General features: G+C 63.2%; 60 protein-coding genes and 1 tRNA gene (1 of these 61 only partly in view). 20 read left to right on the top strand and 41 right to left on the bottom strand.

Annotation, left to right across the window (positions count from 1 at the left end):
* On the bottom strand, positions 1-1536 hold the 5' portion of the coding sequence (ppdK, locus tag NKI88_RS24670) for a pyruvate, phosphate dikinase (RefSeq protein ID WP_352657891.1). Its footprint begins 1170 nt before the window's first position; the window shows 1536 of its 2706 coding nt (coding positions 1-1536); the start codon lies at positions 1534-1536; its stop codon lies beyond the left edge, outside the window.
* Between the two features lie 215 nt (positions 1537-1751).
* On the opposite strand from ppdK, the gene NKI88_RS24665 reads away from it, so the two are divergent.
* Both NKI88_RS24665 and NKI88_RS24660 read left to right on the top strand, forming a co-directional pair.
* On the top strand, positions 1752-2096 hold the full coding sequence (locus NKI88_RS24665; RefSeq protein ID WP_023670692.1) for a VOC family protein: 345 nt from the start codon (positions 1752-1754) through the stop codon (positions 2094-2096).
* Between the two features lie 110 nt (positions 2097-2206).
* Positions 2207-2281 (top strand) — tRNA-Gln (locus NKI88_RS24660).
* Positions 2282-2399: 118 nt separating this feature from the next.
* On the opposite strand, the gene NKI88_RS24655 is transcribed toward NKI88_RS24660, so the two are convergent.
* The 4 genes from NKI88_RS24655 to NKI88_RS24640 form a co-directional block, all read right to left on the bottom strand.
* Entirely contained in the window at positions 2400-2708 is a 309-nt protein-coding gene (locus NKI88_RS24655; protein ID WP_352522286.1) for a hypothetical protein, read from the bottom strand.
* Between the two features lie 1220 nt (positions 2709-3928).
* Positions 3929-7387, bottom strand: a complete 3459-nt coding sequence (gene smc, locus NKI88_RS24650; protein WP_352657887.1) for a chromosome segregation protein SMC — start codon at positions 7385-7387, stop codon at positions 3929-3931.
* Positions 7388-7456: 69 nt separating this feature from the next.
* Entirely contained in the window at positions 7457-8188 is a 732-nt protein-coding gene (locus NKI88_RS24645; RefSeq protein ID WP_023687169.1) for a DsbA family protein, read from the bottom strand.
* 167 nt (positions 8189-8355) lie between these two features.
* The gene (locus NKI88_RS24640) at positions 8356-8862 is read right to left on the bottom strand and encodes a DUF721 domain-containing protein (protein WP_023687168.1); all 507 of its coding nucleotides are present in this window, start codon (positions 8860-8862) and stop codon (positions 8356-8358) included.
* A gap of 50 nt (positions 8863-8912) precedes the next feature.
* On the opposite strand from NKI88_RS24640, the gene mutY reads away from it, so the two are divergent.
* Complete coding sequence (gene mutY / locus NKI88_RS24635; protein ID WP_023668390.1) at positions 8913-10034, top strand: A/G-specific adenine glycosylase; 1122 nt, start codon at positions 8913-8915, stop codon at positions 10032-10034.
* A 22-nt stretch (positions 10035-10056) separates the two neighbouring features.
* Entirely contained in the window at positions 10057-10668 is a 612-nt protein-coding gene (locus NKI88_RS24630; protein ID WP_352657884.1) for an HAD family hydrolase, read from the top strand.
* Positions 10669-10708: 40 nt separating this feature from the next.
* On the opposite strand, the gene NKI88_RS24625 is transcribed toward NKI88_RS24630, so the two are convergent.
* Positions 10709-11842, bottom strand: coding sequence for a site-specific DNA-methyltransferase (locus NKI88_RS24625; protein WP_023687165.1), 1134 nt, complete (start codon positions 11840-11842; stop codon positions 10709-10711).
* Positions 11843-12030: 188 nt separating this feature from the next.
* Here NKI88_RS24625 and NKI88_RS24620 point away from each other — a divergent pair, with 188 nt between their 5' ends.
* The gene (locus NKI88_RS24620; RefSeq protein WP_352657881.1) at positions 12031-12717 is read left to right on the top strand and encodes an HAD family hydrolase; all 687 of its coding nucleotides are present in this window, start codon (positions 12031-12033) and stop codon (positions 12715-12717) included.
* A 5-nt stretch (positions 12718-12722) separates the two neighbouring features.
* On the opposite strand, the gene NKI88_RS24615 is transcribed toward NKI88_RS24620, so the two are convergent.
* The 7 genes from NKI88_RS24615 to NKI88_RS24585 form a co-directional block, all read right to left on the bottom strand.
* A complete protein-coding gene (locus NKI88_RS24615) occupies positions 12723-13154 on the bottom strand; it encodes a DUF1801 domain-containing protein (RefSeq protein ID WP_023731299.1) in 432 nt (143 codons plus the stop codon).
* A 13-nt stretch (positions 13155-13167) separates the two neighbouring features.
* Positions 13168-13626, bottom strand: a complete 459-nt coding sequence (locus NKI88_RS24610; RefSeq protein ID WP_023735570.1) for a DUF1801 domain-containing protein — start codon at positions 13624-13626, stop codon at positions 13168-13170.
* A gap of 3 nt (positions 13627-13629) precedes the next feature.
* The gene (locus tag NKI88_RS24605; protein ID WP_352657878.1) at positions 13630-13851 is read right to left on the bottom strand and encodes a hypothetical protein; all 222 of its coding nucleotides are present in this window, start codon (positions 13849-13851) and stop codon (positions 13630-13632) included.
* Between the two features lie 26 nt (positions 13852-13877).
* Positions 13878-14270, bottom strand: a complete 393-nt coding sequence (locus NKI88_RS24600; protein WP_352657875.1) for a VOC family protein — start codon at positions 14268-14270, stop codon at positions 13878-13880.
* A gap of 56 nt (positions 14271-14326) precedes the next feature.
* Positions 14327-14752 carry an SRPBCC family protein gene (locus NKI88_RS24595; protein WP_352657872.1) on the bottom strand — a complete coding sequence of 142 codons (426 nt, stop codon included), beginning with the start codon at positions 14750-14752 and terminating at the stop codon, positions 14327-14329.
* On the bottom strand, positions 14749-15072 hold the full coding sequence (locus NKI88_RS24590; RefSeq protein ID WP_023698528.1) for an ArsR/SmtB family transcription factor: 324 nt from the start codon (positions 15070-15072) through the stop codon (positions 14749-14751). The genes NKI88_RS24595 and NKI88_RS24590 overlap by 4 nt, the downstream gene beginning before the upstream one ends.
* A gap of 199 nt (positions 15073-15271) precedes the next feature.
* The gene (locus tag NKI88_RS24585) at positions 15272-16003 is read right to left on the bottom strand and encodes a hypothetical protein (RefSeq protein WP_023692064.1); all 732 of its coding nucleotides are present in this window, start codon (positions 16001-16003) and stop codon (positions 15272-15274) included.
* A 128-nt stretch (positions 16004-16131) separates the two neighbouring features.
* Between NKI88_RS24585 and thrC the strand changes: the two genes are divergently transcribed.
* From thrC to NKI88_RS24565, 4 genes are read left to right on the top strand one after another with little or no spacing between them, the layout of a single operon-like run.
* Positions 16132-17529 carry a threonine synthase gene (gene thrC / locus NKI88_RS24580; RefSeq protein ID WP_023754850.1) on the top strand — a complete coding sequence of 466 codons (1398 nt, stop codon included), beginning with the start codon at positions 16132-16134 and terminating at the stop codon, positions 17527-17529.
* A gap of 14 nt (positions 17530-17543) precedes the next feature.
* The gene (locus NKI88_RS24575; protein WP_023668402.1) at positions 17544-18836 is read left to right on the top strand and encodes a M16 family metallopeptidase; all 1293 of its coding nucleotides are present in this window, start codon (positions 17544-17546) and stop codon (positions 18834-18836) included.
* 14 nt (positions 18837-18850) lie between these two features.
* Positions 18851-19447 (top strand): GNAT family N-acetyltransferase, encoded by a 597-nt coding sequence (locus tag NKI88_RS24570; protein WP_023668403.1) that lies wholly within the window; start codon positions 18851-18853, stop codon positions 19445-19447.
* 3 nt (positions 19448-19450) lie between these two features.
* A complete protein-coding gene (locus NKI88_RS24565; RefSeq protein ID WP_023706671.1) occupies positions 19451-22339 on the top strand; it encodes an EAL domain-containing protein in 2889 nt (962 codons plus the stop codon).
* Between the two features lie 196 nt (positions 22340-22535).
* On the opposite strand, the gene NKI88_RS24560 is transcribed toward NKI88_RS24565, so the two are convergent.
* Complete coding sequence (locus tag NKI88_RS24560; protein ID WP_023668405.1) at positions 22536-23144, bottom strand: YqgE/AlgH family protein; 609 nt, start codon at positions 23142-23144, stop codon at positions 22536-22538.
* A gap of 215 nt (positions 23145-23359) precedes the next feature.
* On the opposite strand from NKI88_RS24560, the gene NKI88_RS24555 reads away from it, so the two are divergent.
* From NKI88_RS24555 to NKI88_RS24545, 3 genes are all read left to right on the top strand, one after another.
* Positions 23360-24166 (top strand): protein-disulfide reductase DsbD domain-containing protein, encoded by an 807-nt coding sequence (locus NKI88_RS24555; RefSeq protein ID WP_352657869.1) that lies wholly within the window; start codon positions 23360-23362, stop codon positions 24164-24166.
* A gap of 111 nt (positions 24167-24277) precedes the next feature.
* Positions 24278-24760 (top strand): peroxiredoxin, encoded by a 483-nt coding sequence (locus NKI88_RS24550; protein WP_023668407.1) that lies wholly within the window; start codon positions 24278-24280, stop codon positions 24758-24760.
* 84 nt (positions 24761-24844) lie between these two features.
* Positions 24845-25324, top strand: a complete 480-nt coding sequence (locus tag NKI88_RS24545) for a DUF2938 domain-containing protein (RefSeq protein ID WP_352545015.1) — start codon at positions 24845-24847, stop codon at positions 25322-25324.
* Between the two features lie 63 nt (positions 25325-25387).
* On the opposite strand, the gene NKI88_RS24540 is transcribed toward NKI88_RS24545, so the two are convergent.
* The 13 genes from NKI88_RS24540 to coxB form a co-directional block, all read right to left on the bottom strand.
* Positions 25388-25972, bottom strand: a complete 585-nt coding sequence (locus tag NKI88_RS24540; RefSeq protein ID WP_023727480.1) for a histidine phosphatase family protein — start codon at positions 25970-25972, stop codon at positions 25388-25390.
* Positions 25973-26001: 29 nt separating this feature from the next.
* A complete protein-coding gene (gene rnhA, locus NKI88_RS24535; protein ID WP_023727481.1) occupies positions 26002-26541 on the bottom strand; it encodes a ribonuclease HI in 540 nt (179 codons plus the stop codon).
* Entirely contained in the window at positions 26538-27500 is a 963-nt protein-coding gene (locus NKI88_RS24530; protein ID WP_023727482.1) for a homoserine kinase, read from the bottom strand. The genes rnhA and NKI88_RS24530 overlap by 4 nt, the downstream gene beginning before the upstream one ends.
* A gap of 7 nt (positions 27501-27507) precedes the next feature.
* The gene (ispH, locus tag NKI88_RS24525) at positions 27508-28518 is read right to left on the bottom strand and encodes a 4-hydroxy-3-methylbut-2-enyl diphosphate reductase (protein WP_023692071.1); all 1011 of its coding nucleotides are present in this window, start codon (positions 28516-28518) and stop codon (positions 27508-27510) included.
* 163 nt (positions 28519-28681) lie between these two features.
* Positions 28682-29437 (bottom strand): SURF1 family protein, encoded by a 756-nt coding sequence (locus tag NKI88_RS24520; protein ID WP_023727483.1) that lies wholly within the window; start codon positions 29435-29437, stop codon positions 28682-28684.
* Complete coding sequence (locus NKI88_RS24515) at positions 29434-29820, bottom strand: DUF983 domain-containing protein (protein ID WP_023727484.1); 387 nt, start codon at positions 29818-29820, stop codon at positions 29434-29436. The genes NKI88_RS24520 and NKI88_RS24515 overlap by 4 nt, the downstream gene beginning before the upstream one ends.
* 13 nt (positions 29821-29833) lie before the next feature.
* Positions 29834-29974, bottom strand: coding sequence for a hypothetical protein (locus tag NKI88_RS24510; RefSeq protein WP_023727485.1), 141 nt, complete (start codon positions 29972-29974; stop codon positions 29834-29836).
* A gap of 76 nt (positions 29975-30050) precedes the next feature.
* Positions 30051-30932, bottom strand: coding sequence for a cytochrome c oxidase subunit 3 (locus tag NKI88_RS24505; RefSeq protein WP_023668416.1), 882 nt, complete (start codon positions 30930-30932; stop codon positions 30051-30053).
* Position 30933: 1 nt separating this feature from the next.
* Positions 30934-31560, bottom strand: coding sequence for a cytochrome c oxidase assembly protein (locus NKI88_RS24500; RefSeq protein ID WP_023727487.1), 627 nt, complete (start codon positions 31558-31560; stop codon positions 30934-30936).
* Between the two features lie 8 nt (positions 31561-31568).
* Positions 31569-31724 (bottom strand): cytochrome c oxidase system small membrane protein, encoded by a 156-nt coding sequence (locus tag NKI88_RS24495; RefSeq protein ID WP_023668418.1) that lies wholly within the window; start codon positions 31722-31724, stop codon positions 31569-31571.
* On the bottom strand, positions 31721-32665 hold the full coding sequence (locus NKI88_RS24490; RefSeq protein WP_023668419.1) for a heme o synthase: 945 nt from the start codon (positions 32663-32665) through the stop codon (positions 31721-31723). The genes NKI88_RS24495 and NKI88_RS24490 overlap by 4 nt, the downstream gene beginning before the upstream one ends.
* Before the next feature lie 71 nt (positions 32666-32736).
* Entirely contained in the window at positions 32737-34389 is a 1653-nt protein-coding gene (gene ctaD / locus NKI88_RS24485) for a cytochrome c oxidase subunit I (RefSeq protein ID WP_023668420.1), read from the bottom strand.
* A 38-nt stretch (positions 34390-34427) separates the two neighbouring features.
* Positions 34428-35324 carry a cytochrome c oxidase subunit II gene (gene coxB, locus NKI88_RS24480; RefSeq protein ID WP_050485823.1) on the bottom strand — a complete coding sequence of 299 codons (897 nt, stop codon included), beginning with the start codon at positions 35322-35324 and terminating at the stop codon, positions 34428-34430.
* A gap of 363 nt (positions 35325-35687) precedes the next feature.
* Between coxB and NKI88_RS24475 the strand changes: the two genes are divergently transcribed.
* The 5 genes from NKI88_RS24475 to NKI88_RS24455 all read left to right on the top strand — a co-directional run bounded on the left by NKI88_RS24475 (position 35688) and on the right by NKI88_RS24455 (position 39165).
* Positions 35688-36272: an invasion associated locus B family protein gene (locus NKI88_RS24475; RefSeq protein ID WP_023668422.1), complete on the top strand. Its 585-nt coding sequence runs from the start codon at positions 35688-35690 to the stop codon at positions 36270-36272.
* 73 nt (positions 36273-36345) lie between these two features.
* Positions 36346-36813 (top strand): YbjN domain-containing protein, encoded by a 468-nt coding sequence (locus NKI88_RS24470; RefSeq protein ID WP_352657863.1) that lies wholly within the window; start codon positions 36346-36348, stop codon positions 36811-36813.
* 210 nt (positions 36814-37023) lie between these two features.
* On the top strand, positions 37024-38436 hold the full coding sequence (tldD, locus tag NKI88_RS24465; RefSeq protein WP_352657860.1) for a metalloprotease TldD: 1413 nt from the start codon (positions 37024-37026) through the stop codon (positions 38434-38436).
* A 77-nt stretch (positions 38437-38513) separates the two neighbouring features.
* A complete protein-coding gene (locus NKI88_RS24460) occupies positions 38514-38789 on the top strand; it encodes an AbrB/MazE/SpoVT family DNA-binding domain-containing protein (RefSeq protein ID WP_081732289.1) in 276 nt (91 codons plus the stop codon).
* On the top strand, positions 38776-39165 hold the full coding sequence (locus NKI88_RS24455; RefSeq protein ID WP_023709873.1) for a type II toxin-antitoxin system VapC family toxin: 390 nt from the start codon (positions 38776-38778) through the stop codon (positions 39163-39165). Before NKI88_RS24460 ends, NKI88_RS24455 begins: the two co-directional genes overlap by 14 nt.
* 66 nt (positions 39166-39231) lie before the next feature.
* On the opposite strand, the gene NKI88_RS24450 is transcribed toward NKI88_RS24455, so the two are convergent.
* Entirely contained in the window at positions 39232-40467 is a 1236-nt protein-coding gene (locus tag NKI88_RS24450; protein WP_352657857.1) for a class I SAM-dependent RNA methyltransferase, read from the bottom strand.
* Positions 40464-41243 carry a TlyA family RNA methyltransferase gene (locus tag NKI88_RS24445; RefSeq protein ID WP_352657854.1) on the bottom strand — a complete coding sequence of 260 codons (780 nt, stop codon included), beginning with the start codon at positions 41241-41243 and terminating at the stop codon, positions 40464-40466. The genes NKI88_RS24450 and NKI88_RS24445 overlap by 4 nt, the downstream gene beginning before the upstream one ends.
* Positions 41244-41389: 146 nt before the next feature.
* Between NKI88_RS24445 and NKI88_RS24440 the strand changes: the two genes are divergently transcribed.
* Entirely contained in the window at positions 41390-41791 is a 402-nt protein-coding gene (locus tag NKI88_RS24440; protein WP_023687142.1) for a GFA family protein, read from the top strand.
* On the opposite strand, the gene NKI88_RS24435 is transcribed toward NKI88_RS24440, so the two are convergent.
* From NKI88_RS24435 to NKI88_RS24400, 8 genes are all read right to left on the bottom strand, one after another.
* Entirely contained in the window at positions 41788-42072 is a 285-nt protein-coding gene (locus NKI88_RS24435) for a hypothetical protein (RefSeq protein WP_023668429.1), read from the bottom strand. The genes NKI88_RS24440 and NKI88_RS24435 overlap by 4 nt on opposite strands.
* Before the next feature lie 145 nt (positions 42073-42217).
* Positions 42218-44131: a 1-deoxy-D-xylulose-5-phosphate synthase gene (dxs, locus tag NKI88_RS24430; protein ID WP_352657852.1), complete on the bottom strand. Its 1914-nt coding sequence runs from the start codon at positions 44129-44131 to the stop codon at positions 42218-42220.
* 100 nt (positions 44132-44231) lie between these two features.
* Positions 44232-45152, bottom strand: a complete 921-nt coding sequence (locus NKI88_RS24425; RefSeq protein WP_023685413.1) for a pirin family protein — start codon at positions 45150-45152, stop codon at positions 44232-44234.
* A gap of 10 nt (positions 45153-45162) precedes the next feature.
* Positions 45163-45429 carry a DUF2277 domain-containing protein gene (locus NKI88_RS24420; protein WP_023668432.1) on the bottom strand — a complete coding sequence of 89 codons (267 nt, stop codon included), beginning with the start codon at positions 45427-45429 and terminating at the stop codon, positions 45163-45165.
* 38 nt (positions 45430-45467) lie between these two features.
* The gene (locus NKI88_RS24415) at positions 45468-45719 is read right to left on the bottom strand and encodes an exodeoxyribonuclease VII small subunit (protein WP_023668433.1); all 252 of its coding nucleotides are present in this window, start codon (positions 45717-45719) and stop codon (positions 45468-45470) included.
* Positions 45720-45722: 3 nt separating this feature from the next.
* A complete protein-coding gene (locus NKI88_RS24410; protein WP_352657849.1) occupies positions 45723-46649 on the bottom strand; it encodes a histone deacetylase family protein in 927 nt (308 codons plus the stop codon).
* 71 nt (positions 46650-46720) lie between these two features.
* Positions 46721-47704, bottom strand: a complete 984-nt coding sequence (locus NKI88_RS24405; protein WP_352657846.1) for a hypothetical protein — start codon at positions 47702-47704, stop codon at positions 46721-46723.
* Positions 47705-47798: 94 nt separating this feature from the next.
* Positions 47799-48407, bottom strand: coding sequence for a TetR/AcrR family transcriptional regulator (locus tag NKI88_RS24400; RefSeq protein WP_023708733.1), 609 nt, complete (start codon positions 48405-48407; stop codon positions 47799-47801).
* A 118-nt stretch (positions 48408-48525) separates the two neighbouring features.
* On the opposite strand from NKI88_RS24400, the gene NKI88_RS24395 reads away from it, so the two are divergent.
* Positions 48526-49749 (top strand): MFS transporter, encoded by a 1224-nt coding sequence (locus NKI88_RS24395; protein ID WP_023709878.1) that lies wholly within the window; start codon positions 48526-48528, stop codon positions 49747-49749.
* A gap of 329 nt (positions 49750-50078) precedes the next feature.
* Here NKI88_RS24395 and ribB read toward each other — a convergent pair whose 3' ends face one another.
* A complete protein-coding gene (ribB, locus tag NKI88_RS24390; protein ID WP_023668438.1) occupies positions 50079-51179 on the bottom strand; it encodes a 3,4-dihydroxy-2-butanone-4-phosphate synthase in 1101 nt (366 codons plus the stop codon).
* Between the two features lie 74 nt (positions 51180-51253).
* Entirely contained in the window at positions 51254-52369 is a 1116-nt protein-coding gene (gene aroC, locus NKI88_RS24385; protein WP_352657843.1) for a chorismate synthase, read from the bottom strand.
* 183 nt (positions 52370-52552) lie between these two features.
* Between aroC and NKI88_RS24380 the strand changes: the two genes are divergently transcribed.
* Positions 52553-52807 (top strand): DUF1344 domain-containing protein, encoded by a 255-nt coding sequence (locus NKI88_RS24380; protein WP_023685405.1) that lies wholly within the window; start codon positions 52553-52555, stop codon positions 52805-52807.
* An 84-nt stretch (positions 52808-52891) separates the two neighbouring features.
* On the opposite strand, the gene NKI88_RS24375 is transcribed toward NKI88_RS24380, so the two are convergent.
* Both NKI88_RS24375 and fabI read right to left on the bottom strand, forming a co-directional pair.
* Positions 52892-53479 carry a histidine phosphatase family protein gene (locus tag NKI88_RS24375; RefSeq protein WP_352657841.1) on the bottom strand — a complete coding sequence of 196 codons (588 nt, stop codon included), beginning with the start codon at positions 53477-53479 and terminating at the stop codon, positions 52892-52894.
* A 46-nt stretch (positions 53480-53525) separates the two neighbouring features.
* Complete coding sequence (fabI, locus tag NKI88_RS24370) at positions 53526-54347, bottom strand: enoyl-ACP reductase FabI (RefSeq protein ID WP_023727494.1); 822 nt, start codon at positions 54345-54347, stop codon at positions 53526-53528.
* Positions 54348-54609 lie beyond the last annotated feature (262 nt).

Here is a 54609-nt window from a genome sequence, read left to right as displayed (position 1 = left end):
ATCGATGGTGATGATGTCGCCCTTGCGGAAGGTCTGGCCCATCGACATCAGCGTGCCGGCCTTGTAGTCGACACGCAGCGAGCCGGCGCCCGAAACGCAAGGCTTGCCCATACCGCGCGCGACCACGGCGGCGTGGCTGGTCATGCCGCCGCGCGTGGTCAGGATGCCTTCCGAAGCATGCATCCCATGAATGTCTTCGGGGCTGGTTTCGATGCGCACCAGGATTGCCTTGCGACCTTGCGTCTTCAGATCCTCGGCATCGCCCGAGGAGAAAACAATCTCGCCGGTCGCCGCGCCCGGAGAAGCCGGCAGGCCGACGCCGATGACATCGCGCGCGGCCTTGGGGTCGATGGTCGGATGCAACAGCTGATCGAGCGAGGCCGGATCGATGCGGGCGACCGCCTCCTCCGTCGTGATCAGCTTGTCGCGTGCCATCTCGACGGCGATCTTCAGCGCCGCTTTGGCGGTGCGTTTGCCGGAACGCGTCTGCAGCATCCACAATTTGCCGCGCTCGATGGTGAATTCGAGGTCCTGCATATCGCGGTAGTGCTGTTCCAGGCGGTCGGAGATGTCGACGAAGGAGCGAAACGCGTCCGGCATCAGTTTCTGCAGCGACGGCTTGTCCGAGCCGGCGGCAATGCGCGCCGCCTCGGTGATGTTCTGCGGCGTGCGGATGCCGGCTACGACATCCTCGCCCTGCGCGTTCACCAGGAACTCGCCATAGAGCATCTTTTCGCCGGTCGAGGGATTGCGGGTGAAGGCGACGCCAGTGGCTGACGTCTCGCCCATATTGCCGAACACCATGGCTTGGACATTGACCGCCGTGCCCCAGCTTTCCGGGATGTCGTGCAGGCGCCGGTAGGTGATGGCGCGGTTGTTCATCCAGCTGGAAAACACCGCGCCGATCGCCCCCCACAGCTGCTCGTGCGGGTCCTGCGGAAACGGCTTGTCGAGTTCCTCCTCGACCTTGGCCTTGTAGAGGGCAATGACGCTCTGCCATTCCTGCGCTGTCAGTTCGGTGTCGAGCTCGTGGCCGAGGCTCGCCTTCTCGTCCTCGAGGATTTCCTCGAACACTTCGTGGTCAAGACCCATGACGACATCGGAATACATCTGGATGAAGCGGCGGTAGCTGTCATAGGCAAAGCGGGCATCGCCGGAATCGGCTGCCAGCGCCTCGACCGTCTCGTCATTGAGGCCGAGATTGAGCACGGTGTCCATCATGCCCGGCATCGAGGCCCTGGCCCCGGAGCGGACCGAGACCAGAAGCAGCTTCGACGGATCGCCGAAACGGCGCCCCGTCAGCTGCCCGATATGGTCCAGCGCCTTGACGACATCGGCCTGCAACGCGGCCGGATAGCTGTTGCCGTTGGCGTAATAGGCGTTGCAGACTTCGGTGGTGAGGGTGAAGCCCGGCGGCACGGGCAGGCCAAGACTGCACATCTCGGCCAGATTGGCGCCTTTGCCGCCGAGAAGGTTGCGGTCGCCCGCACGTCCTTCCGCGGCGCCATCGCCGAAGGTGTAGACCCATTTGGTCATGCTCGCCCTCCAAGTCCTCGGAAGAGAGAACACCGGGGCCAAGACCCGGTTCCCCCGCGTTCCGACCCGAGCGTTATTATGCTGCAGTGCGAAAGGCAAGGTGTGGCAGCGAAGCCCGGCGACTACAATCGATTAAGCAAAAGCTGCGTCGAAAAGACTTGCCGGATCGCTGCCCAGGATATAGAACATATAGGGAACAAGTTGGGAGCAGCGTGATGAAACTCAACGGAAAACTCGACTATCTCGAACTGCCCGCGACCGGCGCAACGCTGGACAGCGTCAAGGCTTTCTACAGCGCCGCCTTCTCGTGGTCGTTCACCGATTACGGGCCGACCTATTCGGCCTTCGGCGAAGGGCTCGATGGCGGCTTCCAGGCCGATGCAGCGGAGGCGCCGGCGAAACCATTGCCGGTGCTCTATTCGCAGGATCTGGAAGCAACGCTCGACGTTGTCGAAAGCGCCGGCGGCACGATCGTCAAGCCGATATTCTCGTTCCCGGGCGGCAGGCGGTTCCATTTCACCGATCCCGCTGGCAACGAGTTGGCGGTCTGGGGCGAATAGCGCGTCCCCGCGCCAAGCGGTGGCTCAGTTTTGCACAGTGGCCAACTCGGCATTGAGCTTTCGTGCCGCTCGTCCTATAAGGCCGCGCGCAGCGGGCAAAGCTCGTTTGCTGGGGCGTCGCCAAGTGGTAAGGCATCGGTTTTTGGTACCGACATTCCCAGGTTCGAATCCTGGCGCCCCAGCCAAATTACATGGCTTTTGGAATCAATGATTTACCGACCTTATGGATGGCTGCCGTCAGGCGCTATCTGACTCCCACGCGACCCCGACTCCGTCGACAGAGCCGGGGCCGTGCGGAGAGGATCAGTAATCGTTGTCGTCCTGGATGACGACGGGATGATGGCGATGATGTCGATAATAGCGATGATGGCTACGCTCGATCGAGCCGGTCACGATGACAGTATCCCGGCGATGATGTCTGCGGCCGTGGTCGTAGAAGGCAACCGTGCCGTGTCTGCGGTGATGAAGGCGTTGACCTTGGTCATTGATGATTCTGACGTTCCTGTGATGATGACGATGGTGGGTCGTGATGACCACGTCAGCTTCAGCTGCCGGAGCTACCGTCGGCACGGCAAGGAACAGTGCCAAGGCGCTCACGATCATTGTTTTCATTGTAATATCTCCATCTGCTAATTATCCCTTCGCGGGGATAACCGCGTCCCATCCCTTTGGTTCCGAGTAGCGTCGTTGGTCCACGGGCGCGATCAGTGACGGCTGCTCCCGCGCAACACGGCGTGTGAAGGAAGGAATTGCAACAACAGCTCTTGTTGGCAAATTCTGGTGAGCACGCTCTTTCAAGCCGACCACCAAGGTTACGCAACTCGACAAAGCAGCGCTGCGCACGACCATTCTATGTCGACCCGTTCGATCTCCTGATCTGTGACGGGAAACACTTGTCTTGCGAGGAAGACCGTCGGCACAATTTGTGAGATTTACGAGACCAATCAGGCCATCTTAGATCGCCTAAGTCGGGCCGTCTCAGATCCCGTAAGAAAGTGCAAGGTAAACCACCGGCGCCAAGATCAGCAGAACCGCGATTCCGATAACCACTGCGATTGCCAGGCGCTCTGTTCGCCTGACAAGCTCAGCGACCTTGTCGTCGTCAGCCGATGGTATGAGGTCAAGAACGGAAGAAACCTCCGCAGGACTGTCGTTGTCGTTTGCGGGTCGGGTTGCGCCGTCACGCACTGATCTCTGGACAAAGGTCACTGTCAGCCTCTCTATTGAACGAACACCGCTTGGCGGTGTCACGACGATCGGGTGCCCGCTAACCTCTCAGGAATGGCGGGCACCCGATTGACCACCGATGAAGGGACTCATGCTCGGCAGCCCGGTTCCAATGTATCGGGAGGGCATAGGTTGCCCGCCTTCGGGCCTATGGCTCCGACGTCAGGACTTCAGTCATACCCTGTTCGGACCATGGTCTGGCAATCGACGAAGCGATGGCCGCCATTTTGTTTCGACGCAGAAAATGCGGGAACATTAGTAGGCTCTTACGAGTTCACTCCCAGCAACTAGTTCGGGAGAGATACGGTGAACAACATAATCTGGCTCATCGGAGCAGTCGTTATCGTGATTGCGATACTGAGCTTCCTGGGCTTCCGATAAACGTGGCAGCTGAATTGCTGTCGGAGCCTATTGCCATTTGCGCCTTGTAGGCATCGCTTTCGCGTTGCCGGCGCTTTGCATGTGGGCTTTGGCGTTCGCTCTCAGGTGGCTCCTTCTCTTCAAACCTTACAGAATGCGCGTCGCAAGCAGGTCGCAAGGGCGACGGTCCTGTTGCAACAGTCGGATCGAGGCCATCGCCGACGAAATCAACAAAGCATGCTGCGTCAGCTCGCCTCGCGCATCGCCTCAGCGGCCTGCAGATCGACCGAGACCAGTTGGCTGACGCCCTGCTCGGCCATGGTCACGCCGAACAGGCGGTTCATGCGCGCCATCGTGATCGGGTTGTGGGTGATGATGACGAAGCGCGTCTCGGTGGTCGCGGCCATTTCGTCCATAAGGTTGCAGAAGCGTTCGACATTGTGATCGTCGAGCGGCGCGTCGACTTCGTCGAGCACGCAGATCGGCGCCGGATTGGTCAGGAACACGGCAAAGATAAGCGACATCGCCGTCAGCGCCTGCTCGCCGCCGGACAGCAGCGTCATGGTCTGCGGCTTCTTGCCGGGCGGACGTGCCAGGATTTCGAGCCCGGCTTCCAGCGGGTCGTCGGATTCGATCAGCTGCAATTCGGCCGTGCCGCCACCGAACAGATGCGAGAACAGCCGCTGGAAATGGCCGTTGACCACCTCGAAAGCGGCAAGCAGCCGTTCGCGGCCTTCGCGGTTCAGGCTCTGGATCGCTTGCCTCAGTTTGCGGATCGCCTCGATGATGTCCTCGCGCTCGGAAACGATGGCCTCCAGCCGGTCCGACAGTTCCTTCTGCTCTTCCTCGGCGCGCAAATTGACGGCGCCGAGCCGCTCGCGCTCAACCTTCAGCCGGTCGAGCTGGCGCTCGATGTCGCCCATTTCGGGCATCGGGCTGTCGGCTTCCAGGCCAGTATGGCGAATGACCAGATGCGGCGGCGTGTTCAGCGTTTCCTGGATGCGCGCCTCGACCTCGAGCCGGCGCTCATCGGCGGCGGTCAATCGCTCTTCGGCGCGGACGCGGGTTTCGCGGGAATCGGCCAGCGACTGGATCGCCGCGGTGGCGGCCTTGTCCAGCTCGGCCTGCTTGGTCTCGGCCTCCTGCAAGCGGTCGGCGGCTGCCTTGCGCAAGGTCTCGGCCTCGGTGAGCTGCGACAGCAGCGCGCGGCGCCTGGCGTCGATCTCATCGGGGGCGTCGGCCAACGTCTCGCGCTCGGCCTCGGCTTCAGCCCTGCGCTCGCCGAGCGAGGCGATCTGGGTCGAGGCGTTTTCGGCCCGCTGCAGCCAGTTGCTGCGCTCGGCGCCGATGGCGTCGAGCCGGCGCGTGCGCGCTTCGGCTTCGCGGCGCAGGCCTTCATGGACGGCGCGCGCGTCGGCCAAGGTTGCGCGATCGCGGCTGACATTGGCGGCGGATTGTTCAAGCTGCAATTGCAGGTCGCCGAGATCGGGGGCGTCCTGCAGCAGCATTTCGGCCTCGGCGAAGGCGGCGGCCGTTTCTTCATGGCTGTCGACGATTCGTGCGCGCGCCTCGTCCACGGCGGCGCGGCGGCTTGCCAGCTCGCCACCGGCCTTTTCGGCCTCGGCCAGCGCGCTGCGGGCGGCGTCCAGGCCGTGCTGGGCATCGCGCCCGGCCTGGCGGGCATTGCGCTCGGCCTCGCTCGCCTCACGCAGCGCCTGTTCGGCCTGGGCAAGGGCGGCCTCTGCCTCACGCATGATCTGCGTCGCCTGCACCGCCTCGGCATCGAGTTCGGCCAGCCGGTTCTTCTGCGCCAGCCTTTGCGCGGCCGCGGTCGGTGCATCGGCGCTGGCGGTCAAGCCATCCCAACGCCACAGCGCGCCGTCACGGCTGACCAGCCGCTGGCCGGGGGCAAGCAGCGTCTGCAGGCGTTTGCCGTCCGCCGCATCGACGATGCCGATCTGCGCCAACCGGCGGCCAAGCTGCGAAGGCGCGCGCACCACGCTGGCGAGGCTCTTGAGGCCTTCCGGCAAAGCCGCATCGCCTGGTTGAACCTGGCTTTCGCCCCAATGCACCGGCGCGCTGCGGTCGAGCGGCACGTCGAGATCCTCGCCAAGCGCAGCACCGAGGGCCGTCTCATAGCCGCGTTCGACGCTGAGTTGCTCCAGTACCGACGGGAAAAGATCGCCGCTGGCGGCATTGAGGATCTTGGCCAGCGTGCGGGCTTCGGTCTCGATGCCGGCGAGTTCGGCCCTGGCATCCTGCAGCGGCGGACGGGCGGCACTCTCGGTGGCGCGCGCCTCGGCGACGGCCTGTTCGGCAGCAATGGCGCCGGCCTCGGCTTCCTCCAACCGGGCGAGCGCGTCCTCGACCAAAGCGCGCTTCTCGGCGGGATCGGGCAGGCCGGCGACTTTCGAGACGATCTCCGATAGCTCGCGGTCGACATCGGCCAGCTGGCGGGCAAAGCGATCTCGGCGTTCGGCGGTGTCGCGCAGCGTGCGCTCGATCTGGTTGCGCGAGGCGGCGGCCTCTGCTCGTTCGGCGGTCAGCGCAGCGAGCTTTGCTTCGCTTGTGACAAGCGTTGCGCCGGCCTGCTCGAAAGCGGCCCGCGTCGTGGCTTCGCGCTCGGCGGCGCCGGCATTGTCTGAGTTGAGCGTGGCTTCTTCCTCGCGCAGGCGCTCAAGAATGTCTGCATTGTCGCGGACCATGCGCTCCTCGCGGGCGATGTCGCCGTCGAGCTGCTGCAGCCGGCGCTCGAGTTCGGCCTGGCGGGCGCGGATGCGGCCTGCCTCCTCCTCGATCTGCGCCTTGGCGATCGACAGCCGCTGGAAGGCGGCGGCAGCCGCGGCCTCGGCGTCACGCAGATCGGGCAGCCGGTGGGCGCCGATGCCTTGCTCCCGGGCGGCAGCCATCTGGGCGGCGGCGCGGTCGCCGACCAGAGCTGTGGCAACCGCCAGCGCCGACCGCGCATCGCCCTCCTGGGTCTTGGCCAGCGTCCAGCGCAGATGCAAGAGCGTGGCTTCCGCCTTGCGGATATCGGCCGACAGGTTCTTGAAGCGCGATGCCTGGCGCGCCTGGCGCTTAAGGCTTTCGATCTGGCTCTCCAGTTCGCCGACGACATCGTCCAGCCGTTCCAGATTTTGTTCGGCCGCCTTCAGCCGAAGCTCGGCCTCGTGACGGCGCGTGTGCAGGCCGGAAATGCCGGCGGCCTCTTCGAGCAGCGCGCGGCGCGCCTGCGGCTTGGCCTGGATCAGTTCGCCGATGCGGCCCTGTCCGACCATGGATGGCGAGCGCGCGCCGGTCGACTGGTCGGCGAACAGAAGCTGCACGTCCTTGGCGCGGGCTTCCTTGCCGTTGATGCGGTAGAGCGAGCCGGCTTCGCGCTCGATGCGGCGCGACACCTGCAATTCATCGGCGTCGTTGAAGGCGGCGGGCGCGGTCCGGTCGCTATTGTCGAGGAACAGCGTGACTTCGGCGGTGTTGCGGGCCGGGCGCGTTCCCGAGCCGGAAAAGATCACGTCGTCCATGCCGGACGCGCGCATGTTCTTGTACGAGCTTTCGCCCATCACCCAGCGCATCGCCTCGACAAGGTTCGACTTGCCGCAGCCATTCGGCCCGACAATGCCGGTCAGGCCGCGTTCGATGACGAACTCGCCGGGTTCGACGAAGGACTTGAAGCCGAGGAGGCGAAGGCGCGAAAACTTCATTCGCGCCTGCCAGGAAGGCGCACAGGTGCGCTGACGCCGAAGCGCAGTCGCTCCGGCGCCGCCTGGACGTCAGAGCAGAGGGTCGATGATGGCCGATATTTCCTCAATCGACATCGCACCTTTGTAGGTTTTCCCGTTGATGAAGAAGGTCGGTGTCGAGTCGACCTTGAATTCATCGGCGCCGCGCTTCTGGACCGATCTCACATCGTCCAGAAGTTTCTGGTCCGTCAAGCAGGCCTCGAAGGACTCCTGTGTAAAACCGGCGAGCTTGGAGATCTGCAGCAGCGCATCCTTGGTATTGTTGACGCCGACCCAGTTGGCCTGCTGCTTGAACAGCACGTCGACCATCGGGAAATAATTGTCCTTCGAACAGCGCGCCAGCATGAAACCGGCCTCGGCGCTCGGATCGAACGGGAATTCGCGCAGGATGTAACGCGCCTTGCCGGTGTCGATGTATTTGGTCTTCAACTCAGGGAAGGTGGTCGCCGCGAAATGCGCACAATGCGGGCAGGTCATCGAAGCATATTCGACGATGGTGACCTTGGCGTCATCCTTGCCGAGCTGCTTGTCGGGCAAAGCGCCGGGCTTCAGCAGTTCGGCCATGTCGACATTGCCGGAAGACTCCGGGACCTTGACGGCGGCCGGAGTGGCAGGCGTCGAAGCAGGCACCGCGGGAGCCGCAGGCTTCACATCCGCTGCTTTGGCATCCTCGCCTGAATCGCTGCATGCGGCGAGCATAGCCACTGCCGGAATGACGGCCAGCGAAGACAGGAGGTTTCTGCGGGACAAGCTACGGTTCATGCGAATCACCTGACTGTGGTTTGATTTTGCAACGCAAAGGCTAGAAAAGGCGAGAGTTGGCGGGAATTAAGGCATCGCCGTCCCCATTCCAATCGCCAAACTCTACATGCAGGATCACGAATGCGCGAGATAGATGACGCGTTCATGACCGACTGATTACCGATTGATTACCTTGGCCGCTTCCTTTGGCCAAGAATTGTGGCGCCAAGACGCTCCAGCGAGGCGCGCAAGCCTTCATCCTCGATCTTGCCGACGGTATCGGACAATTTGGCCTTTTCGACAGAAGTCAGTGCTCTCGGCGTCGGTTTCGGCCGGGCTTTGTCCCTCAGCACCGGCTTTTGCACGATCCGGATCCTGCCGATCGCGTTGAAGCCGAGAAAGGCATTGACGCGGTTGATGATCTCGCCGGTCTCGTGCTGTAGGTGCAGCGCGGCCATGCCCTCGCAGGCGATGACCAGCACCGCCGGCTCGAACGGATCGTCCTCATGCATGCGGCGCGGCCACTGGATTTTTTCGGGGCGCGAATGGCCGGCGAGCCTGGGGCCGGCGATCTCTTCCCATGACTGCACCAGCCCGATCGAAATGCCGGCCCGCTTGCGCAGCACGGGGTCGAGGATCGCGGTCGCGAGATCGCTCACCGGAACGGGATTGCCGTAAGGCGTTCTCCCTGCCATGTACGTTCTCCAGCCACGTTCCTCACCAGCCTAGAGCCAGCCCGCGATCAATGGCACTGCACGAACAGACCCGCAAGGCCGCATCCGGACCAACTCTATCGGGAGAGATCGCCGCGCGTCTGCTTGCCTGGTACGACGCGCACCATCGCGAACTGCCGTGGCGGATCACGCCGCACGCCGCGGCCGGCGGTGCACGGCCGGACCCCTATCGCATCTGGCTTTCGGAAGTGATGCTGCAGCAGACCACGGTCGAAGCGGTAAAATCCTATTTTCGCGCCTTTGTCGAGAAATGGCCTGATGTGAAGGCGCTGGCGGCTGCGCCGGCCGAGGATGTGATGAAGGCCTGGGCCGGGCTCGGCTATTATTCACGGGCGCGCAACCTCAAGGCCTGCGCCGATCTGGTTGCGAGCCAGGGCGGCCGTTTTCCCGACAACGAAACGGGATTGAGGGAATTGCCGGGGATCGGCGCCTATACGGCGGCGGCGATCGCGGCGATCGCCTTCGACCGTCCGGCGGCGGTCGTCGACGGCAATGTCGAACGTGTCATCTCGCGGCTCTATTCGATCGCAACGCGGCTCAGCGAGGCAAAGCCTGAAATCCGCGCGCTCGTCGCAAGACTGGTTCCGCAGACAAGGCCGGGCGACTTCGCCCAGGCAATGATGGACCTTGGCGCCACGATCTGCACGCCAAGACGGCCGCGCTGCATGCTGTGCCCGGTGCGCGAGGATTGCAGCGCCATCCTGTCCGGCGACCCCGAGCGCTTTCCGGTCCGCCTGCCCAAGGTCGACAAACCACTCAGGCGGGGTGCCGCCTTCGTCGCCGAGCGCGGCGACGGCGCCATCCTGTTGCGCAAGCGGCCTGACAAGGGCCTGCTCGGCGGCATGACCGAGGTGCCGACCACAGGTTGGACAGCGCGGATCGACGGTGCAACCACTTCGGAGGCAGCGCCCTTCCCTGCCGACTGGCGGCGCGCTGGAGAGATCGCGCATGTCTTCACCCATTTCGCGCTCGAGCTCGAAGTTTTTCACGCTCAAGTGAAAAGTGATGCGCCGGAAGGGCATTTCTGGTCGCTGGCCCATGACATTTCCGGAGAAGCGCTGCCGACCGTCATGAAAAAGGTCATCGAAGCAGCGATACCGGGCGCAACCAAAAAACACCGCCCAATTGACTAGCATTCGCTTTGAAAGGCCAGAAATGACTGAAATCCGCCATATCGTGTTCGACATCGGCCGCGTCTTGCTCCACTACGATCCGAACATTCCGTTCAGCCGCCTCATTCCCGATGCCGAAGAGCGCAAGTGGTTCTTCGACAATGTCTGCACGCATGACTGGAACATCGAGCAGGATCGTGGCCGGACGTGGGAAGAGGCGGAAGCGCTGCTGATCGCGGATTACCCGGATCATGCTGAAAACATTCGCAATTTCCGGCGCTATTGGAACGACATGGTGCCGCATGCCTATGAGGACAGCGTCGCCATCATGCTCGGCCTGATCGAGAGCGGCCGCGACGTGACCATGCTGACGAACTTCGCCGCCGACACGCTTGCCGAGGCAAGACTGCGCTTCGATTTCCTTAGCCGCCCGCGCGGCGTGACCGTGTCGGCCGATATCCGTGAGATCAAGCCCGACCGCGCCATCTACGACCACCACGTGGTCTCGTTCGGCCTGGAGCCCTCCGCCACGCTGTTCATCGACGACAGCCCCAGGAATGTCGACGGAGCCAAGGCGGCTGGCTGGAATGCTGTGCTGTTCACAGATGCAAAAACGCTCAAGGCGGACCTTGAGCGGTATGGCATCGCGGTGTGAGCCGCGCAGAGGCCGGAAGGTAGCGCTCTACGACCTGAGATCAAGCCCCTGCCCGCTCCATGCCAAGCCTGGCAATCCGGCGCAGTTCGTCGATCGGGGTCAGGCCGCCCGAGCGCTCATAGTGCCAGAAGGTCCAGCCATTGCAGGCGTCCAGGCCCTGCACTTCGGCGCCGATCTTGTGGATCGAGCCGGCGCTGTCGCCGATCGCCACCGTGCCGTCGGCGCGTACCTTGGCCGACCAGCGCTTCTTGGCATCGTAAAGCGTGGCGCCGGGCTGCATAAGCCCGGTATCGATGAGGCTGACAAAGGCGACGCGCGGCTCGGCGCGCTTGCCGGTGAGCACGGCGAGATCGGCGCTTTCCAGCGGCCGCACCGCATCGATGCGCTCGTTGGCGGCGTCGATATAGGCCTGTTCGCGCTCGATGCCGACGAAGTGACGGCCAAGCCGCTTGGCCACGGCGCCGGTGGTGCCGGAGCCGAAAAACGGGTCGAGCACGATGTCGCCCGGCTTGGTCGAGGCCATCATGATGCGGGCGAGCAGCGCTTCCGGCTTCTGCGTCGGATGCAGCTTGTCGCCATTGTCGTTCTTCAGCCGCTCGCCGCCAGTGCAGATCGGGAACAGCCAGTCGGAGCGCATCTGGATGTCGTCGTTCGATGCCTTCATGGCTTCGTAATTGAAGGTATAGCCCTTGCCCTTCTGGTCGCGCGAGGCCCAGATCATGGTCTCATGCGCGTTCTGGAAGCGGCGACCGCGGAAATTCGGCATAGGGTTGGTCTTGCGCCAGACGACATCATTGAGAATCCAGAAGCCGAGATCCTGCATCTTGGCGCCGACGCGGAAGATGTTGTGGTAGGAGCCGATGACCCAGATGGTGCCATTCGGCTTCAGCACGCGGCGTGCCGCCAGGAGCCAGGCGCGGGTGAAGGCGTCATAGGCCTCGAAACTCTCGAACTGGTCCCAGTCATCGTCGACGGCGTCGACCTTGGACTGGTCGGGCCGGTGCAAATCGCCGTCGAGCTGCAGATTGTAAGGCGGATCGGCGAAGATGACGTCGATGGATTTTTCCGGCAGCCGGTCGAGCGCGGCGACACAATCGCCCTTGAGGATCGTGTCCAGCCACTCGGATTGCTGGGGGGCGTGGGAGAGGTCGGCGAGAAGACGCACGGCAGACATTTTTACACCCAAGGCACGCGTTACTGTTTACTCCCCGTTATGGTTACCGATCAGCGTAAATATTCGGTGAAGGACGCAACGGTCCAGGCAGCCCTGACGTCGTCAATTTGCGCAGCCCGGCCCGTTGGTGTATGTCGCGCCGCTTGAGCCTTGCCGGGCCTCCATCACCCTCCCTCGTTCGGATTGCCATGCCCCAGCCAGACCTTGTCATCTTCGATTGCGACGGCGTGCTCGTCGATTCCGAAATCATCGCAGCCCGCGTCGAGGCCGAATTGCTGACCTTGGCCGGATATGAAATCTCGGCCGAGGAATACGCCGAAACCTATGCCGGACTGACCTTCAAGGACATCATGATGCGGGTCGAGGCAAAGTCCGCGATCCCGTTCCAGGCCTCGATGATCGACCGGGCCGAAGAGCTGGTCGACCGCAAACTGCGCAGCGAAGTGCGCGCCGTCGACGGCGTGCGCGAGGCGGTCGCCGCGGTCACCGCGCCGCGCTGCGTCTGCTCGAACTCACGCTTGGAGCGGATCGAGTTCATGCTCGAGAAAGTGGGCCTGCTGCCGTTCTTCGCCGGCCGGATTTTTTCAGCGCTGGAAATACCAAGCAAGAAAACCAAGCCCGCGCCGGATGTGTTCCTGATCGCGGCGCAGCAACTCAACGCCAATCCGGCAAACACCTTCGTCATCGAGGATTCGGTGCACGGCGTCACCGGCGCCAGGGCCGCTGGCATGCGCGTGATCGGCTTCACCGGCGCCGCGCACAGCTATCCCGGCCATGCCGATGTGCTGACCGAAGCCGGCGCCGAAACCGTCATCCGCCGATGGGCCGAACTGAAAAGTGTGATTGCCGCTCTGTCGGAGTGGTCGGACGCCTGAACCGATCAGTCCTTAGCTTTGGCCGACTTAGCCGGTTTCTTCTTAGCCCTGTTGTAGGCAATCGCGGCGCGGACGAGCGCTTTCAGCGCATCCGCATCGATCTCGTCGCCCTCCGACACATCGATGGCGCGCCACACCTTGCCGTTGAGCCCGTTGTTGAACAGCCTGTAGGGATCCGGCAGGCTGGCACCGTGAGAAAAGGTCAGCTTCACCTTGTCCTTGTGAGCGTTGCCGACGGCGATCATGCCGTCGCGTGACCATACCGGGCTGCCCATCCACTTCCACTCCTCGATGATTTCCGGGTCGGCGTCGAGGATAGTCTTGCGCAGGCTGGCCAACGTCTTGCCCCGCCAATCGTCCAGCTCCCGGATTCGGGCATCTATCCGCTCGGAGGCAGAGGCGCCTCCCTCATCCTTGCTCGACATGCTGATCTTCATGGTCTGCCTCCGTTCACATCTTATCGCCGGGCAATCGGCTGGCCTGCTTCACCCAGGAGGCGAAGCGGGCTTCGTCGATCTCTTCGCCTTCATGGATGTCGAGATAGCGCACTTCCTTTTGCCTGGAACCGCCGGGAGGCACAGGATCGAGCGACGTGCCGCGAAAGAAGGCGACTTTGACGTATCTGGTGAAGCAATGCAGGCTGAGGAACCAACCCTCGCCCTCGATGCCATAGAACGGTGAGTTCCACTTCACCGCCTTGTAGACGCCGGGGACGGCGCTGACGATAAGTGCGTCGATCCGGCGCCCGACATCGCTTTTCCAGCCCGGCATGGCAGCAATATACGCCTGCACCGGAGCGTCCCCATAGGCCTTCGGGATCTGCGGGTTGCCGCCCGAAAGCAGGACCGGCTTTTCCGGCTTGTCTGGGGCCGGTTTTGCAACCTTCGATTTTCCCAGCGCCTTGGCCATGTCCTACCCTTGCGCGCCCTGCTCGCCACGCGATCTCGCGACGTAAGACAGCACGAACATATAGAGGCCACTGAACAGCAGCAGGAAGAGCGGCAGCAGCGGCGAATAGACCACCCAGGCCGGAGGTTGCCCGAACGCCATGGTGATGAAATTGGCTGCCACGGTCAGCGTGAAGATGATCGACAGCCAACGATGGGTTTGACGTATCCATTTGCTCAAGTTCATTGCAACCCTCCTCTTGAAACCAGCGCCTACCAACGCGCCAGTTGGGTGATCTGGATGAGATTGCCGCAGCTGTCGTTGAGCCGGGCGATGGTCGAGCCGGTCACTTCTGTCGGCGCCGTGGCGAACGCACCGCCGCGTCCCTTGATGCGCTCGTAATCACCCTTGACGTCGTCGGTGAACAGCATGAGCGCGGGCTGCCCCTGCTTGAAGATGGCCTGCTGGTAAGCCTTGGTGGCCGGATTGTCGTTGAGCGCGAGTTGCAGTTCGGTTCCCTCGGGCTCATCGGGTGAGGTGACGGTCAGCCAACGAAAAGGCCCATTGCTGAAGTCGGCCTTCACGGCAAAGCCCAGCACGTCGGTGTAGAAGCGCAGTGCGTTGTCCTGGTTGTCCACATAGACGCTGGTCAGCTTGATCTTCATCGATTTGTCCTTTTTGCATTCGGTGTCCCGCGATCACGGCATGGTACCGACAGGCTTCAATCCGGCTTCGCCAGAAGCTGCTCCAGCTTGGTGAGGAATTGCTGCCACCCGGCCCTGGCTCCGCCATAGGCCTGCTTCTGGCTCGGATGGAAACCCGACTGCTCGACGCGCAGATGGGTCCCCTTGCTGGTGGGCGTGAGCGTGAACGTCACCACGCTCTTCAGATTGTAGGCGGCATCCTCATGCGCAAAATCCCAGCTGTAGGACAGCGTCCTGTTTTGCTCGATGGCCAGCACCTCGCAGTCGAGCACGCCGCCCCAGTCGCCGCGAAGATTGAAGCTGTGGCCGACGACAGGCTTGAAATCGTTCTTCATGAGCCAATCCTCCATCAGATGCGGCTGCGTCAACGCGCGCCAGATCTTCTCCGCCGGCCAGGATATTTCACGTTCGACGACGACGGTGCGCAGCTCGGGATTGCTCACTGGTCCATCCTTTTCAGCAGGTTCTCGAGATCATCGAAGCGGCTCTCCCAGAATCCTGTCATTTGAACTGTCCAGTTGGTCAGCGGACCAAGTGCCTCGGGCTGCGCGCTGTAGTGGGTCTGGCGTCCGGCGTGGCGGTCACGCACCAGGCCGGCCAGCTTCAGGACGCCGAGATGCTTCGACACCGCCGGTTGCGAGACCCCGGACTGCGCCGTCAGCGCCCCCACGGTCTGCTCACCTTGGCGGCACAAGCGCTCGAAGATGGCCCGCCGGGTCGGGTCGGCAAGCGTTCTGAACAAAGTATCGTGGGCGTCCGGCATCGGGATCAATAACCTGCGAGCTATTGATTGACGTATAACCGCCGGGATATGGATGAGTCAAGTGCGCTGGCGGAATGGATCGAGATTAAAGCGCAGACGCGACCTGCCGCAGGCGCACGCCTGCAGGATTACGATCGGATCGTTTGGATCTTTCAAAGAGTTGACCGGCACCGTCGCAGCAGCGACGGCGCCCAGGCGCTTAGTTCGTCGCCGGAGCGCGCTTCTTTTTCTTGCCGGACTTCTTGTCCGCCGCCGCCGGCGCAGTGTCGTCATAGCCGGCATAGACAGTGTAATCCCGGGCGGAGGGTTCGGGCACGACGACGTTGGGATCGGTGAACACGAACTGGGTGGCGGTCGAGGGATCGCTGACCTGGATCTGATAGGGGTGGATCTGCGAATAAAGTACGTCGGGGCCGTGCATGACGGCAATGCGGATCGGCATGGTGATGGTGCCGGGGGCGAACAGCGGTCCCGGCACGATCTTGCCGGCAACCCCAACCTTCATCGTCAACTGGCCGTTGGCACGGCTGCAATCGCGGCTCACATCGCTGATCGAGGCCTGGTAGATGATCTTGGCCGGATCCTTGTTCGGATCGACGATGGAGCCGTCAGGCGCCGTCTGCGCGGCGGCAGCGGCCTCGGCATCCTGTGTTGCATCAGCCTTTTTCTTTTTCGGCTGCGGCGCGCCCTTGGCGTAGGTATTGAAGTATGCGGTGCCGTCACGCACCGTCACTTTCGGGCAGTAGGCCTGCAACTGGCTGGCGAGAACCTTGGGATCCTGAGGCGGTATTGGCGCATTCGGGTCGGTTTTCTTGCCGAATCCGAGATTGAGGATGCCATTGTCGCTCGATTGGCAACCGGCGGCGGCAAGCATAAAGCCGGTTAGCGCCAGACCCGCGACAAAGCGACGGTTGAACTTATGAAACGCCATGAAACTGCACTTCCCTCTCGCAAAGTTGGTGACGTATAGCAACGCCACGGCAAAAATGCGACTGAGGCGGCTCGGAAAATTAACCAATTGCCGTGGATGAAACCGGCGGCAGCAATGGACCTTTGACGATGCGCTATGTGAGTACCCGCGGGGATGCGCCCGTGCTTGGATTTGCCGATGCGGTGCTGGCGGGGCTGGCCCGCGACGGCGGGCTTTATGTGCCGCAGACATGGCCGCAGTTTTCGGCAGCCGAGATCCGCGCCATGCGCGGCCTGCCCTATGCGGACCTCGCCATCCGCGTGCTGACGCCCTTCCTCGGCGGCGAGATCGCCGCACCCGTCTTCGAGCGCCTGGTGCGAGAAGCCTATGCCACCTTCCGCCACCGGGCCGTCTGCCCGCTGGTGCAGACCGGCGCCAACACGTTCATCCTCGAGCTCTTCCACGGTCCGACGCTGGCCTTCAAGGACGTTGCCATGCAGCTTCTTGCCCGGCTGATGGACCATGTACTGACTGAGCGTGGCCAGCGCGCCACCATCGTCGGCGCGACCTCGGGTGACACTGGCGGCGCCGCCATCGATGCCTTCGCCGGCCGCGACCGAACTGACATTTTCGTGATGTTCCCGCATGGCCGCGTCTCGCCGGTGCAGCAGCGGCAGATGACGACATCGACTGCCGCCAACGTCCAGGCGCTGGCGATCGAAGGCAATTTCGACGATTGCCAGGGCCTGCTGAAGGATATGTTCAACGATCATCGTTTTCGTGATCGCGTGTCCCTGTCGGGCGTCAATTCGATCAACTGGGCCCGCATCATGGCCCAGATCGTCTATTATTTTTCCTCGGCGCTTTCGCTCGGCGCGCCGGACAGGCCGGTCTCCTTTACCGTGCCGACCGGCAATTTCGGCGATATTTTCGCCGGTTACGCCGCCAAGAAGATGGGCCTGCCGATCGAGCGGCTGATCGTCGCCACCAACGACAACGACATATTGGCGCGCACTTTCGCGACCGGTGAATACCGCACCAAGGGTGTGTTTGCGACGACGTCGCCATCGATGGACATCCAGGTATCGTCGAACTTCGAGCGACTGCTGTTCGAGGCCTGCGACCGTAACGCAGAGACGGTGCGGCGTTACATGGCCGGCCTCAAGCAATCCGGCGCCTTCACCATCGAAACCGCAGAAATCGACCGGATGCGGTCCGAATTCGACGCCGGACGCGCTGATATGGACGAGGTTGCCGCCACCATCCGTTCAACGCTCGAATCCAGCAATTATCTGCTCGATCCGCACACGGCCGCGGCCGTGCATGTCGCCGCCGGCAAGGCTGACGGTGCAGTGCCGATGGTGGTGCTGGGCACGGCGCACCCGGCCAAGTTCCCGGCCGCGGTCGAAGCCGCCTGCGGCGTGTCGCCGGCCCTGCCCGCATGGCTGGGGTCCTTGATGTCAGCCGACGAAAAGTACACGGTACTTCCATCCGACCTGAAAATGGTGGAAGATTACGTGAGCCGCCACTCAAGGGCAGCGCGTTAGGGAGTACTTGCCATATGGGTGTTGAGGTAAGCCGTCTGTCGAACGGCCTGACAGTCGCCACCGAAACCCTTCCAAGCCTCGAATCCGTTGCCCTTGGCGCCTGGGTCAAGTCCGGCGCCCGCAATGAGCGTGACGACGAGCACGGAATGGCCCATCTGCTCGAGCATATGGCCTTCAAGGGTACGAAAAGGCGGACGGCCTTCGAGATCGCCTCGGAAATCGAGGATGTCGGCGGCGAGATCAATGCCGCCACATCAGTCGAGACGACGTCCTATTACGCCAGGGTGCTGTCCGACGATGTGCCGCTGGCGGTGGATATCCTTGCCGATATCCTGCAGGAGTCCGAATTCGACCCAGAGGAACTGGAGCGCGAGCAGCATGTGATCCTGCAGGAGATCGGCGCCGCGCACGACACACCCGACGACATCGTCTTCGACCGTTTCACCGAGACCGCCTTCCGCCACCAGACGATCGGCCGCTCGATCCTCGGCACGCCGGAAACCGTCAAATCCTTCACCTCCAAACAGCTGCATGATTTCATCGAGCGCCAATATGGCGCCGAGAAGATGGTGATCGTCGCGGCCGGCGACATCAAGCATGACAATTTCGTGCGCGAGGTCGAAAAACAGCTCGGCGGTTTCCGCAGCAAGTCCGACAGCACGATGCCCCAATATGCGCAGTATGTCGGCGGCGATTTCCGCGAGGATCGCGACCTGATGGACGCGCAGATCGTGCTCGGCTTCGAAGGCCGAGCCTATCATGTGCGCGATTTCTACGCTTCGCAGGTGCTGTCGATGATCCTCGGCGGCGGCATGTCGTCCCGGCTGTTCCAGGAGGTCCGCGAAAAGCGTGGCCTGTGCTATTCGGTCTATGCCTTCCACTGGGGTTTTTCCGATACCGGCATCTTCGGCGTTCATGCCGCGACCGGGCAGAGCGACATTGCCGAACTGGTGCCGGTCATTATCGACGAGCTGCAGAAGGCCGGCGAGAATATCCTTCAGGAAGAGCTCGACCGCGCCCGCGCGCAATATCGCGCCGGCCTGATCATGTCGGCTGAAAGCCCGGCCAGCCGCGCCTCGCAGATCGCCAGGCAGCTGCTTCTGTTCGGTCGGCCGATCGCCAAGGAGGAATTGATGGAACGGCTGTCGGCGCTGACCGTCGAGCGGCTGACCGACCTTTCGTCCCGGCTGTTTTCGACCAAGCCGACGCTGACCGCGGTTGGACCGGTGGGTACGCTCGCGCCCTATGAGGCGATTCTCGATTCGCTTGCGGGCACGCACACCACGGCCCGCAAGCTCGCCGTCTAAGCCTTCAAGCGCCGGTGTTCGCGCTCCCTTTCTTTCGCCGTGACCTGCCGGCACTGAAAGGCGACCGGGTCATGCTGCGCGTGCCCTACACCAACGACTATCGCGAATGGTCAGCGGTGCGCGGCGAAAGCCGTGCCTTCCTCGAACCGTGGGAGCCGCGCTGGACGCCCGATGAACTCGACCGCACCGCCTGGCGGCTGCGCATCGGCCGCTACCGCGAAGACTATGCGCAGGGGACAGCCATCGCCTTCTTCATCTTCGAGAAGGCGAGCGGCAAGCTTGCCGGCGGCATTACGCTCGGCAATATCCGCCACGGCGTCTCGCAAAGCGGCCATGTCGGGTACTGGATCGGGGAGCGGTTTGGCGGCCGCGGCCTGATGACCGACGCGGTCAAGGTGGTCTGCCGCTTCGCCTTCGATACGCTGAGGTTGCACCGGATCGAAGCTGCCTGTATTCCCGACAATGTCCGGTCGATCCGCGTGCTTGAAAAAGCCGGATTCCGGCGCGAAGGACTTCTGCGATCCTACCTCAGGATCAACGGCATCTGGCAGGACCACTACCTCTACGCCCGGATCGCGGACGATCCGCCGGGAGCTGGAACGAAGGACTGATTTTTGACGAATTTCCTGCGAAACGGGTCGCTGTTGGCCTTTGTTCTGGCGGTTGTCGTCACGCTTTGCGCGGCGCTCCCGGCCTTCGCCGTCGAACCGATCAAGATTGCCCGCGACGATGTCGCGCTCGACCTGTCGCGCGCCGTCCAGATCTACGTCAATCAGGGCGAAAACTTCCAGGTGTCGACCGCGCCCGGTCCCGACGGCATCGTGCGGCGCATCGAGGTCGAGGCCAATGACGCGCGCTCGAGCGGCGACTGGGCGGTATTCGCGCTCGCCAACACCACCGACCAGCAGCTCGACCGGCTGATCGTGGCGCCGCATTTCCGGCTGGTGAATTCCGGCATCTTCTGGCCCGATCTCGGCGCCACCCGCATCGCCGCGATCACCCCCAGCGAGGGCTTCGCGCTCGACCGGCAGTCAAGCTCCGACGCCGACGTGTTCCGGGTGACGCTGAACCCGGGAACGGTGATCACCTTCATCGCCGAACTCGCCTCGCCGAAGCTGCCGCAGGTCTATCTATGGGAGCCGGAAGCCTACAAGGACTCGGTCAATTCCTATACGCTGTTCCGCGGCATCGTCATCGGCATCGCCGGGCTGCTGGCGCTCTTCCTGACCATCCTTTTCGTCGTCAAGGGAACCTCGATGTTTCCGGCGACAGCCGCACTTGCGTGGGCGGTACTTGCCTATATCTGCGTCGATTTCGGCTTTCTAAACAAGATCATAGAGATATCGCCCGGGAACGAGCAGATGTGGCGGGCGGGAACGGAGGTGGCGCTTGCGGCGACCTTCGTGGTGTTCCTGTTCGCCTATCTCAACCTCAACCGGTGGCACGGCCATTTCAGCTATGGCGCGCTGGTCTGGATCCTCGGCCTGGTGCTGATTGCGGGTGTGGCCATCATCGATCCGGCCGTCGCCGCCGGTATTGCCCGGCTGTCCTTCGCCGCCACCGCGCTGACCGGGCTTGGCCTCATCATCCTGCTCGGTCTTCGTGGTTATGACCGTGCGATCATGCTGGTGCCCAGTTGGGTGATGGTGCTGCTATGGCTATGCGGGTCGTGGATGGCGATCACCGGCATGCTCGACAACGACATCGCCCAGCCGGCATTGGGCGGCGGGCTGATCCTGATCATCCTTTTGATCGGCTTCACCGTCATGCAGCATGCCTTTGCCGGCGGCGCGCTGCATCAGGGCCTGTTCTCCGACCTCGAACGGCAGGCGCTGGCCGTAGCCGGCTCCGGCGACACGGTGTGGGACTGGGACGTGCTGCGCGACCGCGTCGTCACCAAGCCCGACGTCAGCATCCAGCTTGGCCTCGCTCCCAACAGCCTGGGGGGTGCGGCCCGCAACTGGCTGCCGGTGCTGCATGCCGACGACCGCGACACGTTCCGCACCACGCTCGACGTGGTGCTCGAACATCGGCGCGGCCGGGTCTCGCAGAATTTCCGCCTGCGCGGCGCCGACGGGCACTACCACTGGTTCTTGCTTCGGGCGCGGCCGGTGATCGGCTCGGATGGCGAAGTGATTCGCTGCGTCGGCACCATGGTCGACGTTACCGAGCAGAAAAAGTCCGAGGAAAGGCTGCTGCACGATGCCGTTCACGACAATCTGACCGGCCTGCCCAACCGCGAACTTCTGATGAACCGGCTGGAAGCCATCATCTCGATCGCGCGCACCGAAGAGAAGGTGCGCCCCACCGTCTTCGTCATCGACATCGACCGTTTCAAGCAGGTCAATGACGGGCTTGGCATCTCGGCCGGCGACACCATCCTGCTCACCATTGCGCGCCGCTTGCACCGGCTGTTGAAACCTAAGGATTCGCTGTCGCGCTTTGCCGGTGACCAGTTCGCCCTGATGCTGCTCTCCGAACAGGAACCCTCCCGCATCGCGGCGGTGGCAGACGCCATCAAGCACGCCATCAACAACCCGATCACCTTCGCCAAGCGCGAGATCGTGCTGACCGCCTCGATCGGCCTGATCACCTGGACCTCGGCGCAGACTTCGGCAGAAGACATGGTCAAGGACGCCGAGCTTGCCATGCACCAGGCCAAGCGCTTCGGCGGCGACAGGATCGAGCCGTTCCGGCCGGCCTTCCGCACCGTCGGCACCGACCGGCTGCAATTCGAATCCGATCTGCGCCGCGCCATCGAGCGGCGCGAATTCACCCTTGCCTACCAGCCGATCGTGCGGCTGGAGGACGGCAGCATTGCCGGCTTCGAGGCGCTGCTGAGGTGGGACCATCCGCGCCGCGGCATGATCCCGCCGGGCGATTTCATCCCGGTCGCCGAAAGCTGCGGCCTGATCGTGCAGCTTGGGCTGTTTGCCATGCAGCAGGCGGCCGAAGACCTTGCCGGTTGGCAAAAGCAGATCGGCGACACGCCGCTGTCGGTGTCGGTCAATCTGTCCAGTCGCCAGCTGATCCGCCGCGACCTGGTCAGCGATGTCCGCTCGGTCATCGCCCGCGCCAATCTGAAGCCGCGCTGCTTCCGGCTCGAACTTACCGAATCGCTGGTCATGGACAATCCAGAGCAAACCTCGCATGTGCTGACCAAGCTCAAGCAGCTCGGCATCGGCCTGTCGCTGGACGATTTCGGCACCGGCTATTCCTCGCTCGCCTACCTGACCCGCTTCCCCTTCGACACCATCAAGATCGACAAGAGCTTCGTCGACGACGCGACGCCGAAGCGGGCGGTGCTGCTCAAATCCATGGTCAACATGGCGCATGAACTCGGCCTGTCGGTGGTGGCCGAGGGCATTTCCGACGAAAGCGATGCGCTGGAATTGCGCCAGATGGGCTGCGAATATGTGCAAAGCTTCATGTTCGGCGCGCCGATGCCAGGCGACCAGGTGCTGAAGGCGTTGAAAGAGCAGTACCCGATGACGCAGGCGTGATGGGTGAGGCATGCGTCGTGCAGGCGCGTGGTTACATTGGAATGAACCCCGAAAATTAGCTGAAGCGACCGCGCCTTCGTCATCCTAGGGCGAAGCAAGGAGCGCAGTGACGCGGCGCAGACCCTAGGATGACGAAAGTGGCGGGCGGCTTCGGCTAGTCGCGAAGGTTCGGCGGAACGTCGGCGAAGGCGAGGCTTCAGGCGTGCCCCGCGGCCAGGCTCAAATGCGCCAGATCAATCCCGATCGATGCCAGGATGCGGTCGTACTTCCGCTCGATGTCGGCGTCGAACAGCAGCTCCGGCGTGGCCGGACAGGTCAGCCAGCCATTCTCGGCGATCTCGGTTTCCAGCTGGCCGGCGCCCCAGCCGGAATAGCCGAGCGCCATCAATGCGCGCCGCGGGCCGCGGCCGGACGAGATGGCGCGCAATATGTCGACCGTCGCGGTCAGGCAGATATCGTCGGAGACGGTGAGCGAGGATTCCACCCGGTAGTCGCCCGAGTGCAGGACGAAGCCGCGGCTACGGTCGACGGGGCCGCCATTGCGCACGACGAAGTCGCGAGCCTGCGCCGGCAGCCTGATCGCCTCCTGCTCGTTCATGATGCCGAGCTGCACCAGAAGATCGGGAAACAGCATCTGTTGCGTCTGGTTGATGATCAGGCCCATGGCGCCTTCATCGCTGTGCGCACAGATGTAGATGACCGAGCGCGTGAAGCGATCGTCCTTCATGCCGGGCATGGCAATCAGAAACTGGTCGTCAAGAAAGCCGCGTCCACCGGCCGTCTTTTTGTGGCGCAACAAGTCCATGGACGGGAGCGTAACGCGTTTCCGGTACGCCGAAAAGATGCGCCGCGTGGGATTCGGCCAAAGCCCAATGGTTGGAACAACTGGATCTTGAGTGCGAACTTCGCTCGGCCGATTGCTTGAACCCAACTGTTCCTTGCCCGAAGGTCACGCAAATATGATACGCAGAGCGCCATGAAAACATTGCGCGGCCATGAACTGACGATCAAATCAACGCCATGCAAAGCTTGAAAATCCTGCTGCTCGGCGCCGCCATCGGATGCGGAGCAGCCCTTCCCGCCGCCGCCTCGTCTTCCGACTGGTACAACAGCGAAGGGGGCAAGGTGCGGCTGGTGACAACAGGCAAGGCCGACGAGGCCGGTTGCATACAGGGCGTTCTCGACATCGCGCTCAAGCCCGGCTGGAAGACCTATTGGCGCGATCCGGGCGACGCCGGCGTGCCGCCGCAGATCGACATTGCGGCCAGCACCAACATCACCGATGCGGCGTTTTCCTTCCCTCCGCCTCAGCGCCATGACGACGGCTACGGCAAATGGGCCGGCTACGACCATCCGGTCTCGCTGCCGGTGACGTTCACTTTGTCGTCGCCTGGGGATGCGGCCGTCATCGACGCCGACATCTTTCTTGGCATCTGCGAGACGATCTGTATTCCGGTGCAGACGCGGCTGAGCGTCAATCCCGCCGCCGATCCCGACAATGCCGAGGATGCGGCGCTGGTGAAGGCTGCACTCGCCACCTTGCCCGCGCCTGCCAAGCCCGATTTCGGGATCAAGGTGCTGCCGGGCGACCATGAGACGCTGATCGTCGAGGCGACTTTTCCCGGCGATCCGGAGGCGGCGGATTTATTCGTCGCCGGGGGACGCGATTATATGTTCGGGGCGCCTGCACGCAGCGAAAAGGACGGCCGGCTGGTATTTACCATTCCGATCCTCGACCGGCCGTCGACGACACCGACCGATGGCGAGTTGTATTACACCCTGACAAGTGCCGAAGGCGCAGTCGAGGGCGTTCTGCCGTTCCCCTGATACCGAACCCGATCAGGGCTTTCCCTTGATCCAGGCCTTGTCGGCGGTTGCGGGAGATGCCCGATTTCGCTATCGCAAGAAACCTTCCCTGCTTTTCACACGAGGACCATCATGACGATTGCCGTTGGCGACAAACTGCCCGATGCGACCTTCAAGGAAATGACCGCCGACGGCGCCAAGGTGATCACCTCGGCCGAGATTTTCGCGGGCAAGAAGGTCGTGCTGTTCGGCGTTCCAGGCGCCTTCACGCCGACCTGCAGCAACAATCATCTGCCGGGCTATCTCGAGAACCACGATGCCATCCTGGCCCGCGGCGTCGACACCATCGCCGTCGTGTCCGTCAACGATGTCCATGTCATGGGCGCCTGGGCGAATTTCACCGGCGGTCAAGGCAAGATCCTCTATCTCGCCGACGGCAATGGCGACTTCGCCAAGTCGATCGGCCTCGACTCCGACTATTCCAGCGGCGGCATGGGATTGCGCTCGAAGCGCTTCTCGATGATCGTCGACAACGGCAAGGTCACGGCGCTCAATGTCGAGACCAAGCCAGGAGTCGACACGTCGGGTGCCGCTCACATTCTGAGCCAGCTCTAAACCGCGGCCGCCTCGGCTCATGAGCGCCATGGCCTGACGACCACGCGCTTCCGGCCGGATTGCCTGCTTTGGGGGACATCGACGATGTTTGACATCATCTGGCGCAGCATTGCGATCGGCATCGGCGCCACCGTGCTGATGGATCTTTGGGCGCTGTTCCTGCATCTGGCGCTCAGTCAGCCGCGACCGAACTGGGGGCCGCCCGGCCGCTGGGTCTGGCACCTTAGGGAAGGCAAGGTTTTCCACGACGATATCGCCCAAGCAGCACCCTATGCGCATGAGCAGGCGCTGGGCTGGGCTTTCCACTATGTCACCGGCATCGTCTACGGCTTCATCCTGGTGGCGCTGGTGGGCACGGCATGGCTGGACGCACCGACCTTTCTGCCGGCCTTCATCCTCGGCATGGTCACCATCAGCGCCGGCTGGTTCCTGCTAGCGCCGGGCATGGGCGCCGGCTGGGCTGCCTCAAAGCGCCCCAACGCGATGCAGATCCGCGCCTTCAACGTGATCTCGCACACGGTGTTCGCGCTCGGCCTCTACGGCACGGCCCTGCTGATCCGCTGAGGACAGGTTCTATTCGCGCGGCTTCATCGCGGCAACGGTATCGATGATCTCCTGACATCCGCTTTAGCGCGGCGCCAGACTAGCTATCGGCCGCCAGCCGTGGACGACGCGGCGCGTGCCGACATCATAGGCGAAGTAATTACCACCGCCGGCCGGCTGATCCGCCTCGCGGCTGATTGCGCGGCCGCTGAGCGAGAGCAGCAAGAGCGTTCCTACGCCGCCATGGCCGACGAAGGCAATGTCGCCGCCATCCGCAGCACCCAGCACCGTTTCGACCTCGCTGACAATGCGTTGTTGGGCATCGATGGCCCGCTCCCAGCCGCGGATGCTTTTGTGCGGGTTGGCGAAGAACTGGTCGGCGACCGCCTCGAACTCCGGCGGCGGCAGGAAGCCGGTTGCCGACCGATCGTTCTCGTGCATGCGCTCCCGCACCTCGACCGCGAGGCCGAGGTGTTTGCCAAGGATCTCGGCGGTTTCGATCGCCTTGCGTTCGGCCGACGAGACGACCCGCCGGATCGACCCGACCCATGGCTGCTCGAGCATGGCTGATGCTCGAGCCCGTCCGATCTCGGACAGCCCCCAGTGCGGCACGGGAACGTTGGCATCGATCTGAACCTGGGGATGGGCGATGTAGTATACGATCGGCATGAGTGAGGTCTCCTGCCGGTAGCTTGAGCTCAATAGCTCTGGGTCGAGCGCCGTGCCCGTGGCGCCGCAGGCTGCTTCTCGGATGCCGCCGGCTTCAGCGCCGCTTTCGGCGCCGCAGGTTTGGCTGAGCCCCTCTTGAACGGCGCCATGCCTTCCCTTGCGAGTTCGTCGGCGCGTTCGTTCTCGGTGTGGCCGGCATGGCCCTTGACCCAGTTCCAGGTCACCTTGTGGCGCCGATTGGCCTCATCCAGCGCCTGCCACAGTTCACCGTTCTTGACCGGCTTCTTGTCAGCGGTCTTCCAGCCGTTTTTCTTCCAGCCGTGGATCCATTTGGAGATACCGTCCATGACATATTTGCTGTCGGTGTGAAGCTCGACGGCGCACGGCTCCTTCAGCGCATTCAGCGCCGAGATGGCGGCCAGCAGCTCCATGCGGTTATTGGTCGTCTCGGCCTCGCCGCCCGACAATTCCCTGGTCTTGCCGTTGAAGCGCAGGATGGCGCCCCAGCCGCCGGGACCGGGATTGCCCGAGCAGGCACCGTCGGTGAAGATTTCAACCTGCTTGGTCATGTCAGTCCGTATTCCGAAGGCGACTTGATCGCGCGGTGGAAGCGCATGCGGCGGATATATTCGGTCGGATCGCGCTTCATGACCAGCCCGCCCTCGGGAACGGTCAGCCAGTCATAGAGCCGAGTCAGCATAAAGCGCAGCGCCGAGCCGCGCGAAAGCATCGGCAGCGCTGCTTTCTCGCCATCGCTCAAAGGCCGCACGCTCTGATAGCCGGCCAGCAGCGCCGTGCCTTTGGTCAGGTTGAAGGAGAAATCCTTCTCGAAACACCAGGCGTTGAGACAGGTGGCGACGTCATAGGCGTAGAGGTCGTGGCAGGCGAAATAGAAGTCGATGAGGCCGGACAGTTTCTCGCCGAGGAAGAAGACATTGTCGGGAAACAGATCGGCATGGATGATGCCTGCCGGCAGGCCCTGCGGCCAATGGCGTTCGAAATCCGCGAAATCCGCGTCGACCTCGGCGGCCAGTCCCGGCTCGACCTCGTCGGCTCGGTCGCGCGAGGCATTCCAGAGTTTGCGCCAGCCCTCGATGGCCAGTGCGTTGTCACGCGTCATCGCAAAATCCTGCCCGGCCAAATGCAGTGCGGCGAGGGACTTGCCGACCTCCGCGCAATGCGCCGCTGTCGGCCGCCGCAGCGACAGGCCTTCGAGGAAGGTGATGATGACCGCGGGCCGGCCGGCCAGCGTGCCGATGACGGTGCCGTCATGCGCGGTCACCGGCAGCGGACAGGAAATGCCTTTGCGGGCGAGATGGCCCATCAGGCCGAGGAAGAACGGCAGGTCGGCCTTGTCGACGCGCTTCTCGTAGAGCGTCAGTATGTAAGAGCCGCTTGAGGTGTGCAGCAGGAAATTCGAATTCTCCGTGCCTTCGGCGATACCCTTGTAGGACAAGAGTTCGCCGACTGGATATGCCCTCAGGAACGCGCCGAGTTCGCCCTCATTGACGTCGGTGTAGACCGCCATGGCCTGTTCACGCGGCTCCGTTGACGAAGGCCATGTCGGCCCGCGTCAGTTCTACATCGCGCAGAACCCGCATGACTGGAAAATCCTCCGTTTCGGTGGCCGTGATCGCCAGGTCGATGTTCACCTCGAAGCGCTGGCGGAAGGCGTCGATGATCTCGTCGACGATGATCTCCGGCGCCGACGCGCCGGCAGACAGGCCGAGCGTCGAGATATTTGTGATGTCATTCCACGGAATTTCGGCGGCGCGCTGTACGAGAAGCGACATGGTGGCGCCGGCGCGCTCCGCCACTTCGACAAGACGGCGCGAATTGGAGGAATTGGGCGCACCGACGATCAGATAGAGATCGGCGCCGGCGGCGGTTTCCTTGACCGCTTCCTGGCGGTTGGTGGTGGCGTAGCAGATCGATTCGGCGGCCGGTGCATGCAGTTGCGGGAAGCGCTCCTGCAGCACCCGCAATATGCCGGCAGTGTCTTCGACCGACAACGTTGTCTGGCTTACGAAGCCGAGCGCTTCCGGGTCGGCGGGGGCAAAGGTCCCAGCGTCGGCTTCGGTCTCGATCAGCGTGACGGCGCCTTCAGCCAGTTGGCCCATGGTGCCGATCACTTCGGGATGGCCGGCATGGCCGATCAGAAGCACATGGCGGCCGAGCCGCTGATGGCGCATCGCCTGCTTGTGCACCTTGGACACCAGCGGGCAGGTGGCGTCGAGATAGAAGAGCTCGCGTGCCTTGGCGTCGGCCGGCACCGATTTCGGCACGCCGTGGGCCGAGAAGACAACCGGCGACTTGCGGTGCTCGGCCGGGATTTCCGAGAGTTCCTCGATGAAAACCGCGCCAAGGCTTTGCAGGCCCTCGACGACATAGCGGTTGTGCACGATCTCGTGGCGGACATAGACCGGCGCGCCGTATTTCTTCAACGCCAGCACGACGATCTGGATCGCGCGGTCGACACCGGCGCAAAAGCCGCGCGGCTGGCAGAGCCGGATCGTCAGCGGTGGTTTTGTGGCGGTCTGCAGCATGATTCCAGATCGGTTGATCGTATCGTGACGCGAAATGAGGTGTGCACCCCTGCCCTGTCAAGGGCAGTTGAGATCAGGTTGAATGGTCAACCTGATCTAACTCTTTGTTGGAGCATGATCTTGTCCGAAAACCGGTTCCCACTTTTCGGGATGATGCTCTGGATCATTCAGTCTTTGCCGGGCGGCGCAGCCTGATGATCAGAACCGCGGCAAGAGCCGCCGCCAGGCCATACCAGGTGAAGGCATATTGCAGATGAGAGTTCGGCAGGTCGATGATGGTGACGCCGCCGACCGGCAGCCCGCCCGGGTTCGGCGTCTTGTCGGCGTCGATGAAGATCGGCACCAGCACGGCGCCGGCCGGCAGGCCGGCACTCGCCGCCATGACATCACGATCCTTCCAGTAGAAGATGTTCTTGGCCACGTCATTGTCGGGCAGCATCATCGACGGCTTGCCCGGCAGCGGGTTGCGCGCCAGGCCGGTGACCGTGACCTTGCCGGTCACCTGCCCTTGCGGCCGCTTGGCGGCATCCTTGAGATCATAGGGAACGAAGCCGCGGTTGATCAGGATATAGCGGCCATCGTCGAGGGCCAGCGGGGTGTAGACGTTGAAGCCGGCGTCGCCGTCCCAGGTGGCGTAGAAATGCCGCTCGCCGGAGTGCAGGAACGTCCCGCTGACGGTGACCGGCGTGTAGTCGACATCACCGGTTGCGGCGAATTCCTTCTCGACGTCCGCCAGCGGCTGCGGCGCTGAATGGGTGCGCTGGTCGATGGTCTGCAGAAGGGCTTCCTTCCAGTACAGGCGCTGCACCTGCCATGTGCCAAGCCCGAGCAGGATGACGAACACCACCAGGCCGAGGCCGAGCAGCAATGCCGTCTTCGGCCGCGAGCGGCCGGCGGGCTTGGTCAGTGCCTCGTTCATTGCCCCTGGTCCAGGCGGCCTTCGGCCGCCTTGTTGGCGTATTGAAGCGTCAGCAGCACCCCCTTGATCAGCCTCAGCGCCGTCAGGCACAGCGCCACGGCCAGCGGTATCCAGATGATGAAATGCAGCCACAGCGGCGGGCTCAGCTTCACCTCCACCCACAGCGCCAGCCCAACGACGATGAAGCCGATGATCAGGATGACGAACACCGCCGGGCCGTCGCCGGCATCGGCGTAGGAATAGTCGAGGCCGCAATTGTTGCAGCGCTTGCCGACGGCGAGGAAGCCGGAAAACAGCCGTCCTTCGCCGCAGCGCGGGCAGCGTCCGTGCAGGCCGGCCGAGATCGGCTCGATGGGTGGCCAGATCGCCCTGTCTTCACTCATGGATAGTCATGCTTTATGGCTCGATTTCGATCAGCGTTCCATCCGGCACCATAGTCCAGATTTCGTCCATGTCGCAGTCGGTAACCCCAATGCAGCCATCGGCCCAGTCGACCAATTGAAGCAGCCAGCCCGACCAGCCGAATCCGTTGGCCATTGATGGGCGCCGAAAAGAAGAAAGGCGACCGCGTTGCCGCGACCGCCCTTCTGATTTGTCGGTTCGGTGAAAGCCGTCAGTGGCCTTCGATCACCGCGCCGACCGATCCCCAGACGTAGATCGATGCGAACAGGAACAGCCAGACCACGTCGACGAAGTGCCAGTACCAGGCAGCCGCCTCGAAGCCGAAATGCTGCTTGGGCGTGAAGTCGCCTTTCCAGGCGCGGATCAGGCAGACCAGCAGGAAGATGGTGCCGATGATGACGTGGAAGCCATGGAAGCCGGTCGCCATGAAGAAGGTGGCGCCGTAGATGGAATCCTTGAAGCCGAACGGAGCGTGCATGTACTCGTAGGCCTGCACCATGGTGAACAGCATGCCGAGGCCGACGGTCAGCACCAGGCCGTTGATCAGGCCCTTGCGGTCGCCATGGATGAGCGAATGGTGCGCCCATGTCACCGTGGTGCCCGACAGAAGCAGGATGATGGTGTTGTAGAGCGGCAGATGGAACGGATCGAGGACTTCGAGACCCTTCGGCGGCCAGACGCCGCCAGTGAAAGCGGTGCGGGCGTAATTCTGCACTTCGCTCGGAAACAGGCTGGCATCGAAATAGGCCCAGAACCAGGCAACGAAGAACATCACTTCCGAAGCGATGAACATGATCATGCCGTAGCGCAGATGCAGCGACACGACGCGCGTATGGTGGCCCTCATGCGCTTCCTTGATGGTGTCCGACCACCAGGCAAACATCGTGTAGAGGACGATGACCAGGCCGATGAAGAACAGCCACGGATTGGCGATGTTGTGGCCGAAAATTGGAAAATCGCCGTTCTTGAGATACTGCATCAGGGCGACGCCGCCGACTGCAGTCACCAGCGCGCCGATCGACCCCAGGAAGGGCCACGGGCTCGGGTTGACGAGATGGTAGTCGTGTTGTGGTTTTGCGTGCGCGTCTGCCATATCAACCCCCGAGATTTGCTTCGGTATCTGAAACTTTGCTGCTGCTGTTCGGCGTCGATGACGCCACCGGCTTGTTCTTTTGGACCGGGAACATGGTGTAGGACAGGGTGATCGTCTTCAAGTCCTTCAGTTCCGGCACGTTGACGATATCGGGATCCACATAGAACACGACCGGCATGTCCAGCGTCTCGCCGGGCTTCAGCGTCGTGTCGGTGAAGCAGAAACACTCGACCTTGTTGAAGTAGGGGCCCGCCAGTTCCGGCTGCACGTTGAAGGTGGCGCGGCCGGTAACGGCGCGGTCGAACTTGTTGGTGGCGCTGTAATGCGCCTGCGTGGTCTCGCCGATCTTGATGGTGACCGAGCGGGCGACCGGCTGGAACTGCCAGGGAATGCCGTTGGTGTTGGCGTCGAAGCGCACGGTGATGTCGCGGTCGAGGATGCGGCCGGCATATTGCTTTTCGGCGCGCTGCGTCGTGCCGCCATAGCCGGTGGCCTGGCAGAACATCTTGTAGAGCGGCACCGCGGCGTAGGCCATCCCGATCATGCCGCCGAAAAAGGCGACGCAGACGGCGGCGACGACGCGGTTGGTGTTCTTCTTCCTGGGATCGGTCACGGTCTGGCGGGTCATCATCGGCCTCATCCGGTATGGCCGAATTTCACGATGGTCGCGACGTAGAAGATGACGACCAGAATCGCCAGCGCGACGCCGATCGCCGCCGAACGGTTGCGCCGCGCCTTCTTCTGGCTTTCGGTCAGCGTGACCAGTTCAAGCTTCTTGTCGATCATGGTCATGCTCCACCGATGGCCAAAGCGCGACCGACGACACAGTCGGCAAGATAGATGGCGAAGATGGCGAAGAGGTAGAGCAGCGAATAGGCGAACAGAGCCTTGGCCGGCTTCATGACGCGGTCGCTATCGGTCATGCACAGCACTTTCCAGGCATACCAGACGAAGCCGGCGCCGAGAGCCACTGATGCGACGCCATAGAAGGCGGTAGTGAAACCGAGCACCCAGGGCAGCACGCCGATCGGCGCCAGGATCAGGGCGTAGGCAAAGATCTGGCGGCGGGTCGAGGCCTGGCCGGCAACGTTCGGCATCATCGGGATGCCGGCCTTGGCGTAGTCGTCGGACTTGAACAGCGCCAGCGCCCAGAAGTGCGGCGGCGTCCACAGGAAGATGATCAGGAACAGGACGAGGCTTTCCAGGCTCACCGTTCCGGTCACCGCGGCCCAGCCGATGACCGGCGGGATGGCGCCGGCGGCGCCGCCGATGACGATGTTCTGCGGCGTCGAGCGCTTCAGCCACATCGTGTAGACGACGGCGTAGAAGAAGATGGTGAAGGCAAGCAGCGCCGCCGACAGCCAGTTGACCAGCACGCCCAGCGTCATCACCGACAGCACCGAAAGCACAAGGCCGAAGCTCAGGGCTTCGCCGGGCAGGATGCGGCCGGAGGGTACCGGGCGGCCGGCGGTCCGGCTCATTACTGCGTCGATGTCGGCGTCGTACCACATGTTGAGCGCACCAGAGGCGCCGGCGCCGATGGCAATGGCCAGGATGGCGATCACCGCCAGCAGCGGGTTGATGGTCACGGGTGCAGCGACCATGCCGACAAAGGCCGTGAACACCACCAGCGACATGACGCGCGGCTTCAGCAGGGCGAAGAAATCGCCCGACGTGGCTTCCGACATGCGAAAGCCCGCTTCGTCAATCATTGGGTCGTCGACAAGGGCCATGCGTACATAAGTCCAATCATTCCGTTGGCCGAAAACCGCCGGCGGGCCGGCGGTTTCGTATTCGGGCTGCCTTACTTGATCTTCGGCAGTTGTTCCCACTGGTGGAAGGGCGGCGGCGAAGGCAGCTGCCATTCGAGCGTCGTTGCACCCTCGCCCCACGGATTGGCGCCGGCGACGCGCTTCTTCTGGAAGGCCTCGAACACGCCATAGAGGAAGATCACCACGCCGACGGCCGATATATAGGAGCCGTAGGACGACACCATGTTCCAGCCGGCGAACGCGTCGGGATAGTCGATGGTGCGGCGCGGCATACCGGCGAGGCCGAGGAAATGCTGCGGGAAGAAGATCAAATTGACGCCGACGAAGGTGACCCAGAAGTGGGTGTTGGCGATCACCGGCGAGTACATATAGCCGGTCATCTTGGGGAACCAGTAGTACCAGCCGGCGAAGATGGCGAAGACCGCGCCAAGCGACAGCACATAGTGGAAGTGGGCAATGACGAAATAGGTGTCATGCAGCGAGCGGTCGAGGCCCGCATTGGCGAGCTGGACGCCGGTGACACCGCCGACCGTGAACAGGAAGATGAAGCCCAGCGCCCACAGCATCGGCGTCTTGAACGAGATCGAGCCGCCCCACATCGTCGCGATCCAGGAGAAGATCTTCACGCCTGTCGGCACGGCGATGACCATGGTGGCAAAGACGAAATAGCGCTGCGTGTCGAGCGACAGGCCGGTCGTGTACATGTGGTGCGCCCAGACGATGAAGCCGACGGCGCCGATCGCGACCATGGCGTAGGCCATGCCGAGATAGCCGAACACCGGCTTCTTCGAGAAGGTCGAGACGATGTGGCTGATGATGCCGAAGCCCGGCAGGATCAGGATGTAAACTTCGGGGTGACCAAAGAACCAGAACAGATGCTGGAACAGGATCGGATCCCCGCCGCCATCCGGGGCGAAGAAGGTGGTGCCGAAATTGCGGTCGGTAAGCAGCATGGTGATGCCACCGGCCAGAACCGGAAGCGACAAGAGCAGCAGGAAGGCGGTGATCAGAACCGACCAGGCAAATAGCGGCATTTTGTGCAGCGTCATGCCCGGCGCGCGCATGTTGAAAATGGTGGTGATGAAGTTGATGGCGCCGAGGATCGAGGACGCGCCGGCAATGTGGATCGACAGGATCGCCAGATCCATGGCCGGCCCGGGCTGGCCGGAGGTCGACAGCGGCGGATAGAGCGTCCAGCCGCCGCCAACGCCATAGGCGCCGGGCGCGCTCGGCATGAAAGCCGAAGCGATGAGCAGCAGGAAGGCCGGCGGCAGCAGCCAGAACGAGATGTTGTTCATGCGCGGGAAGGCCATGTCGGGGGCGCCGATCATGATCGGCACCATCCAGTTGGCGAAGCCGCCGATCAGCGCCGGCATGACCATGAAGAAGATCATGATCAGCGCGTGCGCGGTGCCAAAGGCGTTGTACATGCTCTTGCCGCCGTCGATGGCGGCATCGCCGTTCATGCCGTAGACCATCTGCGCCAGACCGGTGAAGATCTGGATGCCCGGCTCCTGCAGCTCCATGCGGATGACGACCGAAAGCGCGCCGCCGACGATGCCCGCGAAGATCGCAAAGATCAGGTAGAGCGTGCCGATGTCCTTGTGGTTGGTGGAGTACACCCACCGGACCCAGCCATGATAGGGCTTGTGGTCGTGGTCGTCGTGAGCTGCAGCTTCTGCCATGGTCGGCTCCGTTCCCTAATTCTTGCTAACCCGCGGCATCAATTGCCGGCGGCCGCTACCTTGTTGGTACCGTCGACCTCGGCCATCAGCGCCTTGTTGGCGCCGGGGAGGTCGGTCTTGGCTGCTGCCAGCCAGGTCTTGTACTGCGCATCGGATACGACGCGGACGGCGATCGGCATGAAGGCATGGTCCTTGCCGCAGAGCTGCGAGCACTGGCCGTAATAGATGCCTTCCTTTTCCGCCTTGAACCACGTCTCGTTGGTGCGGCCGGGAACCGCGTCCATCTTGATGCCGAAGGCCGGAACGGCAAAGGAATGGATCACGTCGGCTGCGGTAACCAGGACGCGCGTCATGGTGTTGACCGGCACGACCAGCTCGTTGTCGACCGCCAGCAGGCGCGGATAGACCTTGCGGTCTTCCTTGCCGATCGCGGCTCGGTCGGCGTCCTGCAGGATGGCCGAGTTGAAGGAGAGCGTGTTCTCGGTCTGGTACTCATAGTCCCAGTTCCACTGATTGCCCGTTACCTTGACGGTCAGCTTGGCCTCTTCCGGCGGCGTGTACTGCGCCGTCAGCAGTTGGAACGAGGGAATGGCGATGAACAGCAGGACGACGACCGGCCCGACTGTCCAGATGATCTCGATCAGCGTGTTGTGACTGGTCTTTGACGGAACCGGGTTTTTGCTGGCGCGGAACCTGAAGATGCACCAGGCGAGAAGCGCCAGAACCAAAGCAGTGATCGGGACGACGAACCACATCGTGTAGTTCCCGAACCACTCGATCTGCCGCATCATGTCTGTCGCCGGCGGCTGAAAAGTCATCTCCCACGGCTGCGGCTGGGCCGCATGGGCGGAGGCACCGGCGAAAAATGCGGCGGCGGCGCCTGCCGTTGCCATCAATTTGGCGCTTGCTGGGAATTTTCTCATCGCCCTCTTCATCTCCCGGTTCCTCGCGATCGCGACGCAAGAATATCGAACAATGCCGGGATGGGAATCCCGGACAGTCCCAAGGGTGGTTCAAACCATACTCTATTTCCCTCCGCAAGAAAGGAGCGGGCGAAACCGTGCGGCATTTTTGCGCGCAAGTGCTGCCGCGCTGTTTCGACGGCCTCGTGGCCCGCGCGGGTCGTCGACAGACAGGCTATGCGGGCTTGTCTCCGGAATGCGCCCGACGGTCGCAATTCGGGCGAATTTGCTAGGGAAAAGCGCATTATTGCGCCTGCCGGGGCTGACCGGCGGTCGCCCTATCCTTTACTTGGCCTTGGCGCGGCTTAAAGTGCCGTGATTCGCAATGGAGCCGTCATGACCTCTTGGCTTTCGAGAAACGCCTGGCATTCGAAGAGCGCCTGGCATTCGAAAAGCGCTTGGCTTTCGAGAAGCGGGGCGAAGGTCGTTTTTCTCGCCGCCCTGATCGGTATCGGCTCGTCCGCAACCGGCGTCGCCAATGCAGCGCAGCCCAGCGGCACGGTCAAGTCAACGCATGGCGCGTGGTCGATCATCTGCGACACGCCGGCCGGCGCCACCTCGGAACAATGCGTGATGATGCAGAACGTCGTTGCCGAGGATCGCCCGGAAATGGGACTGTCCGTCGTCGTCCTGCGCACCGCCGACAACAAGGCTGAGATCCTGCGCGTGCTGGCGCCGCTCGGCGTTTTGCTGCCCAATGGCCTGGGCCTCAATGTCGACGGCAAGGATATCGGCCGCGCCTATTTCGTGCGCTGCTTCCAGGACGGCTGCTATGCCGAGGTCATTCTCGAAAAGCCGCTGCTCGATACGCTGAAGACCGGGACGTCGGCCACCTTCATCGTCTTCCAGACGCCGGAAGAAGGCATCGGCATCCCTGTCGACCTCAAGGGCTTCGCCGACGGTTTTGCCGCCCTGCCCTGAGCTTGATGCTTGCGAAACCATCTTTCCTGACGCACAATTCCCACGGGTTTGATCTTTGGCTGTGGGGGTCATCATGCGTGCTTGTTCTGTGCTTTTGTCGACCGGTCTGATCCTGACCGGCGCCGTTTCCGTCGCCTTTGCCGAGGATACCGAAATCATCACGGCGCCCGATCCGGCCGTCATTTTCGAACTTGCGAAAGGCTATGGCTCGGCAAAGATGGACAAGGACGACGGCGGCGATCCGATGGTCTCGGGCCGGCTTCAGGGCATGAAATATGTCATTTACTTCTATGGCTGCGAAAACCATGAGAAGTGCAAGTCGATCCAGTTCTCCTCGGGCTATACCGACCCCTTCACGGCCGACCAGGCCAATGAATGGAACAAGAAATACCGCTGGGTGAAGGCCTTTTCGGGTGACGGGTCGAACTTCAAGATGGATGTCATGTTCAGGGGCGGGGTTACCCGCTCCTACCTCGAAGAGCAGTTCTCGAACTGGGATTCCATGACCAGCGACATCAAATCGTTCGTGGACGAGAAGTAGAGCCCTAAAGCGCGTCGCGCTGAAACGGATTCATACGACGCGCTTTAGGTCTTTGTTTGATGCATGTCGTTATCCCAGAACCGCGGCACACTTCTGGGCGACATGCATTAGCGTTCCACTGTCCGGCTGCGGATCGTCATTGCGGATTGTGCAGGCGCGTCTTCGCGCCTACATCGTGGCAACACCATTCCTCCTGTGAGCGGACCTGCCATGAACAGCCTGACCGGCCAATTCGACATTTCAGATGATCGCATCAAGCGGATCGTCGCCGACACACTGAACGGCGCCGATGACGGCGAACTCTTCCTCGAATACAGCGAGAGCGAAGCGCTGATGTTCGACAATGGCAGGCTGAAGACCGCCAATTTCAACACCGACCAGGGTTTTGGCCTGCGCGCCGTGGCCGGCGAGGCCAGCGGCTACGCCCATTCCAGCGATCTTTCGGAGGCGTCGCTGCTGCGCGCCGCCGACGCGGTCTCGACCGTCAAGGGCGGCTATTCCGGCACGCTTGCCGCGGCACCCGCGCGCACCAACCGCCATCTCTATGGCGAGGAGAACCCGATCCCCTCGCCTTCCTTCGAGGTCAAGGCCAAGCTGTTGCAGGAGATCGACGCATGGCTGCGTGCCGAGGACCCGCGCGTGCGCCAGGTGACGGCCTCGCTCGCGGCGTCCTGGCAGCATGTCGAGATCGTGCGCGCCGACGGCCAGATCGTGCGCGACATCCGCCCGCTGGTCCGCATCAACGTTTCCGTCGTCGTAGGGGACGGCGACCGCCAGGAAAGCGGCTCCTATGGCATGGGCGGGCGCAAGGCGTTCGGCGAGTTCCTGGTCGAGGACGCCTGGAAGCATGCGGCCAGGGAGGCGCTCAGGCAGGCGCTGGTCAATCTCGAAGCCATTCCCGCGCCGGCCGGAACGTTCGACATCGTTTTGTCCAGCGGCTGGCCGGGCGTCATGCTGCATGAGGCTGTCGGCCACGGGCTGGAAGGCGACTTCAACCGCAAGAAGACGTCCGCCTTCGCCGGCCTGCTGGGCCAGCAGGTGGCGGCCAAGGGCGTTACCGTGGTCGATGACGGCACCATGCCGGAGCGCCGAGGTTCGCTGACCGTCGACGATGAAGGCACGCCTTCGGCCCGCAATGTGCTGATCGAGGACGGCAAGCTTGTCGGCTACATGCAGGACCGCCAGAACGCCCGGCTGATGGGCATGAAAGCCACGGGAAACGGCCGGCGCGAAGGCTATGCGCACCAGCCGATGCCGCGCATGACCAACACCTATATGACGGCGGGCGACATGGAGCCGGACGAGATCATCGCCTCGGTCAAGACCGGCATCTATGCCGTATCCTTCGGCGGCGGCCAGGTCGACATCACCTCAGGCAAGTTCGTGTTCGGCTGCACCGAGGCCTACATGATCGAGAACGGCAAGGTGACGCAGCCGATAAAGGGCGCCATGCTGATCGGCAACGGACCGGACGCCATGCACCGTGTGTCTATGATCGGCAACGACATGAAGCTCGACACCGGCATCGGCATGTGCGGCAAGGCCGGACAAGGCGTGCCGGTCGGCGTCGGCCAGCCGCATCTCAGGATGAACCAGATGACGGTCGGCGGCACCAGGGTTTGAGGATACGAATCCGGTCGGCTTGAATACCTTCCGCGATAGGGCTATCTTACGTTCGTCTTACGCAAAGGTCCTTCGCGATGGCTGCGACCGAAAAACTTATAACGACCGTCTCGACCAAGGGACAAGTCATCCTGCCCAGCGCTATCCGCAAACGGAGGGACTGGGGCGCGGGCACGCGCCTGCAGGTCGAAGACACACCGGACGGTGTACTTTTGAGACCGGCGCCTGCCTTTGCCCCGACACGACCAGAAGATGTCTTTGGTGTCCTGCCGCACAGTGGCAGACCGAAGACCTTGGAGGAGATGGACGCGGCCGTCCTTGCTGAAGCACGGCGGCGCCATGCTCGCGATTGATACCAACGTTGTCGTCAGGTATCTGACGAACGACGATCCCGAGCAGTCCCCGCGAGCCCGGCGGCTGATCGACGGTCAGCCCGTTTTCGTCGCCGTCACGGTGATCCTGGAGGCTGAGTGGGTGCTGCGCAGCGGCTATGGTTATGATCAGGCCTCGATCGTCAATGCACTGCGGGTGTTCGGCGGGCTTCCCACTATCGAGATAGAGGATGCTGCGATGGTCTCTTCCGCGGTCGATCTAGCCGAGACGGGAATGGATTTCGCCGATGCGCTCCATCTGGGCAAGTCCTCGCACTGCTCAGCATTTGTGTCCTTCGACCGTAAGTTCATCAAGGCCGCACAAGCGGCCGGGTACGAAAGCGTTCGCGAAGGCTAGTTTGCCAGCCGGCTACGTCTTGCGGGGGGCGGCAAACTCAAGCACGGCCTTGTGAAAATCGGCGGATTAACGTCGCCGTTTCGGCTTCTCCAGCAGCGCCACGGCCTCGACATGCGGCGACCACAGGAACTGGTCGATGGGCGTGACGCTCTTCAAGATGTAGCCGCCGTCGATCAGGATGCGCAGGTCGCGTGCCAGCGTCACCGGATTGCAGGAGACGGCGGCGACGAACGGCACATCCGAGCGGGCGATCTGCTTCGACTGGTCCTCGGCGCCGGCGCGCGGCGGGTCGAAGACGACGCCATCGAAAGCATTCAGCTCCTTGAACGTCAGCGGCCGCCGGAACAGGTCGCGGCGTTCGGCGGTTACCCGCTTCAGGCCGGTGGCGAAGCGCGATCCGCGGTCGAGCGCCGAAAGGGCTGCCGCGTCGCCTTCGACCGCGTGGACTTCGGATTTGGCCGCCAGCCGAAGCGCAAAGCTGCCGCAGCCGGCGAAAAGATCCGCGACTTTCCTGGCCCGCTTCAGATGTCCGCCAACGAGATCGGCCATCGTCTGTTCGGCGGCTTGCGTTGCCTGCAGGAAGGCGCCAGGCGGTATGGCGACAGCGACGGTGCCGAACATGACCACCGGCTTTTTCGGCTCGATGACAATCTCGTCGTCGATCGAAAGCCGGGCAAAGCCATTGGCCATGATGAAGTTGGAGGCGACCCGGCGCTGGTTCTCGCCCAGCTTGCCCGACTCATAGACAGCGACGTCAAGCCCCGAGCCCGTCACAGTGACCGCCATCCGGAACGATTTGGTGGTGGCGCAAACCAGGTCGGCGACCGACCTCAAGCGATCGAGCGCGGCAACGATCTCCGGCAGCGAGATCGGACATTCCTCGATGGGGATGATTTCCGGCGACAGATGGCGATGGAAGCCAAGCAGCATGCCTGTGTCGGCGCGCCTGGCGGCAAGCAGGACGCGGCGGCGTGTGTGTGGCGCACACGGCACCAGGGCGCCGATGTCGCCGGCAATGCCTTTCAAGGCATGCACGACCTTGTCGCGTTTCCATTGCTGGTAAGCGTCGGCTTGCAGATGCTGGACGGCGCAGCCGCCACATTCGGTGAAATGCCGGCAGGCCGGATCGATACGCAGCGGCGACGTCTCCAATACCGCCATCAGCATGGCGCGATCCCTCTCGCGCGCGGCGGTGACGGTCTCGCCGGGCAGGGTGAAGGGAATGAACAGCTCGCCGGTTTCCGTCTCGGCGACGCCGTCGCCCTGCGAACCCAGTCTCTTGATGGTGAAGCCCGTGCTCATCGGTCCTTGGTCCCGGCATCCTTGATCCCGGCAAGCAGGAATTCGCGGTTGCCGTCGCCGCCTTCGATCGGCGACATGTGCAGACCCAATGTACGCCAGCCAGGGACGCCTTCGAGCCATTCCTGCAGCAAGCCGGCCACACGGGCGGCGTCATAAGGGTCTTTCAACAGACCGCCCTTGCCGATTGCCTCGCGGCCGGCCTCGAATTGCGGCTTGACCAGAAACACCGCACGAGCGCCGTCCCGTGCCAATGCCAACGCCGGTGGCATCGCCAGTTTCAACGAGATGAAGCTGACGTCGGAGACGATGAAATCCGGGATGCGGCCGCCGAGATCGGCAGCCGTGAGCTCGCGAGCGTTGAGGCCCTCGATCACGGTGACGCGCGGGTCGGACGAGACACCAGGATGCATCTGGCCGTGGCCGACATCGATGGCAGTGACATGGGCCGCGCCGCGTTCGAGCAGCACCTGGGTGAAGCCGCCTGTCGAGGCGCCGATATCGAGAGCTTCACTACCCGCAGGATCGAGACCGAAATGGTCGAGCCCGGCGATCAGCTTCAGCGCCGCGCGTGAGACATAACCCTGCGCCGGATCGTCGATGACGATGAGACAGTGCGGCAGAACCATCTGGCCGGGCTTGCGGGCGACCACGCCGTCGACCGTCACGGTGCCGCGCTCGACCGCGTCGCGGGCGCGCGAGCGGCTCGCAAACAGGCCGCGCTGGACGAGCAATTCGTCGAGCCGCTGGCGTGTGCTGGCTGGCAGAGGGGAGTTCATCGGCCTTCATGGCGAAAGCCGGCCGCGAAGGCAAGGACATTGGCATGGGAGGACGTCGAGACCCGGGCCGCAAGCCAGTCCGCCCGGTTGAATATCGCAGCCAGTCCGGCAAGATGTAGAGGCTCAGGCAATGCGGAGGAAGACGAATGCTGACGGGAACCTGCCATTGCGGCGCCGCCCACTGGACCCTGGAAGGCGATCCCGGCCCGATCACGGCCTGCAATTGCACGCTTTGCCGCCGCTATGGCACGCTCTGGGCCTATGACTTTGTCGACGAGCGTATCCGGCTTGCGGGGCCTGTGCAGTCCTACACCCGCGCTGGCAAGGAGACGCCGTCGCTGGAAATTCTGTTTTGCCCGACATGTGCCTGTGTGCTTGCCTGGCGCGGTTTGCGCCGCAGCGACAGCGGCCGCACGCGTATCGCCGTCAATGTCAGGCTGGCACCGCCGGAGGCGGTCGCCGACCTGCCGATCGACCATTTCGACGGGCTGGACACTTATGACGACCTGCCGCGCGATGGGCGCTGCGTGCGCGATATGTGGTTTTAGAAGATCGTCCGTGAGACCTGCCGTTCAACGGCCGGCATCAGGCCGTCGCTTCCGTCATCTGAAGCCTGCTTGCGCGGGCGCTCGACAGCAACGACTGGTGCGTCCGGCACGACGACAAGCTGCGGCACCTGCTTGTAGGAAAAAGCGCCCCTGATATCGCCCATCTTGCGGGCGACGATGCCTGCCACCGCCTGTTCAAGCTTGCGGTCATAGCGCGTCTCGGCCATAGCCGGCGCGGCGATGACGGCCAAAAGGGCCGCGCCGCACAGAAGCGTTCGCATTGTTTTTAACTCCCTGCCTGGAGGCAGTTCTAGCAGGGCGGCGTTGAAAAACGGCCAAAAGAGACGGTAAGCGAAACGCCAAAGAGAAGCGTTAACAAAGTGTTAGGCTTGCACAGGCAACTGCTTCAGCTGCGTGAGGTTTGATTCATGCCCGTTGCGCGCGCGCGGAATGGCCGAGCGCGACGAACACGGTGCGCACGATGCCGGCCGCGTCGAGCCCGGCATCGGCATACATTTTTTCCGGCTTGGCGTGGTCGGTGAACTCGTCCGGCAGCACCAGCGGCCGAACTTTCAGACCGCTTTCCAGCAAGCCTTCATGGGCGAGGAACTGCAGCACGTGGCTGGCGAAACCGCCGACAGCGCCCTCTTCCACCGTCACCAGCACTTCGTGCGAGCGGGCGAGACGGCGGATCAAATCCTCGTCGAGCGGCTTGGCGAAACGGGCATCCGCAACCGTTGTCGACAATCCGGCCGCGCCGAGTTCCTCGGCCGCCAGCAGGCAATCCTGCAGCCGCGTGCCAAAGGACAGAAGCGCCACCTTGGTGCCTTCCCTGACGATGCGGCCCTTGCCGATTTCAAGCACCGAGCCGCGCTCCGGCATGTCGACGCCAACGCCATTGCCGCGCGGATAGCGGAAGGCGATCGGGCCTTCCTCATAATAGGCGGCGGTGCGCACCATGTGGCGAAGCTCCGCCTCGTCGGCAGCCGCCATCACCACGAAGCCCGGCAGCGTCGCCAGGAAAGTGGTGTCGAAGGCGCCGCAATGAGTGGCGCCGTCGGCGCCGACGAAACCGGCGCGGTCGATCGGGAAACGCACCGGCAGTTTCTGGATCGCCACGTCATGGACGACCTGATCGTAGGCGCGCTGCAGGAAGGTCGAATAGATGGCGGCGAAGGGCTTGTAGCCCTCGCTGGCGAGGCCGGCGGCGAAGGTCACGGCATGTTGCTCGGCAATGCCGACATCGAAGGTCCGGGTCGGAAACGCTTCGCCGAACAAATCAAGGCCGGTGCCGTTCGGCATGGCGGCGGTGACGGCGACGATGCGGTCGTCCAGGCGGGCCTCCTGGACCAGGCTCTCGGCGAACACCTTGGTGTAGGCCGGCGCATTGGCCGGGGCCTTGGTCTGCGCGCCGGTGATGACGTCGAACTTGTTGACGCCGTGATATTTGTCGGCCGCGGCCTCGGCCGGCGCGTAGCCCTTGCCCTTCTGGGTCACGACATGGATCAGCACCGGGCCGTCGGCATGGTCGCGGACGTTCTTCAGCACCGGGATCAGATGCTCGAGATTGTGGCCGTCGATCGGGCCGATATGGTAGAAGCCAAGCTCCTCGAACAGCGTGCCGCCGGTGACGTAGCCGCGCGCATGCTCGACCGCCCGCTTGATGGCGCGGTCGGCGCGCTTGCCGAGATAGGAGGTCAGCTTCTTGCCGAAATCGCGCAGGCCAAGATAGGTCTTGCCCGACGCGAGCCGCGCCAGATAGGCGCTCATGGCGCCGGTCGGCGGCGCGATAGACATGTCGTTGTCGTTGAGGATGACGATCAGCCGGGCATCAAGCGCGCCGGCATTGTTCATGGCTTCATAGGCCATGCCGGCGGACATGGCGCCGTCGCCGATGACGGCAATGACATTGTTGTGGCCGCCCGAGAGGTCGCGCGCCATGGCCATGCCGAGGCCGGCGGAAATGGAGGTCGAGGAGTGCGCGGCGCCGAACGGGTCGTATTCGCTCTCGGCGCGACGGGTGAAGCCGGACAGGCCGCCTTCTTGCCTGAGCGTGCGGATGCGGTCGCGGCGGCCGGTCAGGATCTTGTGCGGATAGGCCTGGTGGCCGACATCCCAGATCACGCGGTCTTCCGGCGTGTTGAAGACATAGTGAAGCGCCACCGTCAGTTCGACGACACCGAGGCCGGCGCCGAGATGCCCGCCCGTATGCGAGACGGCATCGATCAGCTCGGCGCGCAGCTCCGAGGCCAGCTGCGGCAGCTCGCTTTCGTCAAGCTTCTTCAGGTCGGCTGGAATGCGGACCTTGTCGAGAAGCGGCGTATGCAGCGTTGCGTTCACGTTAAAGGGCCTGCTCAGTTATAATGCGCGTCGATCATGGCGAAATATGCCTGCGTCGGCCGAATGTAAATGCGTGTCAGTGACGCGGGTGATGCTGACGTTAATTGTCCGGTAACGGAATGAACTCTTCCTCATCGCCGGGAACGATATCGAAGCGGCCCGTCTTCCATTCCTGCTTGGCCTGTTCGATGCGTTCCTTCGACGACGAGACGAAGTTCCACCAGATGTGGCGCGGGGAGCCGAGCGAAGCGCCGCCGAAGAGCATGAAATGGGCGCCGCGCTCGGAGGACACGACGATCTCGTCGCCAGGCCGGAACACCAGCAGCCGTTCGGCCGGAAAACGGTCGCCCGAAATCGAGACATCGCCGTCCAGCGTGTAGATGGCGCGCTCCTCGGCGTCGGCGGGAATTTTGACGCTGGCGCCGGGCGCCAGCCTCAGATCGGCGTAGAGCGTCTCGGTATCGGCTCTTACCGGCGAGCGCAGTCCCTGGAAATCGCCGATCACCACGCGGCCGGAAACACCTTCGGCGTCGATCTCGGGCAGAAGGAGCGCGGCCGTGTTCTCGAACACCGGCGCCACTTCCTCCTTGCCGTCGGGCAAAGCCAGCCATGTCTGCAGGCCGGAGACCGACATTGGCGCGCCGCGCAGTTCTTCGGGCGTGCGCTCGGAATGGACAATGCCGCGGCCGGCGGTCATCAAATTCACGTCGCCCGGCTGGATCACCATTTCGGTGCCGAGCGAATCGCGGTGCCTGATATTACCGTCGAACAGATAGGTGACGGTGGAAAGCCCGATATGCGGGTGCGGGCGCACATCCATCGCCTGCCCGGCGCGCAAGATGGCCGGCCCCATGCGGTCGAAGAAGATGAAGGGACCAACCAGCCGCCGCTTTGCCGTCGGCAGAGCGCGGCGAACCTGGAAGCCGCCAATATCCTTGGCATTCGGAATGACCATCAGCTCGATCTGGTCGCTGGCGAAGGCATCGCCAGGCTCAGGGTCCTTGCCGGGGAAGAAACTCATCTGGATGTCCTCAGGCGAAGCGGAGCGCCGATTTGGCTTTTGCCTTGGCCGCCACCTCTTCGCGATTGCGCGGATGATGCGTGGTTTCCAGCGAATGCAGCAACTCATGCGCCGATTCGGCGATCGCCTCGACGGCACGGTCGAAGGCCGCCTGGTTGCGCTGCGAGGGCCGCGTCGTTCCGCTCAGTTTGCGCACGAATTGAAGCGCGGCGTCGCGGATCTCGTCATGGGTCGCCGGCGGCTCGAAATTGAACAGGGTCTTGATGTTTCTGCACATGCTTGAACTCCTATCTGCTTTATGCCCGCCCCATTCCACTACTCCGCGTCGAGCGGCTCCGTTCCCACCGGTTTGCCATCACGCGACAGCCTGATCTTCTCGACCTTGTCTTCGGCGGCCTTCAGCAGCCGGTCGCAATGGGCCTTCAGCGCCTCGCCGCGCTCATAGATCTTGATCGACTGGTCGAGCGGCACGTCGCCGCGTTCCAGATCATCGACAATCTTTTCCAGCGCGTCGAGTGCCTGCTCGAAGCTCATCGCCTTGACGTCTTCGTTTGCTTCGCCAGCCATACTTTATCCCTTCATCAGCCGCCCGATATGGGCAGCGACCGAAAATGCCAATCCCTGCAGATCGTAGCCGCCCTCGAGCAGGCTGACGAGCCGGTTGCCGCTGTGGCGCCCGGCGCGTTCCAGCAGTTGCCCTGTCGCCCAGTCGAAATCGTCCTCGCTGAGGTTGATCTCGGCCAACGGATCGCGATGGTGAGCGTCGAACCCTGCGGAAATGATGATCAGATCGGGCGCGAATTTGTCGAGTGCCGGCAGGACGCGCGACAGCAAGGCATCGCGAAACATGTCCGAGCCGGTTTGCGGCGCCAGCGGAGCGTTGACGATGTTGCCGGCGCCGATTTCGTTTTTAGCCCCGGTGCCGGGATAGAGAGGCATCTGGTGCGTCGAACAATAGAGCACCGAGGGATCGTCCCAGAAAATGTCCTGCGTGCCATTGCCGTGATGCACGTCCCAGTCGACGATGGCGACACGCTCGGCGCCGTGTTTCTTCTGCGCGTAGCGGGCCGCGATCGCCGCGGTGTTGAACAGGCAAAAGCCCATCGCCGTGGTCTTTTCGGCATGATGGCCTGGCGGACGTGAGGCGACGAAGGCATTGGCGACGCGGCCCTCGAACACGTCGTCGACAGCGGCGTTGGCGGCACCGATGGCGGTCACCACCGCCTGCCAGCTTTTCGGGCTGGCGCTGGTGTCGGCGTCGATCGAGGCGATGCCGCTCTCAGGGATCGCGGCGCGGACGCGGGCGACGAAATCCTCGGGGTGGGCGTAGAGAATGGTGGCCTCGTCGCCTTGCGGCGCCGTTACCCGATCGAGTGCGGTGAAGGCCTCGTCGTCGAGCACGCGCTCGATAGCGCGCAAGCGGTCCGGCCGCTCCGGATGACCGGGGGGCGTCAGATGTTCGAGGAAGATCGGATGGGTGTAGAGCCTAGTGACCATGACCCGATATAGGCGCGCCCGGCCGCTTTGACCATGGTTTGACGCCGCACCGCCCCGACGTTCAACAGGGATTACACCCCGGGCGCCGGCTGCGTCCAGCGCGAGCCGCCGAAGGAGGCCAGCGCCTTATCCCTGAGTTCCCTGAACTTGGACGACCCCTCGGCCAGCCGCTGGTCCCATTCGGCGTTCGGCACCTGGCCTTCGATGGTCTTGAAATAGACCTGCATCAGGCAGGCTATGGCGAAGGGTTCGATGAAGGCCGCCTTGAAGGCCCAGGCAAGGAGGATGGCGAGCACGAAGGCCCAGCCGCCGAGCTGCCCCGGAACGAACCACATGATGGCGGCGGCCGGCGCCAGCATCAAAAGGAAGATGACGAAGGACACACCCCACATGATGACCGCCAGCCAGACGGCGTTCTTGACCATGGTCTTGCCGTTCTGGGCGTAGAGCACGACGCCTTGCCGGGCTGTCTCGAAGGGCGATGATGAATTGATGCGGATGTTGTAGCCGAGGATGATCTCGTCGACATAGGTCAGCGACAGGCGGATGACCGTATTGATGAAAGCGATCAGGCCGCCGAGACCCGGAATGGGCAGGAAGGCGGCGATGCCGCCGATCAGGCCGGTGATGGCGCGGATGGCGCCCTTGACCAGCTGGTCGACCACGAAAAGGATGTTGGCCTCGGCGAAACGCTCCTTCACCACGTCCTTGGCGTAGGCGATCTGGTCCTGCCCATTGGGAACGTCCCGGCCATCGATCAAATGGACCATGACGGCGATATGGCCGGCCTTGACGACGTAGAGGATGTATTCGCGGATCCAGTAGAGCGCGATCGAAACGATGCCGATGCCGACGATGCCGCCCCACAGTGCAAAGGAAAGCGGCCCGTCGGGATCGGTGGAGATATGGCCAACGCCATAGCCGACGGAGGCGCCGCTGCCGGTCGCCACGATATAGGCGAGCGTAATGCCGAAATAGACGATCATGCGAAAGACGATGAACGGCCATGTCCTGATCATGATGGACACCGACCTGCCGATTTCGAAATCCCACATGCGCCCGAATCTCCCCTCAGAGATGGACGGCGAGGATGAACCCGGGCCGGGAATTGTCAATCTCGGCAAATGCCGGGTCTCGGCCGACCAGATTTCAGGCCGGCTGCGAACCCTGTTTTTTGAGAAGGCCTTCAAGCAGTTGCTGGAAGGCTGCCACCACGGTCTTCGACGTCGCTTCGGGGTCGTTCGAATTGGCGATGCGCTGCGCCGCCTGGCTGCTGGCGCCGTTGATCAGCCGGGCGGCGGTTTCGGGGTCGACGCCGGGGACGACCACCCCCTCCTGCTGCAGAGCCGTCAGATGATCGGTCATCGAGCCGACGCAGGCATTGGCGTTCGGCCATTGCGCCGGATCGCCGAGCACAGCCGGACCGTCGCGAAACATGATGCGCTGGATTTCCGGCTCCAGCGCCATCTCGATATAGGTCGTGCATTCGTCGACGAAACGCTGCCAGCGGCTTGGCGCCCGCGACGCAATCTCATGGATGCGGACGGCCATCTCGCCATCGATTTCGGCGATGACGGCCTGCAGCAGGCCCTTCTTGTCGCCGAAATGATGATAGAGCGCACCGCGCGTCAGCCCGGCCGAGGCGGTGAAGTCGTCCATCGACGCGTCGGCATAGCCGATCGTGCCGAAAGCGTGGCGGGCCGCCGTGATCAGCTTGGCGCGCGTTTCGGCAATCATCTCCTTGCGGGGTCTGTGCATGGTTCTGGCCTTATTCACATACGCTTCGTATGCCAATTGACATACGCGGCGTATCGACTACCTATATTCATACGCATCGTATGTAATTGTCGAATTGGCCTTTGTCGAGGAACCAGCCATGCAAAACCCATACTCGGAAATCTTTCGTGCCCCTGGAGCCAAGGGGTTTGCCGCCGCGGGCTTCCTCGCGCGGCTGCCGATCGCCATGGCGCCGATCGGCATCGTGGCCATGCTCTCGCAGACGCGTGGCGAATACTGGCTGGCGGGAGCTGTCTCGGCGACGTTCGCGCTGAGCAACGCTTTCGTGGCGCCGCAGATATCACGGCTGGTCGATCGCCTCGGCCAGACGCGGATCGTGATTCCGACCACCATCCTCACCGTGCTCGCCTTCGCGGTGCTGATTGCCGCAGCCAATCAGGACTGGCCGGTGTGGACGCTGTTTGTGTCGGCACTGGCGGCCGCCGCCATGCCCAGCATGCCGGCGATGGTGCGCGCGCGCTGGACCGAGATTTTTCGCGGCCGGCCGCAGATGAACACCGCATTCGCCTTCGAATCGGCGGCGGACGAACTCGTCTACATTGCAGGCGCATCGCTGTCGGTGGGCTTGAGTGCCGCTCTGTTCCCGGAAGCCGGTGTCCTGGTCAGCACGCTATTCCTCGCCCTTGGCTCGGCAGCCTTCATCCTGCAGCGTTCGACCGAACCACAAGTGCGGCCGGTGAATCATGTCTCGAGCGGCTCGGCAATCCGGCTCAGGCCGGTGCAGATCATCACCTTCGCCCTGATCTTCGTCGGCGCCACCTTCGCGACGACGGAAGTGAGCACGGTGGCGATCACCAAGGAACTCGGCCAGCCGGGCGCCGCCAGCCTCGTCATCGGCGTCTATGCGCTGGGATCGTTCGTGCTCGGCCTCGTCGTCGGTGCGCTCAACCTGAAAGCGCCGCTGCAGCGCCAGTTGGCCCTCGCGGTCGCCCTCGTTGCGCTCGGCACATTGCTGCCGCTCACCGCCGACACGGTGCCGCTGCTGGCGCTGACCGTTTTCATCAGCGGCGTGGCGATCTCGCCAACCTTCATCACCGCCTTCGGCCTGATCGAACGCCACGTGCCGGAAGCGATGCTGACCGAAGGCATCACCTGGGTGATGACAGGCATCGGCATCGGCATGGCGCTCGGTTCGTTTGCCGCCGGTGCGGTGGTGGATGAATTCGGCGCCCGCAACGGGTTCTGGGTCTCGGTGGCGGCCGGCGTCATCGCATTGGTCACGGTGTTGCTGGGCCAGCGCAGCCTGGCCACCCACACATGCGAGCTGGACGGATGCGACGCGGCCGCCGTTCCCGCGGAGTGAGGATATGGCCTGACGTTGGCTTTGGAGACGATCGCAAACGTTCGGAATTAGGTGAGGCCTCTGGTGTCGTCATCCACGCGCGAGCGGGAGCGAAGCGGCCGCGCAGACCCGAGGACCCATTCCGTTACCTTGACCGAAGGGTGCAGCGGAGCAGAATTCTGCACCGTTGCAACGCGTCGAAGTCGCGGCATGGATCCTATGGTCTGCGCCGCGTCGCTTCGCTCCTTGCTTCGCCATAGGATGACGAACGCGTGGAGGCTTCAGCAAATCGCAGAAGCAGGCGACCTGCCCGCGCAATTTTTTCGGCAGCGTCGCTCTTGCGCGACGAACTAGATAATCTCAGTTTTCGCGATGTGAATCCCAAAGCCTTCAAGCCCGACATAGTGGCGCTCGCGCGAGGCGATCAGGTTGATCGAGGAAATGCCGAGATCCTTCAGGATCTGGGCGCCGAGGCCGATTTCTCGCCACTCGTTCTCACGGCGGCGGGCCTCTTCGTGGTCCTCACGGTCGGCACTCATCGGCCGGTTGCGCTCCTGATGGGCGACGCCGACCGAACCCTCTCGGAGGTAAACGATGACGCCGCGCTTGCGTTCGCCCATCGCCTTCATAATGGCGTCGAGCCGGTGGCTGGTGCCGAACACGTCGGTCACCACATCCTCCGAATGCAGCCGCACCGGCACGTCCTCGCCGTCACGGATGTCGCCGAAAACGACCGCGACATGGTGCATGGAATCCCAGGGCAGCGTGTAGGTGAAGACCTGTGCCTTGCCGCCGAGTGTGTCGATTTCGGAGCAGGCGACGCGTTCGACCAGCGTTTCCTTGCGCTGCCGGTAGGCGATGAGGTCGGCGACCGAAACCTGCTTGAGGCCATGTTCCTCGGCAAAGCTCGCCACCTGCGGGCCGCGCTTGACGGTGCCGTCGTCATTGACCAACTCCGAGATCACGCCAACCGGCGGCAGGCCGGCAAGCTTGCAGAGATCGACCGCGGCTTCGGTATGGCCCGAACGCATCAGCACGCCGCCTTCCCTAGCGATCAGCGGGAAGATGTGGCCGGGCCGGACGAAATCCGAACCGCCGACATTGCCGTTGGCCAGGTTGCGCACGGTCAGCGTGCGGTCCTCGGCCGAAATGCCGGTGGTGGTGCCATGCTTGAAATCGACGCTGACGGTAAAGGCCGTGGTGTGGGCGGAATCATTGTCGGCGACCATCGGCTGCAGATTGAGCCGCTTGGCCTCCTCGCGCGGCATCGGCGTGCAGACGATGCCGGAGGTGTGACGGATGATGAAGGCCATTTTCTCCGGGCTGCAATGCACGGCGGCAACGATCAGGTCGCCCTCGTTCTCACGCCCGTCATCGTCCATGACGACGACGATCTCGCCGCGTTCGAAGGCGCGGATGGCTTCGACGATTTTCTTCTGATCGTATGGCATTGGCTCGCTTCGCTCGCAGGGAATAGGGGTTGGGCAGTAGGAGTTAGGGAAGGAAGGACGGGCTGGCCTATTGCCTAATCCCTACTGCCTAATCCCTGGCCTGTCTGTCCCCGGTGCCGCAGATAATGGTCCGCGATGGCGCAGGCAACCATGGCTTCGCCTATCGGCACGGCACGGATGCCGACGCAGGGATCGTGGCGGCCCTTGGTCATGACGTCGACGTCGTTGCCGTCCTTGTCGATGGATTTGCGCGGCGTCAGGATCGACGAGGTCGGCTTGATGGCGAACCGGGCGACGATCGCCTGGCCGGTCGAGATGCCGCCCAGAATGCCGCCGGCATTGTTGGACAGGAAGACCGGCTTGCCGTCATTGCCGATGCGCATCTCGTCGGCATTCTGTTCGCCGGTGATGCGCGCGGCCTCGAAGCCGTTGCCGATCTCGACGCCCTTGACGGCGTTGATCGACATCAGGCCGGACGCGATGTCCTGGTCGAGCTTGGCATAGATCGGCGCGCCAAGGCCGGCTGGCACGCCGTCGGCGACGATCTCGATCACCGCGCCGACCGAGGAGCCGGATTTTCGGATGCCGTCGAGGTATTGCGTGAAGACGGGAACGGACGCCGGATCGGGGGTGAAGAACGGGTTTTCGGCGTCACCGATGAAATTCCAGTTCCAGTTGGCGCGGTCGATGGATTTCTCGCCCATGGAGACCAGCGCGCCGCGCACCACCATGCCGGGCACCACCTTGCGCGCCAAGGCGCCGGCCGCCACGCGAGCGGCGGTCTCACGGGCCGAAGAACGGCCGCCGCCGCGATGGTCGCGCAGGCCGTATTTGACGTCATAGGTGTAGTCCGCATGGCCGGGGCGGTACTGGCGGGCGATCTCGCCATAGTCCTTGGAGCGCTGGTCGACATTCTCGATCAGCATCGAGACGGGCGTGCCGGTGGTGATCATCGACTCGCCGTCCTCGTCGAGGATGAAGCCGGACAGCACCTTCACCTCGTCCGGTTCGCGGCGCTGGGTCACAAAACGCGACTGGCCGGGACGGCGCTTGTCGAGTTCGGCCTGTATCTCTTGCCGCGTGAAGCGGATGCCGGGCGGGCAGCCATCGACCACGCAGCCGAGCGACGGGCCATGGCTTTCGCCCCAGGTGGTGACGCGGAAGAGATGGCCGAACGTGTTGTGAGACATGAATTTTAGCCCTGCCCGGCAGCGGACCGGATCAAAGGTGCGTTCTATTGGCGTTTTCCACAGCGGTCAAACTGTGATCCGGCGGTTTTAGTTTTGACACATTCGGTTGGTTTCTGCTCTCTTCCATCCGCCCGTTGAAAGCTCGCCGCCATCCGTGCAGGCGCAATGACAAAGAGGACGACGATGCGTACCCTGATTGGCGCTGCTGCCGCCATGTTGCTGATTTCCACCGCCGCCTATGCCGGCCAGACCGAAGGCCTGATCAAGAAGGTCGACAAGGACGCGCTGACGCTGACGCTGGAGGACGGCAAGTCCTTCAAGCTCAACGCCGAGACCGATCTCGATTCGCTGAAGCCGGGCATGGATATCGTCATTGCCTATGACGTGACGAACGGCGAGAACGTCGTCACCGACATGGAACTGCCCGACACCGAGTAACACCGACGCCGAACAGGGTCTTGCCGCTCGGCGGAGCCCTGCCCGGATAAACAGGACGGTCGTCCTGTTTTTATCTGCTCGAATCTAAAGCCAATCCAGACGCCCGTCCTGCAGCCTGAGCACCCGGTCCTGCCGCACTTCCAGGTTTGCCGCTTCGTGTTCGGAAACACCTTCGACCATCCGAAACACGGTCCGCACGACGCCACCATGCGTGACGCAGACCGTCTGGCGGTCGAGCGCGTCGAACCACGGCTTCACCCGTTCGAGCAGCATCTGGTAGCTTTCGGCGCCCTCGCCCGGCGGCTGGAAATTCCATTTGTTGCGCCGTCGCGCCTTCGCCGAGCCCGGCATTCGCGCATCGAGTTCGGCATAGGTAAAGCCCTGCCAGTCGCCAAAGTGCACCTCGACCAGACGCGGGTCGATGCGGTAGGCATCGGGATCGAGCTGCATCGCCAAGCGTAGCCGCTGCATCGTCTCGCGCGTCCGCTTCATCGGGCTGGCGACAAAGTCGAAATCCTGAGGGTTCTGGATCAGTTCGGCCAGCCGCCGTCCATTGCGGGTCGCCTGCTCGCGGCCGAGCGCGTTGAGATCGGTGTCGGCCTGGCCCTGCAGCCGCGACTGGGCATTCCACTGCGTCTGGCCATGGCGCACGATGTAGACGAGCGGAACCATCAGGTCTTCCGGAAATCAGGACAGGCAGGCGGAAACCGCGGCAGAACTATTCCTTGACAGTCGAAATATCCGGCGCGTCGACCGCCTTCATGCCGACGACGTGATAGCCGGAATCGACATGGTGCACCTCGCCGGTGACGCCACGCGACAGGTCCGACAGGAAATAGACGGCGGAATCGCCGACTTCTTCCTGGGTGACGGTCTGCTTCAGCGGCGAATTGTATTCGTTCCACTTGAGGATGTAGCGGAAGTCGCCGATGCCCGAAGCAGCCAAGGTCTTGATCGGCCCGGCCGAGATGGCGTTGACGCGGATCTTCTTGCCGCCGAGGTCGACGGCGAGATAGCGCACGCTGGCTTCGAGCGCGGCCTTGGCGACACCCATGACGTTGTAATGCGGCATGACCTTTTCGGCGCCGTAATAGGTCAGCGTCAGCAGCGAGCCGCCGTCGGTCATCAGCGCTTCGGCGCGCTTGGCGATGGTGGTGAAGGAATAGACCGAAATGTCCATGGTGCGCAGGAAATTGTCGCGCGTCGTCTCGACATAGCGTCCGGTCAGCTCGTCCTTGTCGGAAAAGGCGATGGCATGGACGAGGAAGTCGAGCTTGCCGCCCCAATGCTTGGCGACATTGGCAAACACCTCGTCGAGGCTCGCCGGATCAGTGACATCGCAATGACCGGCGACAAAGGCGCCCAATTCCGCAGCCAGCGGCTCGACGCGCTTCTTGAACGCCTCGCCCTGATAGGTCAGCGCGATCTCGGCGCCATGGTCGACGCAGGCCTTGGCGATGCCGTAGGCAATCGATCTGTTGTTGGCGACGCCCAGTATAAGGCCGCGCTTGCCGGCCATAAGGCCCTGTCCACCCGCCATGTCAGCGCTCTCCGAAAGATTTTCTGCTTTGGAGTGCCTATCGCACAGGCAGAAAGGCGCATCAAGCGCAGACGGGGCGCGCGTTCAATTCAGACACTCGGCGTGACAACTTAATAACGTTGTTGTGAGATTTGAACGCCTCATTGCGGCCAGCGCGCCTTGATGGCCCAGGCCCGGGGGGGGGGGGGGCGGCCCCGCGGGGGGGGGGCCCGGGCGGCGCGCGGCGCGGGGGGGCGGAGCGGGGGGGGGGGGGAGGACCAGG

The sequence above is a fragment of the Mesorhizobium sp. M0317 genome (assembly GCF_040321555.1).
Taxonomy (GTDB): Bacteria; Pseudomonadota; Alphaproteobacteria; order Rhizobiales; family Rhizobiaceae; genus Mesorhizobium.
The sequence above is the reverse complement of the archived record's forward strand: the minus strand, read 5'-3'. Positions and strand labels throughout refer to the sequence as shown.

Excerpts from the sequence above, each read along its gene's own strand:
- ribB (WP_023668438.1), bottom strand. The coding sequence starts at position 51,179 with ATGCCATACGATCAGAAGAAAATCGTCGAAGCCATCCGCGCCTTCGAA.
- NKI88_RS24560 (WP_023668405.1), bottom strand. The coding sequence starts at position 23,144 with ATGGACTTGTTGCGCCACAAAAAGACGGCCGGTGGACGCGGCTTTCTT.
- NKI88_RS24375 (WP_352657841.1), bottom strand. The coding sequence starts at position 53,479 with ATGGTTCCGCTCGTCTACATCGTGCGCCATGGCCAGACGCAGTGGAAT.
- NKI88_RS24605 (WP_352657878.1), bottom strand. The coding sequence starts at position 13,851 with ATGAACTTGAGCAAATGGATACGTCAAACCCATCGTTGGCTGTCGATC.
- NKI88_RS24530 (WP_023727482.1), bottom strand. The coding sequence starts at position 27,500 with ATGGCGGTCTACACCGACGTCAATGAGGGCGAACTCGGCGCGTTCCTG.
- NKI88_RS24640 (WP_023687168.1), bottom strand. The coding sequence starts at position 8,862 with ATGGCAGGGAGAACGCCTTACGGCAATCCCGTTCCGGTGAGCGATCTC.
- NKI88_RS24395 (WP_023709878.1), top strand. The coding sequence starts at position 48,526 with ATGCAAAACCCATACTCGGAAATCTTTCGTGCCCCTGGAGCCAAGGGG.
- NKI88_RS24410 (WP_352657849.1), bottom strand. The coding sequence starts at position 46,649 with ATGGTCACTAGGCTCTACACCCATCCGATCTTCCTCGAACATCTGACG.
- ctaD (WP_023668420.1), bottom strand. The coding sequence starts at position 34,389 with ATGGCAGAAGCTGCAGCTCACGACGACCACGACCACAAGCCCTATCAT.
- NKI88_RS24585 (WP_023692064.1), bottom strand. The coding sequence starts at position 16,003 with ATGGCGTTTCATAAGTTCAACCGTCGCTTTGTCGCGGGTCTGGCGCTA.
- NKI88_RS24460 (WP_081732289.1), top strand. The coding sequence starts at position 38,514 with ATGGCTGCGACCGAAAAACTTATAACGACCGTCTCGACCAAGGGACAA.
- NKI88_RS24380 (WP_023685405.1), top strand. The coding sequence starts at position 52,553 with ATGCGTACCCTGATTGGCGCTGCTGCCGCCATGTTGCTGATTTCCACC.
- NKI88_RS24495 (WP_023668418.1), bottom strand. The coding sequence starts at position 31,724 with ATGACCATGATCGACAAGAAGCTTGAACTGGTCACGCTGACCGAAAGC.
- NKI88_RS24590 (WP_023698528.1), bottom strand. The coding sequence starts at position 15,072 with ATGCCGGACGCCCACGATACTTTGTTCAGAACGCTTGCCGACCCGACC.
- NKI88_RS24545 (WP_352545015.1), top strand. The coding sequence starts at position 24,845 with ATGTTTGACATCATCTGGCGCAGCATTGCGATCGGCATCGGCGCCACC.
- NKI88_RS24455 (WP_023709873.1), top strand. The coding sequence starts at position 38,776 with ATGCTCGCGATTGATACCAACGTTGTCGTCAGGTATCTGACGAACGAC.
- thrC (WP_023754850.1), top strand. The coding sequence starts at position 16,132 with ATGCGCTATGTGAGTACCCGCGGGGATGCGCCCGTGCTTGGATTTGCC.
- NKI88_RS24520 (WP_023727483.1), bottom strand. The coding sequence starts at position 29,437 with ATGAACGAGGCACTGACCAAGCCCGCCGGCCGCTCGCGGCCGAAGACG.
- smc (WP_352657887.1), bottom strand. The coding sequence starts at position 7,387 with ATGAAGTTTTCGCGCCTTCGCCTCCTCGGCTTCAAGTCCTTCGTCGAA.
- rnhA (WP_023727481.1), bottom strand. The coding sequence starts at position 26,541 with ATGACCAAGCAGGTTGAAATCTTCACCGACGGTGCCTGCTCGGGCAAT.
- aroC (WP_352657843.1), bottom strand. The coding sequence starts at position 52,369 with ATGTCTCACAACACGTTCGGCCATCTCTTCCGCGTCACCACCTGGGGC.
- NKI88_RS24420 (WP_023668432.1), bottom strand. The coding sequence starts at position 45,429 with ATGTGCAGAAACATCAAGACCCTGTTCAATTTCGAGCCGCCGGCGACC.
- fabI (WP_023727494.1), bottom strand. The coding sequence starts at position 54,347 with ATGGCGGGTGGACAGGGCCTTATGGCCGGCAAGCGCGGCCTTATACTG.
- NKI88_RS24550 (WP_023668407.1), top strand. The coding sequence starts at position 24,278 with ATGACGATTGCCGTTGGCGACAAACTGCCCGATGCGACCTTCAAGGAA.
- NKI88_RS24470 (WP_352657863.1), top strand. The coding sequence starts at position 36,346 with ATGCGTGCTTGTTCTGTGCTTTTGTCGACCGGTCTGATCCTGACCGGC.
- NKI88_RS24630 (WP_352657884.1), top strand. The coding sequence starts at position 10,057 with ATGACTGAAATCCGCCATATCGTGTTCGACATCGGCCGCGTCTTGCTC.
- NKI88_RS24440 (WP_023687142.1), top strand. The coding sequence starts at position 41,390 with ATGCTGACGGGAACCTGCCATTGCGGCGCCGCCCACTGGACCCTGGAA.
- NKI88_RS24665 (WP_023670692.1), top strand. The coding sequence starts at position 1,752 with ATGAAACTCAACGGAAAACTCGACTATCTCGAACTGCCCGCGACCGGC.
- NKI88_RS24645 (WP_023687169.1), bottom strand. The coding sequence starts at position 8,188 with ATGAACCGTAGCTTGTCCCGCAGAAACCTCCTGTCTTCGCTGGCCGTC.
- NKI88_RS24445 (WP_352657854.1), bottom strand. The coding sequence starts at position 41,243 with ATGAACTCCCCTCTGCCAGCCAGCACACGCCAGCGGCTCGACGAATTG.
- mutY (WP_023668390.1), top strand. The coding sequence starts at position 8,913 with ATGGCACTGCACGAACAGACCCGCAAGGCCGCATCCGGACCAACTCTA.
- NKI88_RS24555 (WP_352657869.1), top strand. The coding sequence starts at position 23,360 with ATGCAAAGCTTGAAAATCCTGCTGCTCGGCGCCGCCATCGGATGCGGA.
- NKI88_RS24415 (WP_023668433.1), bottom strand. The coding sequence starts at position 45,719 with ATGGCTGGCGAAGCAAACGAAGACGTCAAGGCGATGAGCTTCGAGCAG.
- NKI88_RS24425 (WP_023685413.1), bottom strand. The coding sequence starts at position 45,152 with ATGAGTTTCTTCCCCGGCAAGGACCCTGAGCCTGGCGATGCCTTCGCC.
- NKI88_RS24405 (WP_352657846.1), bottom strand. The coding sequence starts at position 47,704 with ATGTGGGATTTCGAAATCGGCAGGTCGGTGTCCATCATGATCAGGACA.
- ispH (WP_023692071.1), bottom strand. The coding sequence starts at position 28,518 with ATGCTGCAGACCGCCACAAAACCACCGCTGACGATCCGGCTCTGCCAG.
- tldD (WP_352657860.1), top strand. The coding sequence starts at position 37,024 with ATGAACAGCCTGACCGGCCAATTCGACATTTCAGATGATCGCATCAAG.
- NKI88_RS24500 (WP_023727487.1), bottom strand. The coding sequence starts at position 31,560 with ATGACCCGCCAGACCGTGACCGATCCCAGGAAGAAGAACACCAACCGC.
- NKI88_RS24655 (WP_352522286.1), bottom strand. The coding sequence starts at position 2,708 with ATGAAAACAATGATCGTGAGCGCCTTGGCACTGTTCCTTGCCGTGCCG.
- NKI88_RS24515 (WP_023727484.1), bottom strand. The coding sequence starts at position 29,820 with ATGAGTGAAGACAGGGCGATCTGGCCACCCATCGAGCCGATCTCGGCC.
- NKI88_RS24625 (WP_023687165.1), bottom strand. The coding sequence starts at position 11,842 with ATGTCTGCCGTGCGTCTTCTCGCCGACCTCTCCCACGCCCCCCAGCAA.
- NKI88_RS24615 (WP_023731299.1), bottom strand. The coding sequence starts at position 13,154 with ATGAAGATCAGCATGTCGAGCAAGGATGAGGGAGGCGCCTCTGCCTCC.
- NKI88_RS24510 (WP_023727485.1), bottom strand. The coding sequence starts at position 29,974 with ATGGCCAACGGATTCGGCTGGTCGGGCTGGCTGCTTCAATTGGTCGAC.
- NKI88_RS24435 (WP_023668429.1), bottom strand. The coding sequence starts at position 42,072 with ATGCGAACGCTTCTGTGCGGCGCGGCCCTTTTGGCCGTCATCGCCGCG.
- NKI88_RS24600 (WP_352657875.1), bottom strand. The coding sequence starts at position 14,270 with ATGAAGATCAAGCTGACCAGCGTCTATGTGGACAACCAGGACAACGCA.
- NKI88_RS24505 (WP_023668416.1), bottom strand. The coding sequence starts at position 30,932 with ATGGCAGACGCGCACGCAAAACCACAACACGACTACCATCTCGTCAAC.
- coxB (WP_050485823.1), bottom strand. The coding sequence starts at position 35,324 with ATGAAGAGGGCGATGAGAAAATTCCCAGCAAGCGCCAAATTGATGGCA.
- NKI88_RS24540 (WP_023727480.1), bottom strand. The coding sequence starts at position 25,972 with ATGCCGATCGTATACTACATCGCCCATCCCCAGGTTCAGATCGATGCC.
- NKI88_RS24575 (WP_023668402.1), top strand. The coding sequence starts at position 17,544 with ATGGGTGTTGAGGTAAGCCGTCTGTCGAACGGCCTGACAGTCGCCACC.
- NKI88_RS24475 (WP_023668422.1), top strand. The coding sequence starts at position 35,688 with ATGACCTCTTGGCTTTCGAGAAACGCCTGGCATTCGAAGAGCGCCTGG.
- NKI88_RS24400 (WP_023708733.1), bottom strand. The coding sequence starts at position 48,407 with ATGCACAGACCCCGCAAGGAGATGATTGCCGAAACGCGCGCCAAGCTG.
- NKI88_RS24610 (WP_023735570.1), bottom strand. The coding sequence starts at position 13,626 with ATGGCCAAGGCGCTGGGAAAATCGAAGGTTGCAAAACCGGCCCCAGAC.
- NKI88_RS24490 (WP_023668419.1), bottom strand. The coding sequence starts at position 32,665 with ATGGCCCTTGTCGACGACCCAATGATTGACGAAGCGGGCTTTCGCATG.
- NKI88_RS24620 (WP_352657881.1), top strand. The coding sequence starts at position 12,031 with ATGCCCCAGCCAGACCTTGTCATCTTCGATTGCGACGGCGTGCTCGTC.
- NKI88_RS24450 (WP_352657857.1), bottom strand. The coding sequence starts at position 40,467 with ATGAGCACGGGCTTCACCATCAAGAGACTGGGTTCGCAGGGCGACGGC.